Source organism: Bilifractor sp. LCP21S3_F8 (assembly GCF_052117805.1).
In the GTDB taxonomy this organism is placed as follows: domain Bacteria; phylum Bacillota; class Clostridia; order Lachnospirales; family Lachnospiraceae; genus Bilifractor.
Window position 1 is genome coordinate 1 of the sequence record NZ_JBQKIK010000017.1, and the last position, 57,671, is coordinate 57,671.

Genomic DNA, 57,671 nt, shown 5'->3' on the forward strand with positions numbered 1-57,671 from the left:
TTTGTCATTGATGGATTTTATGAAGAATGTTTTAAAACCAACAAAGAAATTCCTATGGTAATGATAGTAAGGCTTAAGAAGGTAAAACGTGATAGCTTAAAATAAATTCAAACAACCCACTGATTCGTAAAGGAGAATGTAACTTCATGTTTGCTAAAAATTCAAAGGCATATTCTGTCTACCTGCTGTTCCGATTTGTCTTTTCCCTGGCGGTTTCTATGTCCACAGTGCTTTCCAACGTGTACCTCCTGGAGGTGGTGCAGCTGGATGCTTTCCAGCTTGTCCTGGTAGGGACGGTTCTGGAGACCTCCTGCTTTCTGTTCGAGATACCCACCGGTGTGGTGTCGGATTTGTATAGCCGTCGGCGCTCGGTGCTGATTGGAATGTTCCTCTACGGCCTGGGCTTTCTGATGGAGGGTGCGCTACCGTGGTTCGCGCCGGTTCTGCTGGCCCAGGTTGTCTGGGGTTGCGGTGATACCTTCATCACCGGCGCTCTGGAGGCGTGGATTGCCTCGGAGGAAGAGGACAAACCCATAGACAAGGTGTTCCTGCGGGGCAGTCAAATGGGGCAAATCGGCGGCGTTCTGGGCGTGGTGCTGGGCACACTGCTGGGAAACATAAACCTGCAAATGCCTGTCATCTTGGGGGGCAGTTTGTGCTTGTTGTTGGGGCTGGTGTTGGTTCGCATCATGCCAGAAACCAACTTCTCCCCTGCTATTGAGGAACGGCAGGGCTTGCTTAAAGACTTTGTCTGCCTGTTCAAGCTCAACCTGGGCTTTGTGAAAGGCGCACCTGTGTTGCGGGCGCTCTTAGCAATCACACTATGCGGGGGACTTGCCAGTGAAGGCTTTGACCGGCTCTCCACCGCTCATTTTCTGGATGACACGGTAATACCCGTTATCGGGCCGCTGAACAGCGTCACTTGGTTCGGTGTTATCAGTCTTATCGGCAGCGGCTTAGGTATTCTGGCTTCTCAGTTGCTCATCGCCCGCATGGAGAAAAAAGGGACTGTCAGCCGAACCAGTGTGGTCATGTCCACCAGCGCCGGGTATATCCTGTGCCTGGTTCTCTTCGCGGTGGGGCGGAGCTTTTGGTTCATGTTGTTGGTGTTCCTGCTGGCGGGGCTTATGCGCACCATCAAGGAGCCTGTGCTGGCCGCCTGGATGAACGACCATGTGGATGAGAAAATGCGCGCCACAGTCTTTTCCACCAGCGGACAGCTGGACTCTTTCGGGCAGATCATCGGCGGGCCTATTGTGGGGCTGGTAGCCCAGCAGGTGTCCATACCCTGGGGGCTGGTCTGTACCGCTTTCCTGCTGTTGCCCGCGCTGTTCTTAGTGCCGGTGGCGGGAAAGAAGCGGGATTGATATGGCATAGTTAAGTTTACTGACGAGCGGGAGATTACTTCCGCTCGTCTTCATTTAGTAGCGCAAAATTTGAGGACTCTTTATTTCCTTATTCGGTATAGCGGAGGCGGCTGTCAATTCGACATAATTTTCTTGTGATACTTTACCGTACATGAGCATTTACGCAGGAAATGAAGCAGTACAGTGATTCCAGGGTCTCTGATTTTTTCCGTGAACTCAATGAAGAACAGCGCCAGAACTTCCTGGAATTATGGAATAAGAAATCTGATAAGGATGAGCGGATCTACATATCTTATGATTCAACCAACAAGAACTGTGAGGCCGGAGATATCAGCATGGTCGAGTTTGGTGCCGCCAAGGTGGATACAGGAGCGCCGATCTTCAACTATGCAGTAGGGTTTGATACCAGTAATGAGCTTCCTCTCCTGTATGAGAAATATCCCGGAAGTATCAATGATGTTTCGCAGCTTCAGTACATGATTGCCAAAGTGAAGAGCTACGGATACAGAAACATTGGTTTTATTCTTGACCGGGGATATTTCAGCAAAGAAAACCTGAATTTCATGGACCAGAATGGTTTTTCGTTTGTTATTATGGTGAAAGGATTGAAGGACCTGGTCAGAGACCTGGTTCTGAAGAACAAAGGAACTTTTGAAAGTGAATGGGGTTCCCAGGTCCCTGAGTTTGGTGTATATGGAAAAACAATTCATACATTCATCTATTCTTCCGATACAAAGAAAAGATATGTGCATCTTTATTACAACGCGGGGAAAGCTGCCGGTGAAAGATACGATTTCGAGACAAAACTGCTTGAGATGCAGAAGTATCTGGAGCAGTACAGGGACACAGACCGGGAATTCGGGCCTGCATTTCATAAGTACTTTCATATGCATTACAACAAAGAGAATCACCACTTTGTTTATGCTGAACCGAATCTTCCGGCCATCCGTGATGCATTGAATCTCTGCGGATACTTCGTCATCATTACTTCAGAAAAAATGGACCACAAAGATGCCATCACACTGTATAAGAGCAGAGACAGTTCAGAGAAGCTCTTCCGGGCGGACAAGTCATATCTGGGCAACAGCAGCCTTCGTGTAGCGTCGGACGAAGCTGCAGCGAACAAGATCTTTATTGGATTTATTGCTCTGATTATCCGGTGCAGGATGTACACAAAGCTTCGTGATAAGGCAAGAAGCATGGTGAAAAAGCCGAACTATCTTACGGTCCCGGCTGCTGTGCGGGAGCTGGAGAAGATCGAGATCTGCAGGCAGGCAGACCATGCATACCGGTTGGACCATGCAATAACAAAAACACAGAAAGAGATCCTTGATGCGTTTGGAATGAATCCTGCGGATGTAAAAGAAACAGCCAGGGGGATCGATAAGATTTTGAAGGGAGAAGTGTGATGGCACGAACAAGAAGATCCGGGATGGAAACACTGGACGAAAAGATAGAGAAAACGGAACAGGCAATCAGCAGGAACCGGGAGCAGTATGACCGTCTGACTGCAGAGCTTGACAAGCTTTTGGAAAAGAAGAAAGCGATCCAAACTGAGGAGCTTATGAAAGCGATAGCTAACAGCCCTCACAGTTATACAGAGATCCTGCAATTTATACAGGGTGGAACTGAAGATGAATGAGAAGAAAACGAAGCCCCAGCTTTGGGAAGAAATCCGAAAATATGAGCAGCTTCAGCTGTGGACAGAGCAGTTTCTCGAAGAACGCGGATTGCTGCAGGAATACAATAAGTATATAAATCAGAAAAAGGAGACATCAGAAGAATTACCTTTTGAGTAAATCAGCTGATCTCTCCATGCTTAAGCAAGTGCTGTTGGGGCTGTTCGAGTTGTAAAAAGACTGGAAGTTCACATCCAGATAAAAAGCTTGACAGAATTAATGTAATAATATATATTACAACTAAAGAATGTAAATTGCAGGCGGAAAATTTTAACAGATCATAGCGATGTAAGGTATACGAGGAGGAAAGTATATGGATGCTCAAAGCTGTCTTAATATTCTGCGGGGAATCAAGGATGTGGCCTTTGCCACGGTGAATGATGAGGGAAAACCGGAGGTCCGGATCATCGACGTGATGATCGTAGAGCAGGATAAGCTGTATTTCTGCACAGGGCGCGGAAAAGATTTTTACCGTCAGCTCCTGAAACACCCGGACGTTGCTGTCACCGGCCTCAACAAGGATTTTCAAATGGTCCGGCTGTCGGGTAAGGCAGAAAAACTTGCGGATCAGAGACAGTGGATTGACCGTATTTTCGAGGAAAATCCGGTGATGAACGGCGTGTATCCGGGAGAAAGCCGCTATATTCTGGAACCGTTCTGTATAAGCAAAGGAGAACTGGAATTCTTTGATCTAGGAAAAAGCCCGATTTATCGCGAAAGCTTTGTGTTTGGCTGGGAGGAAGCTTCGGACGAGGCGCTGCAGGATACAGAGAAAGAGGCAAAGATTTGTCATGCACCGCGTGAAAAGGGTTTCCTGATCACCGACGCCTGTATCGGCTGCGGAAAGTGTATGCGCGGCTGTCCGCAGCAGTGCATTACGAAGGGAACACCATTCCTGATCCATCAGGAGAACTGCCTGCACTGCGGACTCTGCTTCGAGAACTGCCCGGTTCAGGCAATCGTGCACAGAGGAGAATAAGATGCCGAAGGAATTGCTCGAGAAACCGGCAACAGATTTTGTGAAGAAGCTGGTCGAGAAACAGCGCAGGATGTGCTTCCTTCCGGAAGGGAAGTTGAAGGACTGCGAGTACTGCGGCGCGGCATGCGGAGAAGTCGCAGGCTGAGACGGCGGAAAAAAGTTTTCCTTATTTTAATTATAGGAGGAGCACCTGATGTATTTTTTTAATCCAGATAGGATCATGACAGATGATTCGAAAATGAGCTTTGATCAAAAAATTTCTGTGCTGCAGGAACAGCTTGCAAACGCGGATGCGGTTGTAATCGGAGCAGGGAGCGGTCTTTCGACCGCGGCAGGATATACCTACTCGGGAGAGCGATTCGAGAAATATTTTGCGGATTTTGAGAGAAAATATGGGTTTCGGGATATGTATTCCGGAGGTTTCTATCCGTATCAGACGATGGAAGAATTCTGGGGATACTGGTGCAGGAATATCTGGATCAACCGGTACGCACCGATCCCGTCAGATCTCTACGGGCGGCTGCTTGCACTGGTAAAGGATAAAGATTATTTTGTTCTGACGACCAATGTGGATCATTGCTTTCAGAGGAGCGGTTTCGATAAGAAGCGGCTTTTCTATACGCAGGGTGATTATGGCTTGTTCCAGAGCAGTTCCCCTGGCAAAGAGGCGAAGAAAAGGACCTACGATAACTACGAGGTCATCCGCAGGATGATTCTTTCGGAAGGATATCAGATCGAAAAGAATGGAGAACTGATTGTCCCGAAGGACACGAAGATCAGAATGACGGTGCCGTCTGATCTTGTTCCGGTGTGTCCGGATGATGGAAAGTTGATGACTACGAATCTTCGCTGCGACGACAGCTTTGTGGAGGATGAGGGCTGGCATCAGGCAGCGGAGCGGTATCAGGAATTCCTGCGCCGGCACGAACGGCTTCGCGTTCTGTATCTGGAACTCGGGGTCGGCATGAACACGCCCGTCATCATAAAATTTCCATTCTGGGAATACACAAAGAAGAATCCGAATGCCTTCTATGCGTGCGTAAACCTGGGCGAAGCTGGCTGCAGCCGGGAGATCGTGAAGAGGAGTGTCTGCATTGATAAGGGAATCGGAGAAGTTCTGAATAGACTTGGAGTCTGAAGACTTATTATTGTTTGCTTGTTTGATTCTGTGGCATAAGAGGGTCAGAGAGTAGGATTCTCTGGCATAAGAGGGTTAGAGAGTAGGATTCTATGACATAAGAGGATCCGAGAGTATGCTTCTATGGCGTCAGAGGATCAGAGACATACAGACTTAATTTGTTGGTCTGACGAGGTCAGATTCCCGGTTACAGGAGGAAAATATATGAATGATAAGGAACAGATGGAAAAACTTCATTTTCTGATTAAGTGTCTGGAAACAGAAATGCCGGAGTATGCGGGATATGCTCTTCCAGATGACCCGAAGCAGGCATTTGATCTCTATCGGGCACTCTGCAATGTCCGTATGCCGTCGGGGGATACCGGACATACATTACCGGATGATTTTTATACGGTGCAGTCGGAAGTTTTAAAAGGCATCACCGTGGAAAAGGGAATCACTGAGGCAGCGGACCTGCCGCCGGCCGGGCTGGATCATCGTCTTTTTCTATGGCAGGGGGATATCACGACGCTTAAGGCCGATGCGATTGTGAATGCTGCCAATTCCCAGATGCTCGGGTGCTTCTCTCCGCTACATGGCTGCATAGACAACATGATTCACACCATGGCAGGTGTGGAACTGCGGGAAAAGTGTTATCAGATTATGAAAGCGCAGGGGCATGAGGAGCCTACTGGCGAGGCAAAGATCACGCCGGGCTATAATCTTCCCGCGCGCTATGTGATTCATACGGTTGGACCGATTGTGTCCGGTTGGCTTACCGGGAAGGATAAGGAACTGCTGGCCTCCTGCTATCGGTCGGTTCTTTCCACAGCCTCCGGTCATCAGCTGGAATCTGTTGCGTTTTGTTGCATATCCACCGGTGTATTCCATTTTCCGCAGGACAAGGCGGCAGAAATTGCCGTGAGTACGGTAAGAGGCTGGCTTGATGCACATCCGGAGTCCTCCGTGCATCGTGTCATTTTTAATGTGTTTAAGGAGAGCGACCGTGAAATTTACCGGGAGATTTTATATCCATCGGGTACAAATGCCCGGATGGGGCAAAATCAAAAGTGATGTAATATACGATAAAGGGAGAGGTTTTGTGCAGAGGTCAACGAGAGGTACGATAGAGGGAGAGGCTTTGTGCAGAGGTCGACAAGAGGTACGATAGAGGGAGAGGCTTTGTGCAGATATCAACGAGAGGTATGATAGAGGGGGAAATTTTATGCAGATATCAACGAAATTTACGATAGCGATTCACATCCTGGCGGCGGTGGAATATTTTGGCAAAGAGGAAAAGGTGACCAGCGATTTTCTTGCGTCAAGCATCGGGAGCAACCCGGTGATCATCCGTAATCTTATGTCGGATCTCAAAAATGCCGGGCTGATTGAAATCAAGAGAGGGCCGGGAGGCATTGCGATTACAAGGCCGCTGGATCAGATTACGTTTTATGATGTGTATGAAGCTGTGGAGAAGAACAAGGAAGATCTCTTCCACTTCCATGACAATACGAATCCTCTGTGCCCGGTCGGCAGAAATATCCACGCCTCGCTGTATGGCAAATTGCAGGATGTTCAGAAAGATTTTGAAGAAAGCCTGAAAAAGCATAGGCTCAGTGATGTGATCTCTGATCTCTACAAAGAAATACAGACAGAGAAAGCTGGATGAATTTCCTGGTTTTCCCAAATCAGGACGCAATGCGCCCTGATTTGAGCTGGACACATGATCATTATCGTCAGCTGATAAAGATAGAAGATCGTGGTCTGCCTGCTCATAGCTGTATGCGCCGGCAGATTGAAATAAACTGCAAATCTGATAGCAATCACCTCCGTCCGGAGAATTGATCCGCACCTTAACAGAGGTTGAAATAAACTGCAAATCTGATAGCAATCACTGCGGTGTTTTGTGTTTCTTACGATACTGAGCGGGCGTGCAGCCTGCGGTGTCACGGAAGCTCTGGATAAAATAGTTGACCGTGTTGAAAGCAAGGCACTCCGAGATTTCACGAACGCTCATGTCGGTGGATTCCAGCAGTACCTTGGCGCGTTTCACCTTGGCGAGGCGGATATACTGGCTGACTGAAATACCGGTTTCTTTCTTGAATTTCTCCGTCAGATAGTATTCCGTATAACCCACGAGCGAGGCCATTTCGGAGACGCGGATTTTCCGGTCAAGGCTAAGTTCGATGTAGTCGCAGCATTTCTGAATTTCGTGGGAATAGCCCGGATTTGTGCGCAGATAATGGACTCGGTAGATAAAGTCATGATACATGGCGTCTGCCAGTGCGGAAAGCTCGCCGGAATCCTTGCTGTCCTCCACAGCCTGGAGATAAGAGTCACCTACTGCGTAAGCAATTTCAGGCGACAAGCCGGCTTCCATGGCCGCGCGGCTGACCAGGGTTGTAAAGACGACAACACTGGTCTTTGACTGTCTCAGCGGATCAGCACTTTTAATGGGTACGCCAGGGCTGAGGTCAATGCTGCGCTGAATAATGGTATGGTAATTGATATCGCCGTTGCGTACCATCTGCAGCATGGCGCGTTCGGACAGCCATATTTTTTCCCGATTTCGCGTGTCGACGGGCACAATTTTGTCCTCGGGAGAGGAACTTATGGAACCCAGTACCTCAGGGCCGAGCTGTCTACCTGTCAGGGTGTTGTGCACAAGCATTACATAGCGTGAGAAAATGGCGTAGGGCATCACCGGCATCCGCGGAAGCGCGGCGATCAGATTTCTGCTCCAGCGGGCATTTTCGTGTGTGTCAATAAACGGTCGAAGAGATGTGCGCAGCTGCTGCTCGGAAGGCTCCGTGTAGAACACGGGGCCGATCACGAAGATCAGGCTTTGCTTTCGCTCATCCTCAAAGGTGACAGCCCATTGCATCCCGATCGACGAGCCGATCAGAAAGGGAACACTATGATCAGTATTTTTTGTAATCTTTTGTAACTTCTCATTTGCTCCGAGAATGGAAAAAGCCTTTGCAAGAAGCTCCGAGTTTTCTGCGGGACAGGTGGAAGCGATCAGGTCACAATTCTCGTTGTAGCACCACACATACAGCTTTTCGTTGCTGGAAATAATAGATTCAAGCAGAAGAAGATTCTCTTCTCCCCGCGTCATGTCATGATCCATAAGTCTTATGCACCCCCGTTCCGCTGGCCTTTTTTTTCACTGTATCACAATTATCCCACACGAACAATAATCATCCTGAATTTTTGTAATTTTTGCAGGATTATTGGCTTTACGGCCGTCCGTACTGTTTGGTATGATGCCATTGCAGACGAAGAAATCCCCAAAAATCAACAAAAAAACAGGAGATAATACAATGGAAGAAGAAAAACTCACGCAAAGTCAGATCGACGGTGTTGAATATCGCCGTGCCAAACTCTGGCAGATTATTCTTGTCGCATTCAACGCCTTTAACGGCATGGCCGTGTATTTCCTGATTGGCCTTGCCAGCTACTCGGCCAGCATCGGGTACGGCATCGCAACAGTGGTAGTCGGCGGTCTGCTGACCTTTACCCGCATTTTTGATGCGATTACCGATCCGTTGCTTGCCTTTGTGTATGACCGCTTCAACACACCCTTCGGCAAAGTTCGTCCGCTGCTGTTCATCGGCTGGGTGATCGAGTGTACCGGGCTCCTGTGCCTTTTCAATGTGTTCTCCAGCAAAGGACACGGCATCCCCGTGTTCCTGGCATGCTATATGATTTATGTAGTTGGCTACACCATTGTGAACATTACCGCTCAGACCATCCCTGCCCTGATGACCAATGATCCGAAGCAGCGCCCGACCGTTGGTGTTTGGCAGACTGCCCTCAATTACATCACACCGATGGCTCTGAACATCATTGTTTACACCAAAATCATGCCGGCAATGGGCGGCGGCTTCAATCAGGATTTCCTGAACGTGGTCTGCTGGATGTGCATTGCCATCTCCTTTATCGGTGTCGTTCTTGTCAGTATCGGTGTTTCTGAGTACGACAGGCCCGAAAACTTCAGGGGCATCGGCAAGACAGAGCGCCTCAAGCTGAAGGACATGGTCGACGTGCTTTGCCACAATAAGCCGCTGCAGAGTTACATCATATCCGCCTCTTCCGATAAGATTGCCCAGCAGGCTGCTTCCGCCTCCATCGTCAGCACGATGCTCAACGGCATTCTGATCGGCAATATGGGCCTGGCGACTATGCTGAGCATGATCGGTATGTTCCCCTCCATCATTTTCGCCATTGTCGGTGCGCATTACGCCGGTAGGCACGGCAACAAGGAATCCATCATCGCCTGGACCCGCTACAGCCTCTTTGCTAACGTCGCCATGATTGTGTTTTTCATTATCACGAAATATACTGTCGGCACAACAGCGATCTCCTCATCTCAGCTTTTTAAGACAATCTTCGTTGTTCTGACCTTTACCGTTAACGGTTTTGCCATGTGCGTCACCACCGCCAACACCGGCTTTATAGCCGATATTATCGACTTTGAGCTGGACCGCAATGGCAAATACATCCCTGCCGTTGTGACCGGCACTTACAGTCTGGTGGACAAGATCGTGTCTTCTTTATCCGCTGCTATCGCCACAGGCTGTGTTGCCCTGATCGGCTATACCTCCACCATGCCCCAGCCTACTGATCCGCAGACGGACAGTATCTTTTGGATGACAATGTTCCTGCGCTACGGTCTTGCAGTCCTGGGCTTCATCTGCACGCTGCTGGCCATGCGCAAGTGCAAGCTTGGCCGCGCCGAGATGGTTGAAGTACAGAAACGCATCAACGCGAAGAAATCAGCAGCGCAGGAAGAACTATTCGACAAAGAACTTCATAAGGGAGATTTGAAAAATGCGTAAAATTACCACCTTGACAGACGGTTGGCGTTTCGGGAAGAGCCGGGATGCCATGATCGAGAACGTCACACTGCCGCACACCTGGAACGCTGTTGACGGACAGGATGGAGGCAATGATTATTATCGCGGTACCTGCTGGTATATGCGCGAGCTTACAGAGGAGGAGACAGCAGGTGAGCGCCTGTTTCTGGAAATCAATGGCGCTGCCAACACCTGCGAGGTCTGGCTCAATGGCGAACGGCTGACTCATCATGAAGGAGGTTACTCCACATTCCGCGTGGAACTGAGCGGGAAGCTGCAAAAGCAAAAGAAGAATCTGCTGGAAATCTCTGTAAGCAATGAGGAAAATTCGACGGTCTACCCCCAGAAGGCAGATTTCACCTTCTACGGCGGTTTGTACCGGTCGGTAAATCTGATTTCCGTTCCGGAGGAACATTTTGAATTATTAAAGGACGGAACCCCCGGCATCAAGGTCACACCAGTGGTGGATCTTGAAAGTAAAAGCGCCACGGTTACGGTGGAAACCTGGCATAATGGCAAGTCGGTCGATATCACCGTCAACGGCGAGACCCGGACTGTAGAGCACTGCGCTGAGTTTGTCATCGAAAACGTTCATCTTTGGGATGGATTGAATGATCCCTATCTCTATACTGCGACGGCAAAGCTGCCTTCAGGAGATGAGGTTTCCACACGTTTCGGGTGCCGTGTCTTTACCTTCGACTCAGAGAAGGGCTTCTTCCTCAACGGCCGCAGTTACCCGCTGCGCGGCGTGAGTCGTCATCAGGACCTCAAGGGCAAGGGCAACGCCCTCTCTTATGAGGATCATGCTGCCGATATGGCCATCATCCGCGAACTTGGCGCAAACTCGCTGCGGCTTGCCCATTACCAGCATGCGCAGGAGTTCTATGATCTCTGCGATGAAAACGGTATCGTGGTCTGGGCGGAGATCCCGTATATCACGATGCACATGCAAAACGGGCGGCAGAACACGCTCGATCAGATGCGCGAGCTGATTACCCAGTGCTACAACCACCCCTGCATTGCGGTCTGGGGCCTTTCCAATGAGATCACCGCGGCGAGCGCCGTGAACGAGGATCTGCTGGAGAACCACCGTGCGCTCAACGCTCTTTGCCATCGCATGGATCCCACGCGCCTGACCACGATGGCCAATGTTTTTATGCTGGAGATCGATAGTCCCATTCTCGAGATTCCCGATATCAACAGCTACAATCTGTATTTCGGCTGGTATCTGGGGGAGCTGGAACAGACCGATGAGTTCTTTGACGAGTACCACGCGAAGTATCCGGAACGTGTCATCGGATTCTCGGAGTACGGTGCGGACGCCAACCCCGCCTATCATTCTTCTAATCCCCAAAAGGGAGATTACACCGAAGAGTATCAGGCACTCTATCACGAGCACATGCTCGCCATGATCGAGGCGAGGCCTTATCTCTGGGCAACATACGTGTGGAACCTCTTTGATTTTGCGGCAGACGGCCGCGACGAGGGCGGCAAGCATGGCGAGAATCAGAAGGGGCTTGTGACCTTTGATCGTCAACTGCGAAAGGACGCTTTTTATCTCTACAAGGCAGCCTGGAACAAAGAGCAGCCCTTCGTTCACATAACGGGTAAGCGTTATAAAAACCGCGCCGAAGCCGAGACCGAGATCAAGGTCTACTCTAACTGTGATGAAGTGAAGCTTTATGTGGACGACATGCTGATCGGCACGCAGAAGGGCAAGACGATCTTTCGCTTCCGCATCCCGCTGCTGGGCGATCAGATGATCCGCGCCGAGGGCGACGGCTGCAGCGACGTAACGGTGATCCGCCGCGTTGACGTGCCGGATGAAAGCTACATCTTCAACAAGGCTGCGGCCAGCGTCACCAACTGGTTCGATGCGGGCGAAATCGACCCGAACTGCTTTTCTATCAACGACACGCTCGGCGAGATCCGGCAGCATCCGGAGGCCGGGGCGATCGTGAATGCTATGATAGCTAAGGGAGCCTCCGAACGTGGCGACGTGGCCGACGCTGTGAAGGACAATCCCGCACTACAGCGCATGATGGGGCGCATGACCATGATGAGCCTTCTCAAACAGAGCGGTGCGGATGAGAAATCCATCAGGCAACTCAACAGGATATTGCAGGGAATCAAAAAATGAAGACTTATGTTCAACAGATCATGCTGGGTACGGTGACTTCGAATGAAGCACAGGCTCGTGAGACACTGGAAAAAATCAAGGCAGCCGGATATGACGGTCTTGAGCTCAATTCCTTTATGATTCATCCGACCGGGATGCTGGTGCGCATGCTGACGAAAGCGGCCGGCATGCCCACCGGAAAGGGCGGAAAACTCGACTGGCACGCTCTGCTAGCGGAAAGCAATCTTGGCGTTTCCAGCCTTCATACGGATCTCGGCAGCCTGGAGCGTGATGCTTCTGCTGTCGCTGCAGAAGCAAAGAGTTTCGGCACGGATAAGGTCGTAATCACTGGCATGTACCGTTTCGACTATAGCGACGAAAAGGCTTTGCGCGAGTTGGCCGGGCGGCTTAACAGAGTGGGAGAAGTGCTGAAAAAAGAGAGCGTCGAGCTCCTGTACCACAACCACAACGTCGAACTGCTGCTGCTCGGAAGAGGAAAACGTGCTTACGACGTACTGATTGACGAGACTGATCCATGCTTTGTCAGTTTCGAGTTCGACAGTTACTGGTTCACCGATGGCGGGGCAGATGCGAAGAGCTGGATGAAACGACTCGGCAGCAGGATGAAGCTCTGGCATGTCACCGATCGCGGCAGCCGTCAGTCGGGCCCGTCTATCACGCCGATTCTAAAAGCTGACAGCATGGAGCTTGGCACCGGGAACATGGATCTCGATGGTCTGCTCGCGATTGCACAGGAAAACGGCGTGGAGAGTGTCATTCTGGAGAGCCATAGAAACTGGGTGAATAAAGACCCGATCAAAAGTCTGGAAGTCAGCGCCAGCTGGCTGAATGAAAGGAAATAATATGAGTATGCTTTTGCAGAACCGCCTGCCCGCACGATGGGAGGCCAAATGGATCGATCCCGAGGTGCCACATGACAAGGAACAGCGGCAGCCCGCCTCTGTTCTGCGCCGCCGTTTCACAATGGATAATACGGGAAACGCCGTGCTGTATATCACTTGTCACGGTTTGTATGAGGCGGTTCTTAACGGCACGCGCGTCGGCAGCTTCGTGCTGGCACCCGGCACGGGTGACTACCATAAACGATTGTGTGTACAGGCCTACGATGTTTCTGATCTGCTCCGTAAAGGCGAGAATGAGCTGATTGTCACCCTCGGCGACGGCTGGTACCGCGGCTGCGTAGGCATTGACGGGCTGCGGAATTTCTACGGCGAGGATCTCGCCTTGCTCTGCCAGATCGAGCTCGACGGCAAGGCTGCTCTTTGCAGCGATGAAAGCTGGGAGGCCAGTCAGAGCGGACCGATACGCGAAAATGATCTCCAGCAGGGTGAGACATACGATGCACGCATGGAGGAGATTGCCGGCTGGCATGCTGTTACCGTGCGGGACTTCGGCTTTGACCATCTCTGTGGCGAGGCCTTCGTACCGGTCTGTGAGCATGAGCGCTTCGAGGGAAAGCTGATCCGTACGCCGAACGGTGAGACGGTGATCGACTTTGGCCAAAACCTTGCTGGCTATACGGAGATTCGTGTAAGGGCCAAGGAGGGACAGCGAATCGTGATTTGGCACGGCGAGACCCTGGACGAAAACGGCAACTTCACCCAGTCCAATTTTGACCCGGGCGCGCGTAACAAGAACGGGGGCATCCCGCAAAAGCTGGAATACATCTGCAAAGACGGGCTGAACATCTATAAACCGCGCTTCACGATCTTCGGTTTCCGTTACGCAAAGATAGAAGCCGATATTGACCTGACGGATGCGCGGTTCACCTCAATCGCTGTTTACTCCGACATGTCGCAGACTGCGTTTTTCAACTGCGGTAACGCTGAGGTGAACCGCCTCTTTGAAAACTGCCTGTGGTCCATGCGCTCGAATTTCTGTGACATCCCCACCGATTGTCCCACCCGTGAGCGCGCGGGATGGACAGGCGACGCAGGCGTCTTCGCACCGACGGGTCTGATGTTGATGGACTGCGCACCGGTTCTGCGCAAATGGCTTGGCGAGTGCCGGCTGGCGCAGCGCGAGGATGGACTGGTACAGAATATTGCTCCGGTGAACAACTCAGGATCGATGATCTCAAACATGCTGCAGGGTTCCGCCGGCTGGGGCGATGCCTGTGTGCTGGTGCCCTGGGCGATTTATGAGGCTACGGGAGACAGGTCGATTCTTGAGGAAAACTACGACATGATGCGCCGCTGGATGATTTTCTGCGAAAAACGCGCCGCTAAAACACGGCCACAGAATCTCCGGAACCCGTATAAAAAATATCTGGTGGATGAGGGGTTCCACTTCGGGGAGTGGTGCCAGCCGGATGTGGACAACATGGACGCAATGAAAAAGAACATGATGTTCGGCGCGCCGGAGGTTGCCACGGCCTATTATTTCAAGTCTGCCACGCTGATGTCCAAGATTGCCGCGATTCTCGGCAAACAGGAGGAAGCGGATAAATTCAATGAAATCGCGGAGGGCGCAAAGAAGGCATATCGCTATACATGCACAAAGAACTGCGTGATCAAATCTGACCGCCAGTGCGAATACGTGCGCCCCATTGCTTTCGGGCTGCTGGATAGCGGGGAAGCAAAGGCTGCTGCGGAAGCGCTGAATGATCTGGTTGTTCAGAACGGCTATCACCTGAATACCGGTTTTCTCTCTACTCCTGATCTCTGCCGCGTACTCGCGGACTGCGGCTATACGGACACTGCCTATAAGCTTCTGCTGCAGGAAGATTGCCCCGGCTGGCTCTACGCGGTGAAGAAGGGCGCGACCACGACCTGGGAGACCTGGGACGGAGTGCGCAGGGACGGCACGGTGCACGATTCCCTCAATCACTACTCCTACGGAGCAATTGCCGGATGGCTGCTCGATGGTGTCTGCGGTATTCAGTTCAAAGCCGGGAAGCTCACGATCCATCCACATCCACATCCCACCCTTGGGTTTGCCAGGGCTGAGCGGCGTACGCTGTACGGCACGGTCAAAAGCGCCTGGTGCTATAAAAACGGAAGATTGGTCTTTGATATTTCAGTGCCCGCCCCGGCCAGGGTCGAGCTGCCGAACGGGGTAACACACGAAGTTACCAAGGGAGAATACCATTATGAAGTATATCTGTAACCCTATCAATGTTAGCTACCGTTATCAGTTTAATGCCGATCCGCGCAAGGGCGGAGAACTGCAGATCTGCCGTGAGGCAGCCGATCCCTCAATGATTCTTTTCAAGGGTCGTTACTACATCTTCGCGTCCATGACACTGGGTGTCTGGGTGTCGGACGATCTGGCACACTGGGAGAGCTATCGTCTGCCGGAGGGGCTGCCTTTCTATGATTACGCTCCGGATGTACGCGTAATCGGAGATTATGTGTACTTCTGTGCCTCTGCACGCGAGCACAGCTGTGACCGCTGGCGCACGAAAGATGTTCTGAACGGCCCCTATGAGCGCATGGAAGGTTCTTTCCCATTCTGGGATCCGAATCTCTTTCTGGATGACGACGGGCGTGTATATTTCTACTGGGGGTGTTCCAACGAGACGCCAATTTACGGCGTGGAGCTCGATCCAGAGACTATGCTTCCGAGGAACGAAGCGGTTGCTGTCGTAGAAGGCCATCCCTTTGAGATCGGCTACGAGCGCGTCGGTGAGGACAACAGCACACTGCCAGCCTCCGCGGAAGAGGTCGAGGCAAGATATCAGGCATATCTCAAGTCCAGGAACATGACGGAGAGCATGGTCCCTGAAAACCTTCGGCCACTTATCCGCGGCATGTTTTCCAACAAACCCTATATTGAAGGAGCGTGGATGGACAAACATTGCGGGAAGTACTATCTGCAATACGCCGCCCCCGGAACGCAGTACAATACCTATTCCGACGGCGTCTATGTGGGAGAAAGCCCGCTTGGCCCCTTCCGGCTGTCTGAAAACAACCCCTATTCCTACAAGCCGGGCGGCTTCCTTCCTGGTGCGGGTCATGGCTCGACGATGAGGGATAAAAATGGAGGTTTCTGGCATACGGCGACGATGCGAATCTCGGTGAACCATGACTTTGAGCGCCGCGTGGGTCTATGGCCCGCGGGGTTTGATAATGATGGCGAACTCTTCTGCAACCAGCGTTACGGCGACTGGCCGATGGCGCTTGAAGGCGATCCCTGGCGCGATCCGGCCTGGATGCTGCTGAGTGTGGGAAAGGCAGCGACCGCTTCTTCCTTTGTCCCTGGCCACGAACCTTCGATGGCAACGGAAGAGAACGTGCAGACCTGGTGGCGGGCAGCAGGCAACAGCCGCAACGAGTGGCTGTGCGTCGATCTCGGGAAGCAATTCAAGGTGCACGCCGTGCAGGTAAACTTTGCTGATGACAGGATCGACACTCCCTGTCCGGGAGAGATCCGTCCCGGCTCGCAGGCGCGCTACATCGATGAAGCGGAGCGCATTACGCAGTGGAAGCTGGAGGGGAGCGTTGATGGGGAAAAATGGTTTGTCATCGAGGACAAGTCCGACACCGAAACCGATCTTCCCCATGATCTGATCATACGCGAGGAAGGTATTGATGTCCGGTATCTACGCCTGAGCGATATGGCTGTGCCCTTTGAGCAGGCGCCGTGCGTCTCCGGTCTTCGTGTCTTTGGCCTGGGGGATGGCGAAAAGCCAGCCGAGCCGGTCTTTTCTGCTGCGCGAACGGGCGATCTGGACATGGTGGTACAGATCAGGGAACAGATGGACACTTTGGGATACAACATCCTCTTCGGTTCCTCGCCGGAGAAGTTATATCACAGCTATATGATTTTCAAGGCCGGCTCGCAGCGTGTCGGTGCGCTGATCAAGGGCCGTGAATACTATGTTCGTGTGGATGCTTTTAACGAAAACGGTATCACTAGGGGCAAGTGTGTGAAACTGTAAGGGGGGGGGAAGAAAATGGCATTTACGAAGGGATTTCTGATCGGCGCAGCGACCGCTGCCCATCAGGTTGAGGGCAACAACAGAAACAGCGACTATTGGATTCAGGAGCATCTGCCGCACAGCAGCTTCATCGAGCCCAGCGGCGAAGCCTGTGACCATTACCACCGTTATGAAGAAGATATAAAGCTGATGGCAGCAGCCGGGCTGAATGCCTACCGCTTCTCTGTTGAGTGGGCACGCATTGAGCCCGAGGAAGGGCAGTTCGATGAGCGGGAGATTGAGCACTACCGTGACGTGATCCGCTGCTGTCGGGCGAACGGCATAGAACCCATTGTGACGCTGATGCACTTCACCTCCCCTGCATGGCTGATCCGCAAGGGCGGCTGGGAAGCGGAGAGCACTATCGGGTACTTCCGCCGATACGCCGCTTACGTTACCGAAAAGCTCGGCGCGGAGCTGAACTACATCTGTACGATCAACGAGGCTAACATGGGCCTGCAGTTAGCGGCGATCTCCAGGCGCTTCCGCCTGATGGCCGAGCAAGCGGCGAAGAGCGCGGACTCTGGCGCGAAGAAAGCTGAAGGTACCGTACAAGTAGGCATGAACTTTAAGAAAATGATGGAGAACATGAAATTCGCCGCCATCGAGAACAACCAGGCTTTCGGAACGCCACAGCCTCAGATCTTTGTAAGCTCCCGCACGCCCGAGGGCGACGCACTGGTCTTTCGCGCGCATCAGGCGGCGAAGGAAGCTATTAAGGCTCTGTACCCCGACATCAGGGTGGGCATTACGCTCTCCCTGCATGATCTGCAGGCGATGCCGGGAGGGGAGAGCTATGCCGAGGCTGCCTGGGACGAGGAGTTCAGGCACTACCTGCCGTTTATCGCAGACGACGACTTTCTCGGCGTGCAGAATTATACCCGCACGCAGTACGGTCCCGCCGGACAGCTGCCCTGCCCCGAGGGAGCAGAACTGACCCAGATGGACTACGAGTTCTATCCCGAGGCTCTGGAGCATGTGATCCGTCGTGTTGCCGAGGACTTTAAAGGGGATCTGATCGTCACGGAGAACGGGGTTGCTGTCTCGGACGATTCGCGCCGGGTGGAATTTATCCGTCGGGCGCTTGCGGGTGTTGAGAGCTGCGTCAAAGACGGCATCCCCCTCAAGGGCTATATGTACTGGAGCCTGCTGGATAATTTCGAGTGGCAGAAGGGATTTTCCATGACCTTCGGACTGATCGCCGTCGACCGCACCACACAGACGCGCACGCCAAAGGAGAGCCTCGCCTTCCTGGGGTCTTATAGAAAGTAAACGTCCATTCGATAAATCATTCTACAAACTGTATAAGCAACGGATTGCCCGGTTTGGCTGCGGCCTGTATGGCGTTAAGAGCATACAAGGAAACGAGACTGTCCGGTGAAATATAAAGTGGTATCGAATACGTGTGTCTTCAAAAATAAGGAGGAGATTCCATGTCGATGCAAATGGCCGTTCATATGGATGATCCGCCCTGGGACATCTTCGGTCTGCCGCGACTTCTGGTAGATGAGGCGAGCATAGACCGTTTTCTTAAATCGGGTGTTTCGTGTCCTCGGCCCTGACGCAGGCATCGATTCGATCGGCGATGCGCCGTCTATCAAGGAACTCGCGGCCTTTCTTGGTGCACTGGACGATACAGGGGAACTGCCCAGAACGATCCTGTATTCTCTCAATCCCAACGACAATGCCGCCCTTGTGACTGTAATGGGCGCCTTTCAGACAAGCGGGGGTGTCAGCAAGGTCCAGAACGGAAGCGCCTGGTGGTTCAACGACCATAAGCAGGGCATGATCAATCAGCTTACGACTCTCGCCGCAGACGGCTATCTTGCGGGATTCATCGGTATGCTGACTGACTCGCGCAGCTTCCTCAGCTACGCCCGGCACGAGTACTTTCGACGCATCCTCTGCGATCTGATCGGCGGCTGGGTGGAAAACGGCGAGTTTCCAAATGATGAAAAGGCCCTTTTGTCCATTGTAGAAGGTATTTGCTTCCGGAATGCGGAGAGGTACTTCGATTTGTAATAGAGACCCGGCCCTTTCAGTATCAATGCTTTTGCTGTTGAACTGTTCCGTTTCCGGCAAAAAGAATAAAAAATACAGAGATAACAGAAAGAAGCCAGAGGCTCGGACAGCAAGTACTTGCGCTGTCCGAGCCTCTTTATTACGCGAGCGTCGCGATAGCGAGATAAACTCGCGCAGCGTGTTTTATCTCGTTTGATATCATATTTTGCGTTGAGAACGTATGTGTCTGCCGTTACTGCCTGACAATTGATGCAAGAAGAATTATATATGCAGGAGAATATTTGGCTTTTAACCCATAATACGTTACAATTAAAAAATAATTTTTAATAACAATTATATTACAGTACGGGAGATGTTGAATGATTAGACCGATAGTTAAAGATGTATTTTTCCTCGGACAGAAATCTGAGGCAGCAACGAGGCAGGATCTGTCCGTCGGACAGGATCTCATGGATACCCTGCAGGCGAACCAGGATCACTGCGTCGGCATGGCGGCAAATATGATTGGTGTAAAGAAAAGAATCATCATTGTCAACATGGGCTTCATGAATGTCGTGATGTATAACCCTGTCATTGTGAAAAAAGACACACCGTATGAGACGGAAGAAGGCTGTCTGTCACTGCCCGGTGTCCGGAAGACCACGCGGTATCAGAATATCGAAGTCGAATACTATGACAGCAGCTGGAAGAGGCGCCGTCAGAGCTGTTCCGGATGGACGGCACAGATCATCCAGCATGAGTGCGACCATCTCGCGGGGGTTATTATATGAGTGCGCCGGAATCATGGAAAGCGGCTTATCGCGAGCTGCTTGAGACAATCATCCATATGGGCTACCCGGAAGAATTCGGCAAGGCAATCGCGAAGAATCTCGGATCGGAAAAGACCATGCGCCGCATGACGGCATATCTGTATGCCGCAAAGCCGCGGACAGCGGAGGAAATCGCTGATGAGATGCTGGCAATCATGAGCGACCGTGAGCGGTGGATCGCGAAGAAAGAGGCGGAGACAGCCAACGCCAGATATAATGAGTTTCTTAACTATGGATTCGGTGAAGGTGACGAAGATGATTGATTGCATGTGATGCCGCTGCATTCTCGTGATTTTTGATAATATGAAGTGACCTTACATTTGTAGCCGTGTGGTGAGCCGCGAAGAAATCCGGGAAAATGATTACAATCTGAAGTGAGATGTTGGTTTTCTTGAAAATACTTGTTGCGTTCACTGGAATATGTTAGAATGTTTTCCATTAGCGACTGCAAGTGCGGAGAATTCCGAAAAGGAAAACAGGTGAGAATCCTGTACTGTCCCGCAACTGTAATTGGTTTTTTGTGCCAGAATGCCACTGGGCCGGGTGCCTGGGAAGGCGGTACAGAATATGGCCATAAGTCAGGAAGCCTGCTTGCAGTTTGTAAATAACGGTTACGGCAGATAATGTTATTACAAAAAGAACTTGTGAGACAAAACACCGGGGCAGAGAATCCGGTTTGTTTTTGATTGCTGTTTTGTGCCGTTTTCGTTGGAAAACGGTTTTTTTTATGCCGTAATTATACTCTTCAATCAAATCATCATATTTCCAGTTAGAAAGGAATCAAGGAAATGAAAAACAAAGTATGGAAACAGATTGTGGCTGTCATGCTGTCATCCGGTCTGGCATTAGGGATTGCCGGATGCGGAGGAGGCTCCTCTTCGGGAGATTCCGGACAAAGTGCCGCATCCTCTTCTGTGGCAGCGAATGTCACTTCAGCTTCCAAGGAACAGGAGGTAGGATCTTCAGAAAACGCTGTTTCCGGATCCCAGGTATCGGAACAGGAGACCGTTGTTACGTCATCTTCTGCGGAAGCAACATCCAAACACACGCAGTATCCTGTAACAATTAAGACATATGGTTCGGACGGAAAGGCGATCGAAACCACCTACGAGAAAGCACCGGAGAAGGTTCTGGCCGTCTATCAGGGCAGTATAGAAACACTGCTTGCTCTGGGACTTCAGGATCACATCGTAGCGGCTGCGGGACTGGACAATGCCGTTCCGGACAGCATGAAAGCCGCCTTTGACAGTCTGAATTACCTGGATGAGTTCACTCCTTCCAAAGAAACGGTTACGATGCTGGAACCGGATATGATTTTGTCCTGGGGGTCTCTGTTCCAGGAAAAAACACTGGGCGATACGATGGACTGGATCAACAAGGGAACCAATGTTTACATCAATTCCAATACTGCCCGTAATGACAGCCCCCGGACACTGGAAAATGAGTATCAGGACATCCTCAACCTTGGAATTATTTTTGATGTTCAGGACAGGGCAGAAGCTATCGTTAATAAAATGAAAAGTACAATAGCAGATGTGCTTGCTCAGGCAGGGAGCCAGCAGGAAAAGCCTTCGGTTATGATTCTGGAATCCAATGACGATACATTCACCAATTACGGGGCGGATTCGCTTGGAGGCGACATGGTGACGCAGCTGGGGGCAGAGCTGGCAAATCCGGATGCATCTGAAGTGGGAAAGGAAGATATCATCGCAGCCGATCCGGATGTTATTTTTGTTGTGTATATGCCATATTCCGGAGATGATCCGCAGACAATCCAGGATGAGAAGCTGGCGGTCTTCAATGATGATAAGACTTTTCAGAGCCTGTCCGCGGTGAAGAATGGACGGGTTGTTCCGATAATGCTGAGCGAGATGTACGCTGCGGCAACCAGGACACAGGATGGAATTGAAACCTTTGCCAAGGGCCTTTATCCCGATGCCGGATTCAGTTTTTAAGCAGGTGACAGGAACGTGCGTAAGAGAAAAAAAAGAGATACAGAACAGCATCCGGTTTCAGCTGCGGCATATGGAATGACGGTTCTTATTCTTGCCGTGCTGCTGGCCGCTTCTGTCCTGATATCCATTACTTTCGGTAATGCCGATATTTCAGTTGCCGATGTATATAAGGTGGTATTACGGGAGCTTTTTCACATCCGGAAATTTGATGCCTACCATACAGGAGCCGTTCACGATGTTGTATGGCTGATCCGCTTTCCCCGCGTCATGCTTGCCATTGCCGTGGGGATGGCGCTTTCTGTCTGTGGCGCGGTCATGCAGGCGATTGTAAAAAATCCCCTGGCGGATCCCTATGTGCTTGGTATATCCTCAGGCGCTGAGATGGGAGCCACGCTGGCAATCCTTTTTGGAGCCGGATCTTTTTTCGGAGCCGGAGCGGTAGGAGCTATGGCTTTTTTAGGAGCCATGCTGACTTCTTTTGCCGTTTTATTTATCGCGAATACAGGCGGTCCGTCCAATGCAGGGAAAATGATTCTGGCCGGTATGGCAGTCAGTGCAGTCTGCTCCGCCTTCTCCAGCTTTTTTATCTATCTTGCTAATAACAAGGATGCTACGGCACAAATTACGTTCTGGATGATGGGAAGTCTGGGAGGCGCCAGCTGGTCTGATGTACCCGGGATTCTTCCGATTGTGCTTGCCGGAGTCATTGTATTCTGGACACAATCCAGAAATCTGAATCTGATGCTTCTGGGAGACGAGACGTCGATTACTCTTGGAACAAATCTTCAGAAAATCCGGAGCTGGTATATGGTTCTGGCTTCTCTGATGATAGGTATTGCGGTGTATTCCGCGGGAACCATCGGGTTTGTGGGATTGATTGTACCACATGTGGTACGGATGTTTTTCGGCACAGACCACAGGAGACTGATTCCGGTGACGGCACTGGTCGGCGCTGTTTTTCTGATCTGGGCAGATGTGGCATGCCGGGTGATCCTTCCAAATTCTGAAATGCCGATTGGAATATTGATTTCCATGATCGGAGCGCCGTGCTTTATTTATCTGATGGCGAGCAAATCCTATGGTTTTGGAGGCAGTCAGTAATGGATGTAAGCGTAAAAGATATCGGGCTTTCCTACGGAGTCAGAGAAATCCTTAGTTCTGTCAGTTTTAAAGCGGAAAACCAGGAGTTCATCGGACTGATCGGACCCAACGGAAGCGGAAAATCTACTCTGCTGAAATGTATTTACCGGGTTTTGAAACCAGATCAGGGGGCTGTTTATATCAATCAGAAGGATATCGCGCACCTGTCCTATAAACAGTCTGCCCGTGAAATGGCTGTGGTGGCACAGCATAATTATTATAACTTTGATTTTTCTGTCACGCAGGTAGTCCTGATGGGAAGAGCACCGCATAAATCTGCCTTTGAGAGAGATAACGCGGAGGATTATCGGATTGTGAGGGAAGCGTTAGAAAAGGTAAATATGCTTTCTATGGCGGACAGAAGTTTTTCCACTCTTTCTGGAGGAGAACAGCAGAGAGTGATTCTTGCCAGGGCACTGGCGCAGAAAACGCCGTGCCTCATCCTGGACGAGCCGACCAACCATCTGGACATTACCTATCAACTGGAGCTTTTGGATATTGTTAAAAGCCTGAATATTACTGTCATCTCCGCGATTCATGACCTGAATATGGCAGCCATGTTCTGCGACAGACTTTATGTTCTGCGTAACGGACAGATCCTGGCCAGCGGAACGCCGGAAGAAGTACTCACGACACAAATGATCAGGGAAGTCTATCATGTAGAAAGCCAGATTGTCTACGATGCTGACGGGCATATGCATATCATATATCTGCGTTCCTGATGAACATTGATCCCGTTTTTTCCAGCCTTCTCGGGCTGGATTTTTATTTACGCGAACAGTGAGCCGCAGCCGAATGCGAAGTATTCGTGTGCGGCGAGCGTCGTGATAGAATCATGGAAAGCGGCTTATCGCGAGCTGCCTGAGACAATCATTCATATGGGATACCCGGAAGAATTCGGCAAGGCGATTGCAAAGAATCTCGGATCGGAAAAGACCATGCGCCGCATGACGGCATATCTGTATGCCGCAAAGCCGCGGACAGCGGAGGAAATCGCTGATGAGATGCTGGCAATCATGAGCGACCGTGAGCGGTGGATCGCGAAGAAAGAGGCGGAGACAGCCAACGCGAGATATAATGAGTTCCTTAACTATGGACTCGGTGAAGGTGACGAAGATGATTGATTGCATGTGATGCCGCTGCACAATATGAAATTTATTCCGATGAATCTTTTGGACGAAGGGGCAATTTCTGCCACGGATCTTGACGGATTCAGTGAGGAATTGAGGGGTGCGTTGCTCACTTATATAGAACTCAGAGACCGCAGAAAAAAGTGAGAGGGTATTGCCATTTGTTAATGTGTAGCAGCAGAGAAAAAGGGTGCAAGGTCAAAAATAAGAGTACAGGGCTTTAGACGATTATACAGTGGGAATCAGCATGCAGACCGTTCCGTTACCGTATTGCCGGAAGTTGTGCCGCCGAAGTAGTAGCGAAAGCCGGAGCCGTTCGTTGAATCCCTGGGCTTATCTCTTGTAAATAGCTTCAAAAATACTCTCATCTGATTTCTCCTAAAAATGACATAAGAAAAGCACCGATCCGTGATATGGATTGGTGCTGGTAAAAGTTCTTATTCGTTATCATTTGTGGCATTCAGTATAATATCAAGCATTTGCCTTGGAGTTACTATATATGGTTTTATAGGAAAATGCTTGATATTTCCGGTTACGAGATATGCATCTTCATCTTTTCTGGCCTGCATCGTAACTTCGTAGAACACTCTGTCTTTCGAATCCGGAAGATCAATATCCAGGTGTTCTTCAGAAATATCCAGTGCATGAGAAACAAACTCATCGATGATATCTTGGACAATTTTCTCTGTAAGATGAAACTTCGGTCGTAAAAGAACAGAACGGTATTCTTCAAGAATTTCTTTATTTACCAGAGGAACAATTACGTCATTGAACGTCAGGTTTACTATGCTTCCGGGGACGGATTTCCATTTTAGTGCTGCGGAAACCAGAACGTTGGTATCAATCACTGCAAAATATTTCACAGACACCTCACTTTCTGGCTTCTGCTATTTCGGCATTGATTTCATCAAGCGTCATATCCGAGATACCATTTTCTTCCGCAATCCGGCTGGCACGCTTCATAGCAGAGACGCCCTTGTTTTCAGATGCCTCATCAATTTTCATGCTGAAAGGGATGCCCCGATCTCTGACCAGTCTGGAGACACACATTCTCAGATAGGATGGCATGTCCAGACCCAGCTGATCTAAAATTTGAGTTGCCTCGGTTCGCTCGGTTTCGTCTGTACGGAATTGAACAAGTGTGTTTGCCATAAGAACACCTCCTTTTCTGATTTCATACTAGCACAAAGCAAATACAAATGCAATCATATGATTACAAAAATAGAATTCCTCGGTCATCGTAAAACGATTCGCCGCTGTCATTTCCGCAGCGGATCGCCCGGTCAAGCCCCATGATCATGGCGACCGCGCCGTCGATTTTCTCCGTTGATTTCTCCTTATCAGCCTTGATGTTTCCTGCAGGGTCACGGCGGATGAAGATGTTATCCATCATCAAGCGGAGCACCGGACGGCCTGCTTCACCTATTGATTAAGTCTCAGCTGCCGGAAGGCGTTCTCCTCGCCGGGGGTCTGCTTTGCTGTCTTGCTCATAATGGATATGCCCAGACAGATCCGGATGGAGCATCTGAAGAATGATATCGGAGTATGTAAAAGAACAAAAAAGGTACACGCAGGCGGAACTTGCCCATATTTTACATTGCTCCGAAGAAAAAACCGTGCCAGTCATACGCAGACTCAAGCAGTTCGGCGTGTTGAAGAGCGTAAAAGCATCCGAATTTCAGAAGAACATGTCGGATCTTCTGGAGGAAGATGTTGAAGTAGCCGATGTTGAGGTTGACGACAGTACATATCTGTATGTCTTTACGTTCGTCGGTGTAATAATGGTCGGAGACCGTGTTCTCAAATGCTATCCGAAATACATTTTCTCTAACGGACAGTCGCTTGCCGAGATGAAGCAGGTAATGCGTGTAATCTCAAAATACAACCGCTCCGAAGAGCAGATTATAAATCTTTTTAATGGTGATGCCGAGAGCAGAAGCTTCAATCTTCTGGCTGTGATTCTGTTTCTGCTGAATGATTATTATGAATATGGTCTTTACAGCAACAATGAGAATGTTATCGAGGTTAATGGCGAGGGAAATATTCTCTGGGGAAGAACGATTGATGAATGCTTTCCGGTTATAAGCAACGGACGGCCATATTACATGGAATTATTCACAAGGCGGACAGTGAATGATGAAACAGACTACTTTCACCGGCTGCATCAGGCGGTGCTGACGGAGTGTTCAAAACAGCTGAAGGAAGCGCAGCTGACAGAGCTTTTTGATATTGAACCTCTTGAACTTACAGATGATGAAGTGTCCGATTTTGGAGATACGGATTATATTCTCGACCGTATCATCAGCGAGCTTTCTGTGCAGTTCAATACTCGCAAACAGATTCTGCTGAAAACGATGTATGCATATATTGCTGCAGACAGGCGTGTTGCGGAAATGGATGATGGTGTCAGCTTGTTCGGAACGAACTCATTCAATCTCGTGTGGGAAAAGGTATGCGCGGCGGTTTTCAACAATATGCTGCAGGCAGAACTAAGGAATCTCCCATTGCCTTTACCACTGGATGAAGACTATAAGCCGCTAGCCAGAAAGAAACTCATTGAAATTATAGAGAAGCCAGTATGGACCGCGGCACAGGCTTCCGGAGATGTATACAGTCATACTGCAAGTGATACCCTGATACCTGATCTCATTACGATTTCCGAAGACTGCTTTATCATATTTGATGCTAAATACTATAACCTTTATATGGAAAAAGATGCTCTGCGGGGACAGCCTGGAATTGAGTCAATAACGAAACAGTATCTTTACCAGCTTGCATACAAGGACTTTATGCAGAAACACGGATTAACGAAGGTGAGAAACTGCTTCCTTTTTCCGACAGAAAAAGATGAATATATAGACAAGGGATATGCAGAACTTAGAATGCTCCATGCGCTTGGGCTTGAAAATATAGCTGTCCGTCTTCTGCCGGCTCACAAGGTGTTTGATTGCTATCTTTCGGAAACAACGATAGATATAGAGGTTTTGAATTTGGAAAATTAAAGCAGCATTTAATCGGATTGACAAACCCGACAAACAGATTCAACATTAATTGACTAAAATAGCGTTTTAGCATATTTTAATTTACAAGTTCTAATTTAAACGGTGCATAACTTTACAAAAGACGACTGACATGGTAAAATACTTTATGTCAGTCGGCTTTTAATGCGTCGTGACATACTATGATTCACTTTTCAATGCACAAAGATTTATGATTCGGAGGTCATTATGTCGGGATCTTTCAATTTTAGCAATATGGACAAGCTGTTCGAGAAAATTACTGCGGCTGTAGTAAAGGGTGTAGGTCCTGACATCCGCGACTATCTTGCAGACAATCCAGACGAGACGCATAACGCGCTGAAGCTGGTACGTGGGGACAAGATTAACACTAATCTCAGAAACTTTGTAGCTTCGGATACAGTTGAGCTGAAAACTTTCAAGAGATATGCCTGGGAAGGCCGGATTCTTATTGACCGCGAACATAAGGTGACTATTGCCATCTGTACTAAGCAAACATTTGATGCTATTCCGAGAAAAAAGGATCGGACAAGTCCGCATTATCAGATGACTATTGCTAATGTCGAGAATGCGGATGTGGAGCCGATCTATGAGCAGATGACTCTTTTCCCTGGGATGTCACAATTCAGCAGTGATGTGTATGCCGATGATTTTAAGACTATCATGGGGGAAGATGTCCTTGCCGAAGACGGTTATAAGCATCTGGTAGTAGTTTATGAGACATCTGGCTCAGATGTTACATATATCGCCGCAAAATTGATTGACAGAAATCTTGCTACCGCTAAGGAATATTCGCTTGGCAGATTCCTGAAACCTGACTTTGGCGATCTGACTGCAGAGTTCAACGATGAAGAAACAATACAGAATGATGTACGCAGCCTTGTGACAGTGAAGGCTCCAAAGCAGAAAACCAATGTTACTCCAAAACAGGACGGGCTTGTTACGGCAAAAGGACAGGAGGAAAAACGGGCTTAAGCTGCCCGTTTGATGAATATGAATATAATGAAATTTAACGGTCAGCGTCTACGCGACGCACTGCAGTTTCGGGGAAAGAAAATGGCGGATCTTTCCAGGGAAACCGGCATAAGCAGGCAGTCACTGTCACTATATGCAAACGAAGAAAATGTGCCGCCTTATGAGAATGTTCAGAAAATTGCCAAGAATCTTGATTTTCCGTCAGAATATTTCCTGTCAGAAGACAAATGCACAACAGTAACGACTAATACGTATTTCAGGTCTCAGGCTGCTGCAAAAAAGAAAGAACAGAATGCGCAGGAGAAGAAGCTTGAATACACAGCAAAAATGTATGAAATTTTACTGAATTATGTGGATTTTCCCGCTCTTCATCTCACTCTTCCCATGGGAATATATGCTGATGCTGACGACGTTGTCAATGCTGAACCGGAGGAGATGCAGGAGAAAATAGAAAAGCTGACACTATCGTTAAGAAAGGCCTGGGGAGTTGGAAACGGTCCGATTGAAAATATGCAGTTTCTTCTGGAATCCAACGGCATTGTTGTGACTGGATTCCGTAATGTTGACGATAAAATCGACGCTTTCAGTCAGAAGGTGCATGTGAAGAACGGGGATTCTGTGTACATTGTTGCTCTTGCACTTGGGAAAAAGCCAAGAGAAAGGCTCCGCTTTGATATGGCACATGAACTCGGCCATATTATGATGCACAATTGGGATGAGAGCAATGAAGATTTGAATCGTGAAGAATTCAATGCTATTGAACGGCAGGCTAATATGTTTGCAAGCGCGTTCCTGCTTCCGAGAGAATCATTCGGAAAAATGGTAAGCCCATATGCCACGAATATAGAATTCTATCGTTCACTCAAGAAGAAATGGGGTGTTTCGATGCAGGCAATGATGTACAGGGCAAGGCAGCTTGATATTATCAGCGTAAATCAGTTTCAGTACATGATGCGCCAGATTTCACAGAAAGGCTGGAGAACACACGAACCGGGTGATGTTCCGGGGAATCTTAACAGTACTATTTTCCAAGGTGCAATAGATGTGCTTTTTGATGGCGGATACTTGAACGCAAGAGAGCTTGTCAGAGCTTTCCGTGATGCGGGTATATGGTTGAATACGCGGGATATGGAAGATCTGATGGGATTAAAGCCCGGAACTCTTGACGCTGGTCCGAAGATTCTTTCTATTAAGCCGAGAATTGAACCTAAATAAAGCAATACGGGAGGTGCAATAAGTGAATCAGAAAGCTATTCATGTTGGATGCCCATGTTGTAATAATAAGCGGTTGTTTGATTTGTCACCAGACACAAAAGGCGAGATGGAAATCAAATGCCCGTGGTGCGGAAAAGTCATTTCAATTTCTGTTCAGAACGAAGAAGTGTATGCAGAACAGATAATGTTTAAAGCAATAAGTTAGAAAAGTTCGAAGTCCGGACTCAAAAAGGCGGAGCCTGAGATATTCGTCAGGCCCCGGATTTCGTACTTTTCTTTTGAACCAAGTCACGCGTCACATTATGCGGTTTTAATGTGTCCCGACACACTCTAATTCAGGATGAAAATGAACTTTGAAAGAGAGATGCAGGCAACATTCAGAAAAGACAGGCACGCCTTTAAGGCCGTCCTGTCCGGGCGGCCTGGATGACCAGATATTCAGCACACCGCGCTTAGAGACTCCCTGAGATGGGCGGCAGCATGACTGCGGGCATACCTCTGGGAAGGCGGATCATATGTCCGGAGCATTCCGGGCACGTGCAGATGTCTTTATGATACAGTGCCATCATCAGCTGCTCTGTATTCATTGTGCGGTAGGGATTTCCCGGAAAGACCGTTCCTGATCTTTTTTTATAGTATGGAGGCTGACAGATGGAAAAAGAAGCAAACTGGCCGGGGCCGGAGGGGCTTATTCCGGCGCTGCCAAAAGATGCATCGAACGCAAGCTGGCACACAAGGCATTTTTTGGATGAAATTCTCATAGAAGAGCGCATTATCGGAACGCATACGGCAGATATCTCGATGATGCTTTGGGGGCGGAAATTTACATCTCCGATCATGATGCCGGCATTTTCGCATTTAAACAAGGCAGGGCTCGATCACCGGCCAATGGAAGAGTATGCGCAGGCGGCAAAGGATCTGGGACTCGTCAACTGGGTCGGCATGGAGTCCGACGCGGATTATGCGGACATTGCCGCAGTCGGCGCTGATACAATTCGCATCATCAAGCCTTTTGCCGATCATGAAAAGATCAGGAGACAGATGGCCTTCGCGGTGAAACATCAGGCATTTGCGGTTGGCATTGATATCGATCACAGCATCGGAAATGATGGAAATGTAGATGTGGTCGATGGCGAAAAAATGGGCACACTGACGGATCAGGATATGGAAGGATTTGCAGAGACTGCACATGAATTGGGAGTTCCGTTTGTTGCCAAGGGAGTCCTCAGCATAAAGGATGCCGCCATCTGTGAGAAGGCAGGCGTGGATGCAATCGTAGTCAGTCATCATCACGGCAGACTGCCATTTGCCGTACCGCCGGCGATGATACTTCCTGATATCAGGAAAGTCTCAGGGAAAATGAAGATTTTCGCGGACTGTTCCGTGGATGATGGAAGAGATGCATACAAACTCATGGCGCTGGGAGCTGATGCTGTTTCGACCGGGCGTGCCATCCTGCCGGGGCTGCTGAAAAACGGGACACCGGCTGTGAGGGAAAAGCTGCAGCAGATGAACAGACAGCTGAAAGAGCTGATGGGGTATACCGGTGTGGCAGCGCTGGGTGCATTTGATCCAACGGTACTCTGGTACCACGGAAGACACCTCCTTGCATGTTTGGAAAAATCGGAGTTTTAGATATTTTCCGAGGGCATTTGCCTGGAACATGTTTGCCGCTGCTCCGTTTACGCTCTTCAGAACAATGAATATCGATACCTCACATAGCCCCGCTGTGACGAAAATCACTTCGGGGCTTCTGGAAAAGGTGTATGAAAATTTAACCGGTAAAAATTACCATATGCCTGAAGGAGGAAGGAGGCAATTTTCTGCGTATGGCTTTATATGCGATTGGAGATCTGCATCTTCATTTTCAGTCTGAGCTGAAGGCGCCCGGACAGCTGCATGACCGTGTATGGAAGAAGCACGAGGAAAAATTCAAAAAAAACTGCACACAGCTGATGACGGACGAGGATACGCTTGTTCTGGTCGGAGATCACAGCTGGGGAAAGAATCTTGCGCAATGTGAAGAGGATCTTCAGTATATCTGTGATCTTCCCGGCCGCAAGATCCTGACCCGCGGCAATCACGATATGTTCTGGGATGCAAAGAAAACCGGGCAGCTGAATGAAAGATATCAGCCACAGCTTGCCTTTCTTCAGGATAATTATGAGACGTACCGGGACTATGCGCTTGTCGGGACAAAGGGATTCACTTTTGAAGGACCCTTTTATGTGGACCGCCGCGGGAGAATCGCGGGATGGGACGAGGAGGCGGAGGAGCATGCGAAAAAGCTGGTGGACCGGGAGCTGAAGCGTCTGAGAAAATCCTTTGAGCTGGCGAAAGAAGACGGCTACCGGAAGTTTATCATGTTCCTCCATTATCCGCCGACAAATATTCTGGAGGAACGAAGCGGATTTACGGATATGGCGGAAGAATATGGCGCGGAGCAGGTGATTTACGCGCACTGTCATGGGGAGAGCCGGTTCCATGACAGCATACAGGGAGAATATCGCGGGAGGCAGTATCATCTGGTGTCAGGGGATTTTCTGCGGTGGAAGCCGTGGAAGGTGATGGACTAAACCTGGATCCTGTCTGCGTTTTCGAAGAGCTTATATATGCCCCGCAAGCGGTGCACTACATATTGTATAAGCTACGGATTGCTCCGTGCTTCGCACTCCCGCAATCCAACAGGCATTCGCACTTCCGCGCCGCTTACGCGTCACTTCGTGCTCATACCTGTTGCCTTCGAAATCGCATCCAGTCTCTTACGCGCGCTTCGCGTGCGACGATCCTGTCTGCGTTTTCGAAGAGCTTATACAATAAAACAAACATGCGGAATAAGAAATCGTACTCACGGTATGAAAATTTGTGCCGGAGATGCGATTTCTTGTTTTTTTTTGCGGATAAAATCAGGTAGTTTGACAACATTTTCAAAAAAATATTGAATTTACCAGACAAGATACCTTGGCTATGATATAGGCATCAAGAGCATTGACACGGGGGTGTCAAAAATTTATTTCATTGTTCTTTCAAGGGAGGGAAAAAAATGAAAAGAAAAGTCGTAGCAACTATCATTGCCATGGTAATGGCCACAGGACTTGCGGCATGTGGATCTTCTGCGAGTTCAGCAACGTCGGCAAAATCAGAGTCATCTGAGGCATCTTCAGCATCTTCAGAAGAAGCGGCAGCGGCAGATTCTTCAGAGGATATGGAGGAACTGGCAAGTTCGATTTCCGCTGACGCGGGAAATACGGACGGAGACCTGATTACCGTAGGATTTTCTCAGGTAGGACATGAGTCAGACTGGCGTACCGCTTCGACGAATTCCGTCAAGGAAGCCTTCTCTGAGGCAAATGGCTTTGATCTTCAGTTTGTTGACTGCGACAATGACTCCGAGGCACAGCTTGAGTCGGTCAGAAACTTCATTCAGCAGCAGGTTGATTACATCATTATTGACCCGATTGTCGCAACCGGATGGGACACTGTTCTGACAGAGGCTCAGGATGCAGATATTCCGGTTATCGTCATTGACCGTACGATCGATGATTCCGATAAATATACAGCATGGATCGGAACAGAGACGAAGAACGAAGGCCTTGCGGCAGGAGCATGGCTGAAGGCTTATGCAGAGGCAAAGGGTCTTAAGGATCTCAATATCCTTGTTATCTCCGGAACAACCGGATCTTCAGCACAGATCGGACGAAGCGAGGGCTTTGATCAGTATGTAGAATCTGAGGGATGGAACAAGCTGGATGAGCAGACCGGAGATTTCACACAGGACGGCGGCCAGAAGGTTATGGAGTCCTACTGCAAGTCCTACGAAGGAAAGTTCAATGTTGTAGTATGTCAGAATGATAACGAGGCGTTCGGCGCTGTAGATGCGATGAAAGCAGCAGGTGTTTCCTACGGTGTTGACGGTGATGTCATTGTCATCTCGTTTGATGCATGCAAGGCAGGACTTCAGATGGTTCTTGACGGCGATATCAACGCAGACTTCCAGTGCAACCCGCTGCAGGGACCTGACTGCGCAAAGATCGTATCTGAGCTTGCAGCAGGCAAAGATGTTCCGGAAAAGACCTACATGGCTGAGCCGTGGTACGCACATGATGATACGGTTAAGAGTGTAAGTTACACCAACGCAGCAGGCAAGGATGTCACAGAGGATATCATTGTAGTTGATCAGAGCATCGTAGATGCAGGATACTGATGGTCAGACGTACGGACTTTAAGAAGTCCGGCAGTTGCACCAGCTGAATTCTGGAAGGGCTGTCGCTTTTCGAGCAGCAGCCCTTTTGCGTGGAATGACATGCCATCATATCCTTTGTGTGCATGACGCGCGCGAGACAGGACTTCAGGCTGGCGGAAATCCCTTCTGCAATCGCGTTTGTGTGCATGACGCGCGTGACGAAAGGGATCAGCCGGAAGACAATTGCATCGGGATAACAATTGGGATAACAGGAGAGCGGATCACTATGGAAGAAAATGTTCTTGTGGAAATGAAGAACATCGTCAAAACCTTTCCGGGCGTTGTAGCACTTGATCATGCCTCGCTTACGCTGCGGAGCGGAGAAATCCATGCGCTGATGGGAGAAAACGGCGCCGGCAAGTCTACAATTATCAAGTGCCTGACAGGTGTGTATGAAAGGGACAGCGGCGATGTGTATGTGAAAGGCGTCGAAGGCAATGTTCACTGCCATTCGACGATGGATGCCCAGAAGATCGGTATCGCGACAGTATATCAGGAAGTCAATCTCTGTCCGAATCTTTCTGTTGCAGAAAATCTTTATATCGGACGTGAGCCGAGAACAAAGCTGAATACCATCGACTGGCGGACAATGAACCGTAAGGCGAAGAATCTTATGGAACGCATGAAGATCGAGGTAGACGTAACCAGAACGCTGGAAAACTATTCCATTGCCATTCAGCAGATGGTTGCGATTGTCCGTGCGGTCGACATGGACGCAAAGGTTTTGATTCTCGATGAGCCGACCTCATCTCTCGATGACCACGAGGTGGAAAAACTGTTTGATATGATGCGTACGCTGAAGAAAAAAGGTGTTGGCATCATATTTGTCACACATTTTCTGGAGCAGGTTTATGAGGTGTGCGACAGAATCACCGTTATGAGAAACGGCGGATTTGTCGGGGATTACTCGGTGGCTGAACTGCCGAGGGTAAAGCTCGTGGCCGCGATGCTGGGCAAGGACTTTGATGATCTCGCCTCCATCCGCAAGGAAGGAGAACATACTGTCTCGGATGAAATCCTCTATAAGGCGGAGAATCTGAGTCATCGCGGGACAATCAAGCCGTTTGATTTTTCAATTCGAAAAGGAGAGGTTGTCGGGCTGGCAGGGCTTCTCGGGAGCGGACGAAGCGAGCTGGTGCGGTGCATCTACGGAATAGACAACTCACAGACCGGATATGCGGAGATGGATGGGAAGACCCTGAAGATCCATACGCCGCTGGACTCTATTCGGGCGGGTATGGGCTATCTGCCGGATGATCGAAAGCTGGATGGCTGCATCGCCGGCCTGTCGATCCGTGAAAATATCTGTATCGCACTGCAGGCAAGGGCAGGAGTGTTTCACCGGATTCCGACGGCGAAGCAGAATGAGATTGCAGACAAATATATCAAGATGCTTCAGATCAAAACAGCCTCCCGTGAAACGCTGATCAGTCAGCTCTCGGGCGGCAATCAGCAGAAGGTGATTCTGGCGCGCTGGCTGGCGACGAATCCGAAGTTTCTGATTCTGGATGAGCCGACTAGAGGTATTGATATCGGTACAAAAACAGAGATTCAGAAGCTGGTTCTGCAGCTCGCTTCGCAGGGCATGAGCGTTATTTTTATTTCTTCGGAAATCGATGAAATGCTGCGAACCTGCTCCCGGATTCTGATTATGCGTGACGGTCACAAGGTAGGGGAACTGGATTCCAATGAAGTTGAACTGACGCAGGAGAGCGTCATGGGTGCGATCGCTGGAGGTGAAACGGAATGAATATCTGGAAAAAATTGAGAAAACATCCGCTCTTCATGCCGATCCTGATGCTGATCCTGGTGCTTTTGATCAACCTGTTCAAGGATCCGTCTTTTTTTGCGATAGCAATCAAGAACGGCGTGCTGTACGGAAGATTGATTGATGTGCTGAACCGCGGAAGTGAAATCGCTATTCTTGCAGTAGGACAGACGCTCGTTGTCGCTGTTTCCGCCGGAACCGATATCTCGGTCGGATCAGTTATGTCACTGGCGGCCTGCGGAGGCTGCATGGTGCTGGCAGGTTACGGAAATACCTCGGTTACGGGTATTGTGGCCCCGATTGCCGTAGGAATCATCGTTGGTATGCTGTTCGGCCTCGGAAGCGGCTGTGTCAACGGCGCGATGGTTGCCAAACTGAAGATTCAGCCGATGGTGGCGACTCTGATTCTGTTCACGGCTGCACGTGCTATTGGCCTGCTTCTGTGCAACAATCAGATTATCTATATCCGATATGAGCCGTATCAGTATCTGGGAAATTTCCTTCCGGGTGTTCCCATACCGACGCCGATCATCGTGACGATCATCGTGATTGCCGCAGCACAGCTGGTTCTCAGAAAAACAGCGCTGGAGACATATATTCAGTCAGTCGGCATCAACAGCCGGGCTTCAAGGATCTGCGGTATCAACTCGGATAAGATCTGCTTCATCTGTTATGCGATCTGCGGTCTCTGCGCAGGGGTTGCCGGTATGATTGCTTCTTCCAGAATTTATTCGGCGGATTCGAATAATATCGGCCTGAATAATGAGATGTATTCCATTCTGGCCGTCGCTCTCGGCGGGAACAGCCTTGCCGGCGGAAAATTTAATCTGGCGGGATCTATTGTCGGCGCCTACACAATCCAGGCCATTATGACGACGCTGCTTGCGATGGGCGTTTCTACAGACCAGTCTCCGGCGATTATGGCTGTGATCATTGTGATCATCGTTGTGATCCAGTCTCCGGTTTTCAAGGAATGGTCTGCGATGCGCAGGACAAAAAGAGCTGAGGCAGGAAAGGAGGCAGAATGATGGCTGGACAAATTCAGAGTGTGAGAAAGAAAAAGGCAATCAACAGCAACAATCTGCTTCTGTTTATTACGATACTATTGTTTATCGGCATGTACGCCATCGGATGCGTGATTTACGCAGGAAAAGGATTTACTCATTTTCAGACTTTTCTGAATCTGTTCATTACCAATGCCGGTCTGATCTGTGTGGCTTCCGGCATGACCTGTGTCATGCTTACGGGCGGTATCGATATCTCTGTCGGCTCCCTGATTGCGATGAATTGCATGATTCTTGCCGATGGTATGGCAAATAAGCATATGAATGCGGTTCTGCTTGTCGTACTGGTGATGATTGTCGGCGTGGTGTGGGGCTGTGTGCAGGGATTCCTGATCGGTTATCTGGATATTCAGCCGTTTATCGTAACGATGGCAGGCATGTTCTTCGGAAGAGGAATGACAGCCGTGATCAACACAGAACAGGTTCCGATTACGAAGGACGCAAGCAGCCTGTTTTACGGCTGGGCAAATGCGAAGATCCTGCTTCCATCCTTCCTGGGTTACATGGGGAAAAAGAAGATGATCGCGCCGTTCATCCGTCCTACGGTGATCATCGCGCTTGCCGTTGTGTTTGTTATCTTTTTTGTTCTGAAGTATACCAAGTTCGGGCGTGTGCTCTATGCGGTCGGAGGAAACGAGAGCAGTGCCAGGATGATGGGACTGAATGTCCGGAAGACGAAGATGGAGGCGTATATTCTTTCTTCTGTGCTCTGTTCCATTGGTTCCATTCTGTACTGTCTGAACACGATGACCGGTTCGGTGCAGCAGGCGAAGGGATTTGAGATGGATGCCATCGCTGCCGCGGTTATCGGCGGCACGCTGCTTACCGGAGGTTTCGGCAATGTATGGGGGACGCTGATTGGCGTAATGATCACAGGTACGATCAACTCCCTGGTCATGACGAACGGAAAGCTCCTGTCGAGCTGGGCGAACATCATGACGGCAGCGCTTCTCTGCGTTTTCATTCTGCTGCAGGCTATTTTTGCCTACATCAAGAGGCGAAGAGAAAATTGAGTGTGACAGCAGGTATATTGGAGATTCAGGCAGAGTTTTCCGCTCTGTCTGAATCTCTTTGTGATCTCGAATCAGAACGCAGTCAGAGTACCTTTGATATGTCCCGGATCCGTTGATCCGTTTATGGGGAGCAACGGATCCGGACGTGTTGTATAATAAACAGGTTCGAAGTGTGAGGGATTCGTTCATGATGTGCATATGGAAGCAAGACCATCACTGTTCCAAGGGGTGTTCGCTGACGGATTGGTTCATGATGTGCATATGGAAGCAAGACCATCATTGTTCCAAGGGGTGTTCGCTGTCGGATTCGTTCATAATGCATGTATGGTCGCGGGGATGACGACAGCTGCAGGATGTGTTTTAATAGAGGGAGTTTGTGCCGTACAGGAGGCGTGCGATATGCTGAAGGTATTTCTGGTGGAAGACGAGTATATTATCCGTGAGGCAATCCGAAAAACGATAAACTGGGAGCAGGAGGGATTTGAGCTGACCGGTGAGGCAGGTGACGGAGAAAAGGCATATCCGATGATCATGCAGAGCAGACCGGATATTCTGATCACCGATATCCGTATGCCGTTTATGGACGGACTGGAACTCTCCAGACTGGTGTGCAGCAGTCTTCCGCACACGAGAATCATCATTCTGAGTGGTTATGACGATTTTTCCTATGCAAGGGAAGCAATCAGTATCGGGGTGACGGAATATCTCTTGAAGCCGGTGACAGGCGCAAAGCTTCTGGAGACGATGAAAAAAATCGGGACCGATATTGCTGCGGAGCGGGAGAGGGAAAACTATCGCGCGATTTATGAAAAGGAACATGAGGAGCGTATCCGGCTGGAACGTTCTGCTTTCCTGAAAAATGTGATCAGCGGACGATATTCTATGACGCGCCTGATGGAAATGAGTCATGAGCTGGGTATCCGTCTTTCGGCAGCGTTCTATCAGATCATTCTGTTTCAGTGTCTGGTGAGCCAGGACAGGCGGGCTGGCCGAAGGAACAATCCGGGCGACGGTGTGATGGATATGCTGGATGCGCTGCGGGATGTTTTCTGCTGTGAGCAGGTGGGCGGATCTGTGTGCATACTGGTTACCGGATCGGATGCGGATTCGATGGGGCAGAACCGGGCTTCCGTGATGGAGACGATCAGACGGGGCATGGCGGATGCGGATGGATACATTTATTTTACTTCTACAGGACCGGTTGTAGAACATATCAGTGAGATTGCCGATTCCTATCATCTGGCCGGCCGGATGTTCGCGCAGCGCTTCCTGTATGATGAGGGGCGTGAATTTGTCTATGACAGGGATACGTCTTCGAGACAGCAGGGTTCTGAGAGCCGGGACAGCGGCCGGGGAAGTCTGTCGGACCGTGACGCTGTGGAGTTCTGGCAGATGGACAGGACATACATTCATAATTTTCTGGCAAGCGGAGACGTCGATGACATCGATGTATTCTGTGACACGATCGTGAAAAATATCGGGATCCGGAATCTTTCGTCTCTGCTTTTCCGTCAGTATATCATGATGGATGTATATCTCATCTGCGCCGGCTTTCTGGGAAACTGCGGGTGCACAAAGGATGAGATTGAGGAAGCCTGCGGCTCTTATTATTCGCAGGCGTTTTCGGCCTCCATGGAAGAGGCGGAAAGTCAGCTGAAGCAGTGCTTTTCGGCGACGCTGGCGCTCCGGGACAAGTATTCGGAAACACAGTCTCTTTCGCTTACGCAGGAAGCACAGAAATATATCAAGAAGCATTTTTGCGAGAACGACCTTTCACTGGGAAAGGTGGCAGGCGCAATCGGCGTTTCGTCAAATTATCTGAGCCATATGTTCAGCCAGAAGACAGGACATACCTTTATCGAGTATCTGACCGGATTGCGGATGGATCAGGCAAAAAAACTGATGAAGACCACGGACCTCACGAGCGCGGAGATCGGCACAAAGGTGGGATACAGCGATGCTCATTATTTCTATTATATTTTCAAGAAGACACTGGATATGACGCCGAAGGAGTATCGGAGCCGCGTGACAGAGGCTGAGGAGCAATGAACGCAAAACAGACGTATGCGCGGGATGGGCAGGGGAACAGGCAGAAGAGGGGGACTTTTGTGAAAACGGCGGAAGGCGTTACCGAGAAAAGAACCAGTATTTTACGCAGGATCTGGAGAATCATACTCGTTATTACGATCCCGCTGACGGCACTGTCCGTTGTCTGTCTGGTTCTGCTGAATATGATATACACCCGGTATGACAGAAGCGTACAGAACATTACGGCAGTCAACAGTTATAATCTCGACTGGGAGAAAAACATGAACAGTACCATGTATTATCTCATAGTGGAGGCCAATGACTGGGATAAGATCATTAAGGAGAAGAATGCGGATAATCCATATTATCTGATCGATGATATGCGAAGCCATTTCAAGAGCCTCTCCGCCGACAATGATGATTCAGAAGTTGAGAATAATCTGGATATGATTTTTCGTGTTCTTGATAATCTGGAAAAATGCGTCGATGAGGTTGCGGACAATATCCGTGAGGGAGGTCATTATGACGACAATATTGAGATTCTGAAGACGGATATTTATGTCATGACAGATATGATTCAGGAGAATATCCAGAAGTATATCTATCGGGAAGCGGTGCTTATGGAGCAGTCCCGCGAGAAAATTGCACGCAGCGTGCGTGTGCTTACCTGGATCATCGTCGTGCTGATTGTGTTTGCTTTTGCGGCGACGGTGTCCTTTTCCCGGTGGATGACTCATAAGATCACAGATCCCATTTTCGGACTGGTGAAGGCAACGAAGAAGTTCTCCGGAGGAAATTTTTCCGTTCGTTTTGAATCCAATTCTCACGATGAAATCGACGTGCTGGCGGACAGCTTTAACGATATGGTCAGGGAGATTTCGCTCCTCGTGGAAAATATACACCGGGATGAGCGCCAGATGCGGGATCTCGAGCTGAAGCTTCTGCAGGAGCAGGTCAATCCGCATTTTCTGTATAATTCGCTGGATGCCATCATGTGGCTGGCAGAGGCAGGGGAAAACGCGCTTGCGGTGAAGATGGTGAGTTCGCTGTCGACATTTTTCCGGACCGGTCTATCGAAGGGGAGAGACTGGATCACGGTAAGGGATGAAGAAAGCCACACCAGAAGCTACCTGGAGATTCAGCAGTTTCGCTATCAGGATATCCTGAGTTACGAGATCAAAATTCCGGAGGAGATCGGCGGTTACTATATGATGCGGCTGATGCTGCAGCCGATCGTGGAAAATGCGCTGTATCACGGTATTAAAAACCGCCGCGCAATGGGTCACATTCTTGTCATGGGGGAGAAGGATGGCGGTGATCTTGTCTTCACCGTAAAGGATGATGGCATTGGCATGAAACCTGAGGAGCTGGAGCATATGCGTGAGCTGATTTCCGGGCAGGCCAGGGATGAATCCGATCATGGGTTCGGAGTTGCCAATGTACAGCAGCGGATCCAACTGCGATACGGTCCGGAATACGGGGTCACGGTGGAGAGTGTGTATGGAGAAGGCACTTGTGTGTGCGTGAGGATTCCGGCGCTGATGTCACCGGGAAATTCAGATCTGCCCGGACCGGGGGAATTATCCAGAATATAGGCATCAGAAATTTCCGGCTTCCGGATTTAAGAAAGAAGGGACAGGGGTGATTATGCAAAATAAATTGTTATGCTATAGGCAGTACCACAAACGCAATAAGCATCGGGCTGCTTCATTCTGCGGGCTTCTGCTGGCTGCTCTCTGCGGCTTCACAGGCTGCGGCACGGAACACAACGAAGCGGTAAGCTCCCTCTCCTTTTCCCGGGATAACAGCACGATGCAGACTGTCGAAGATGACGGTCATACGATCACCATCGGTTTTGCACAGGTCGGTGAGGAGTCGGACTGGAGAAGAACAAATTCTGATTCCGTGCGTAATACCTTTACAACGGACAGAGGATATAATCTGCTGTTTGAGGATGCGCAGAACGATCCGGACGCACAGGTGAGTGCGGTCAGCCGGTTCATTCAGCAGGGTGTGGATTATATTGTCCTGGAACCAATTGTGAAAACGGGATGGGATAAGGTACTGGGAGATGTGCAAAAAGCAGGAATTCCTGTCATCGTTGCCGACAGGCAGCTGACATTGGAGGATGATTCGCTTTATACAGCCTGGGTCGGCTCCGATCCGGAACTGGAAGGGGATAAAGTATGTGCCTGGCTGCACGCTCTTGCAGAGAAAAGAGGACTGGATGAATCACAGTTTCGTGTTGGTATCATTCAGGGAACAATCGGGTCCAGTCCGCAGATTGGTCGTGAAAAAGCACTTCGCGAGGCGGCGTCGGACTATGGATGGTCGATCGTGGGTTCAGAAAGAGGTGAATTTACGCAGGCTAAGGGCAGAGAGGCAATGGATGCGCTGCTGGAAAAATATCCGGATCTGAATATTGTCTACTGCGACAACGACAATGAGGCTTACGGCGCGATTGAGGCACTGGAGGCCGCAGGGAAAACCATAGGAACAGACATCAATAACGGAGAGATCATGATTGTCGCATTCGACGCGGCGAAGAAGGCACTGTCGTATGTAAGAAAGGGACTCATTGCCTGTGACGGTGAGTGCAATCCTTTTCTCGGGCCGGAAATTGAGAAGGTGATCCTCGCTCTGGAAGAGGGAAAGAGTGTCGAGAAGATCCGGTATGTAGATGAAGGAATATATGCCGGAAACCAGGAGATTCACTCTGTAATTGTAGATGGGAAGACCTATCCTGTGACGCAGGTAACACAGGATCTTCTGGAGAAAAGAGTCTATTAAAGATTTGTTAATCCACACAGGACGCATAATATTGTGATCGGCTTTTACGGACCAGCGATACCGCTGGTCCGTTTATCCGATAAGGGCAATATCGTTCCGATCATCCGTAATTGGCGGTGCTGTTCATCCGGAATAGGCAATGCCGGTGAACATATTTTCAGCGTCGATGCCGTTTACTGTCTGCGGATAAGCGCCGCTATTGTCGACGCGGATGCGGACAATCCGGTTATCGGGTGTGAGGAAATCAACGCTGTCTGTCAGATTGGTCCGGTAATACTGGAGCACAGTACCGCCCGGTATCTCCGCCTGGCGGAAGGTCAGATTCTCCGGGGATCCGGACCGGTCGGAAGCAGTGTCGAGGGTGCGTGTTTCGCGCAGCACGATGTCATTCTCCGATACAGGCGCTGCAGTGTACCATGCGCTTCCGGCGACAGGGTTTCCGTCATCGTCGAGCCGGAAGAGATTTGCGCAGACAGTGGTTCCGAGAAGCTGCGATCTCGTGGACAGGAGAAAACGGTCGGGGTTCAGAAGAACATGATAGTAGAGCCCGCATGAATATTCAGCCGTCATGCCGCCATCGTCGGAACTGTCATGTGCAGCAGTATCCGTCGATGACGGATATGTCGAAGATTCGTGATTGGTCGAACCTGTATCATTCACAGAATCTGTATCATCCGGGGTCCAGACCATGTGCGGAGCAACGCCGTCGGATGAGGCGGACGGAAGTTCATAGAGGTGAACAGTTTCCCAGTCGTCTTCCTGATGTGTGTTGATGAGGAGAAAACGCCTCTCGCCGCGCGTGATCAGATAATAATCGGGTGCGTAATGGCCCGGGAGCTCAAAGGTTCTGGACTGTCCGTTCACCGAAATCGTTATATTTCTTGCCCCGGCTTCATAGCCTTCCTCAGTTGTTGCAGGATCAGACTCAACCTGAAAGCTGCTGAATCCGCGGCCGCTGTCGTCCGTAATGGTCATCGGCACGTATTCCGGAACGGCAACGGCATAGCTGTCGTCCGTCTCCGGTACGAAAGACGGATCAATGATGCCGGAGAGATCCGCATACCTGACAGAAGGTGTCTGGGCGCCGGATGCATAGGCTGTGATGTCTCCGGCGCTGAACCAGAAGGTGACGCCCTTCGGGTCGAGAGTAAATTGAAGACCGCCATAGCTGTCGGTATTGTTCATGATTTCTCGGATCAGTGAGGCGGTATCTCTTGAATCCGTTGCCGAGAAAAGAATGAGATCCGGGTACTGATCTGTGAGTGCGAAGGCTATGATGTTCGGCAACGCGTTCTTATCCGTGAAGACATCATCGATTTTCAGCTCGTTTCCGGTTGCAGGATCGTAATTGCAACCCCTGAGAATGACACTGCCGTGCGCGCCGTGGCTGTAGACATCCGTAAGCGACAGCACACTCAGCACGGATGCGTCCGCACGCTGGACATAGAGCTTCTCGTAATTATGGTAATACGGGTCACTGCCCTCCGGCGCAGGCTCCTCATCCTCGCTCTGTGCCATGACCCGCAGATCTTCGACGGCGCTGTCTGCCTTTGCTGCAACATCGCGGTTCAGGGTGTCTGCGGCGCGGCTGAGCAAAGATTTCGCCGCTGAGGAGAGATCGTCCGTGCCGGTCAGGGGGCCGCTGTAATCGGTCTCGTCAAATGACAGCTGCTGATAGGATGCATCTACCCAGGTCACATCCCCGTCCCAGACACCATTGAAAGTTGTTTCACAGACCAGCTGAAGATCGGAAACGGCCGCAGGGTTTGCAGACTGCCCGGAGACCGGGTCATAGACAGCGGATGGGTCACGGACAGCGGAAGGATCCTTCTCACTGCCACCTGTGGAAGAAGCGGAACAGGAAGACGATGCCGTGAGAGTTTCCGCGGAGGAAGCAGACAGAGCCTGTCGGCTGTCCGTGGAAGAGGCGTGAACAGGCTTCACACTTTTTGCGTCTGTGGAACTGCCGGCAGAAATGCCTGCCGGATCCTGCGCCGCGCCGCATCCTCCCATCACAAAGACAGCAGCAAGCATGCCGGATGTTATGACGTAAAACCATCTTCTCATTTCTTTCCCTCCTCCCGATTCAATCGTAAAATGTGCGACAGATTTTTCTTTTCTTTTATTCTATCAGACACTATAGCAATACGAAAGAAGGAAGTATTTTCATAACGCAAAATTTTCACATATCCTGGTGTCCGGTTTGTGAGGCGAGGAGGAAGCTAAGCTTCTGACAACATTTGCCGGGAATCTGGAATAACGGACAGAGGACAAGCTCTGATCCATGTGTGACACTTTTTCAGGAAGACAACAGCAATTGATAAAAACGAGAGTAAAAGATGAAGAAGTTTGACAGTTCCGGTAAAAATAACCAATTTTTTCATTCTATTTATGGTTATTATCGCTTTTTTTCTTATGTTATAATGTTATAAATCAATACAGAAACTATATCTGGCATATAACTTAGGTCATAGATCTCAAACAGGAGGGTATTTATGGAGAAATTAATTAAAAAAATTGAAGCGATAATTCTTACTATTGTATTCTTTTTTTCAATCCCCACCATTGTTTCAGCCAATGAACTGACTTTCTCAGACGTACCAACAAACGCATATTATTATGATTCTGTTAACTGGGCTGTAAGCAAGGGTATCACTTCCGGAACAGGAAACGGAAAATTTTCGCCTAATTCCCCTTGTACGAGGGGGCAGATGGCTGTTTTTCTCTGGCGAATGTCCGGATCACCCCAACCTATGAAAACTTCAGGATTCAGCGATATTTCTTCTGATCAGTGGGATGCAAAGGCAATTTCCTGGGCTGTTGAAAATGGTATTGCTTCGGGCGTAGGACATGGGAAATTTGATGACAAGTCTGCATGTACAAGAGGGCAGATGGCTGTCTTTCTCTGGAGAATTGCAGGTTCTCCTGACCCATCGAATCTAGTGGGTTTCTCTGATGTTTCTTCTACTCAATGGAATGCAAAAGCCATTTATTGGGCAAAAGAAAGCGGTATTACCAAGGGCATTGGAGCCGGAAAGTACGGTGAATCCCAGGCGTGTACCCGCTGTCAGATGGTTACCTTCCTTAAGAATAGTACAGTAGTTTCAAATAGGGCACCTGTAATTGTTGAGAGTGGTTATACTGTATTACCAGCTGATAGTTTGAGTAATGTTTACGCTACCTATGGCGTTAAAATACAAAATCCAAATGATTTGGATGTTCCATGCTTTTATAAATTACATGTAACCGTGCGTTCGGAGAATGGTGCGGTTGTGAGAACCTATGACGATTACATACCATACATTGCCCCTGGAGATACTGTCTACATGACTAACGATCTGCTGAGCTGCAATCAAGACAGCAATGTTACACTGGAGTTTTCTGTGAATGGAAACACCTTTAATTCCCAATTTGATGATTCTTTGGCAAAATCCACGGATTTTACAGTTTCAAATATTAATGAAACAACAGACTCAATCGGATACAATCATGTGACGGGAGAAATTATCAGCAACCTTGACACTCAAACAGATAATGTTGTAGTTGAGGTTCTGTACTATTACGGAGGAAAAATAGTCGGGGGAGCTTATACATATCTAGATTCTATATCTGCGCGCAGTGGGCAAACATTTGAAATAACCGAGTTCCAGGAAGTAACCCATGATAGTCTTTTAATTATGGCTTACGCGGACTAGATTTATCAAAACAAAATGTATTTTTTGAGTATTGCTCGGTTGAGTTAAAAACTCGGGATGGTTCGGGACGGGCGCTTCACCGGGGAACCTCCGGTTTCCAATTCAGGAGACGGTCGCGGAAGGCGGTGTATTTTTTCTCGGGCACCGGCAGAATGGTGCCGTCGGTCATTGTTATTTCGAAGCGCTTCAGGGAACGCACGTACAGCGGGTTGACCAGATAGCTCACGTGTGCGCGAAGAAGTGAGCCCGAGAAGCCCGACTCATAATACCGGAGCGGCTCAATGGATTTGTAGGTGCCGTCGAGGGCATGGATCAGAGAATGACGTCCGTTGTCCGTGCTTTCAATCCACAGAACCGTAGCGGAGTTGAAAAAGTATGTGATGATGTTGTCACCCTTTCCCATGACGCTTCGGAAGGAGAGCCCCGAATACCCGGTACCGGCGGCATCGATATGAGATTCGGAGGAGGAGCCGGCGTAGACTTTCGGGAGGACAGAGCGATTCTGAGCATTGCCGCTTTCAGGTGCCGCTGGCTCCTCCTCAATGATATTGGATATGTGGATCATGTAAACCCGGGGGATCAGTTCCCGGCTTCCGCTGTCAGTCTGCTCCCTCCGGCATCCCCAGGACATGTGCAGCCGCTGATGGTGACGGTCAACCTCACCGTTTTCAAAGTAGGTGTAGACGTCATATTCCAGCATGACCTCCAGGACATTTGTTCCGATGGAGACACTGTGTTCCGTGATATTTCCCATGGAAAAGGTCGGATGCTGATCCACGGAACGCCATGTGCGGATTATCGTTTCTCTGCCGCGCAGGATCTGGTCTTTCCTGGGACCGAACCACAGCACATCCTCGGCGAGGCAATCAAAGAAGGGTTCGAGATTGTTCTTGTAATATTCGGTGATGATGGATATCGACCGCTGAATCAGTTCCTGTCTTTTCATCCTGGTTCTCCTCCTTTTATGGCGTGAGAGCGGTTCTCTGCTCATCTGTTTTCTGTGACAGCGTTTCGCACGAATCAGGGGAGTGATTTTACCTGAAGGATTTCACAGGTGCCTTATTTTTTAGCGGGGAGCATTCCAAAATCGGTGTCGAGCGATACTTGAACGGAGTATTCCGGGTATCTTTCGGCGGTTTCACTGCGGATTTGGTCTTTTACCTGCATGCGGTCGGGCGCGTCGAAGCTCACGACAGTGTCAAAGCGGATTTTCTTCTCGTCCGGATCCAGATAGAAACCGTGCACCTGTTCGACATAGGGATGGCTCATGGCGTGAGCGGTGATATCCTCGCGGATCCGGATGACTTCAGGATCTGTCGTGTTCTGCGTATAGATACCGATGCCGGTCAGGAATACGCCGTGCTTTTGATATACACGCTGTGTGATTCTGCGTGTGATCTTGTCCAGCTCGACCACTGAGAGAGTATCCGGGATTGCGATATGAACCGAACCGGTGTGACGTCCCGGACCATAATTGTTGAGGGACATATCATATGCGCCAAGGACCTGTTCTTCTTCGAGGATCGTTCTTTCGACGTCCTGAGCCAGTTCTTCTTCCATTCTCTCGCCGAGCATGGAGGACAGCATATCCCGCATCATGATCAGACCTCCGAACAGAATGTCCGCCGAAATCACGATGGCAAGCCAGGACTCAATGGAGACATGGAAAACTGTATAAACCAGCATTCCGGCGACGGTTACCAGAGACAGCAGAGAATGCTTGAGCTCGGATTTTCCGGTCTGTGTGAGAGCTCTGGAGTCTGTGTGCTGACCGGTGTGAATATCATGGCGCCCCACAACAATTCGTGCGATCATGCTGATGATAATAATCGAGAAGGAATAAACGGTGAAGCGAGGGCGCGACGGATGCAGGACGGACTGAATGCCGCCGAGAATACCGGTGATTCCCGCATAGGCTGTCAGGCCGGCAATGAGAAGTCCGCTGAGATACTCCACTCTTCCATACCCGAAGGGGTGCTTGCGGTCTGCGGGCTTTCCGGCAAGTCTGGCGCCGAGAACCGTGATCACAGCATTGCTTGCTTCGGTGATATGGCTCAGGCCGTCGAGGATCATGGAAACAGATCCGGAAAAGACACCCTCAAGAGCCTCGAGCAGTGCCAGGACGACACTGACAAGGATGGCTGTGCGTCCGACGCGGACGATTTCCCGGGTTCTTGTGTTCTGATGGGTCATATATAAAAACGCTCCATTTCTTTTTCTTACTATTTTCTTTTCCAAATTAGTTCTTTCCTACTATAGCATCTTGAAAATTATCGCGCTATCTGTTTTTTCGTCAACGAGTTATATCGTGACGCCTTCGACGGCAAAAATGCAGAGCAGCGAGCAATCCGAAGCCAATACGGCATGTAGTGCCCCATCTGCGGGGCATGGCCTTCACTGCATGGATGTCTCTTTGAAAAGTCGTGTATAAAGTGGCAGATCATGGCAAAAAGGCATGTAAATAAATGGCAGATTATGGTAAAAAGTCGTGTAAAAAATGTGATAGACGGTTGAAATGAGGTATCTATTGATGATTTTTCGATAGACGAAGAGACCGGTGCAGTGATAATGGGAAAGGAAATTCTGCGCAAGTTCGTAAGGGAACTGGAGGAGAAAATGATGAAAGATATGAGCTACCTGTCATATCTGGACAACCCTGTCAGTTTTCGACGGGGAATCTGGTGGCAGGTGAAGAGCATTGCACATTGCGTGGAAGAAGGGGACTTTTCTTCTTATGAGCCGTTAAGGATCAGGTGAAACGTATGATCAGAGAAGCAGAATCAGAAGATGTACCAGAATATAATGAAGAATTGTTCGAGACCAGTCGAGAGGTTAAGTATATTGTGCTGATTATTTATGATATCAGTGACAATAAACACCGGTTGAAAATCTCCAAATATTTAAATTCGTTTGGACAACGAGTTCAGAAGTCCTGCTTTGAAGCCAGATTAAATAAAAACCAATACAGAAGGTTGATTGAAGGTTTAAAGAAGAAGCTTAAGGAGGATGACAATGTAAGAGTATATAAGATACTGGGACAAGAAGAGATCGAGACATTCGGAAATAAGGACTATGAAGAGCTGGAAGATGTTATCATAATCTGAGAATAAAAATTCAGCTACATCTTAAAAAGGAAAAAACATATGAATCAGACTATTCTTTTTTCGCCAGTTGGGGGAACGGATCCTATTTCATGGAATAACGGCAGAGATGGGTCGATGCTTCATATATGTCGTTGTTATAAACCAGATAAAGTGATTCTGTATATGTCAAAGGAAATGATGGACTTTCAGGCGAAGGATGATCGATACCGCTATTGCCTTCGACAGCTTCAAAAGCTGCAGAATCATGAGATAGAAATTGAGGAATGTGAGCGGCCGGATCTGGTGAATGTTCAGGATTTTGATTTTTTCTATCATGATTTTCGAAAATTACTGTTGAATATTACAGAGAAAATGGATACAAGTGATCGTCTGCTATTAAATGTTTCGTCAGGTACACCTGCGATGAAGAGCTGTCTGCAGGTGCTGGCCAATCTGGGAGAAATACGATGTATCGCTATTCAGGTAAGTACACCTGTTCGTAAAATCAATAATCATACCAGGGATGGATATGATGTAAAACTTGCATGGGATGTTGATGAAGATAATCAGAACAATTATGAAAACCGATGCAGGGAGATTCATAGTCCGGGGCTTATTCGACTGAAGCAGGAGGAAATTATCAAAAAGCTTGTCAGAGAATATGATTATCAGGCGGCAGTGGTTGTAGCAGACGAAATTGTTGATGGAAGCGCAGAACGCTACCGCAGTTTGCTTGATATGGCGGTTAACAGAATACTTCTGAATCTTCCGGCTGCAAACAAAATAGATCGAGAGGAGAAGAACAACTGCATTCCGATAAAGCGGGACAGGGACGAGATATTGTTTGAATATGCCCTGTCACTTGACATCAGACGGCGAAAAGGAGAGTATGCGGATTTTGTCAGAGCAATTTCGCCGCTCATTACAGGGCTGTTTGAAAATATATTAAAGAATCGTTGTCATGTAGATGTAGAGAAATACATTCGGACAGATAAAGCTGGAATAAGGCGGTGGGATAGAGACAGGCTGGCTGATTCAGGGGTCATGGATGTATTGAATGAAGGGTATTCAGCGGGATTTCAGTGTGGGTTTGTAAAATCAGATCACTTTGTAAAGCTGCTCGATCATTTTAGAGACACTGATCAGAAAATGGTAGAGCTCGTTGATTCCATCCGCAAGATTGAAGAAGATGTCCGCAATAAGGCGGCACATGAAATGGTTTCGATTACGGACGAAAATATCGTCCGATACACCGGTTTCAGTGCAGAGGGGATTATGGAAAAGTTGAAGAATCTCTTTAAATATTCCTCTATTGATGTAAAACCTGAATACTGGAATTCGTATGATCAAATGAATGAGGTGATTCTAAACAGGATTTCTGCATCTTAAGCATCGGCAGCATCCTATGGAAACAGAATTTTTCGTTCGTGAGATTGTATTCTTCCGGTGGAAAAACCTTGCTTTCTATAGTATGATAAAAAATGAACGAAGTTATATATGTACTGGAATTTTGCATTCTGAATAAAGGAGGCTTACTGAAATGAGGGTTACAGAGGACATCCGCTACATCGGAGTCAATGACCACAAGATTGACCTTTTCGAGGGGCAGTATAAAGTTCCCCACGGAATGTCTTACAATTCATATGTTATCATGGATGAGAAGATTGCGGTCATGGACACTGTGGATATCAAGTTCACGCATGAGTGGCTGGACAATCTGGCGGAGGTGCTGGGAGAGCGCAAGCCGGATTACCTGATTGTACAGCATATGGAGCCGGATCATTCCGCGAACATCATGAATTTCATGAAGATTTATCCGGACACCGTTATCGTGGCGAACAAGAAGACGTTCGCGATGATGAATCAGTTCTTTGACATGGATCCGTCCATTCACACGGAAGAAGTGGAAAACGGGGGAACGCTCTGCCTTGGAAAGCACACTCTGACCTTTGTGTTTGCGCCGATGGTACACTGGCCGGAGGTTATGGTCACCTATGACAGTACGGATAAGGTTCTGTTCTCTGCTGACGGCTTCGGCAAATTCGGTGCTCTCGATGAGGAGGAGCCGTGGGATGATGAAAGCCGCCGCTATTACATTGGTATTGTCGGAAAATATGGCGCGCAGGTTCAGAAGCTTCTGAAGACTGCTGCGACGCTGGACATCCAGATGATCTGCCCGCTTCACGGACCGGTTCTGTCGGAGAATCTGGGACATTATATTGATCTGTATGACAAGTGGTCTTCCTATACACCGGAGGAAGAGGGAATCGTAATCGCGTTCACTTCCGTCTATGGACACACCAGAGCCGCGGTGGAGCAGCTGGCCGAGATGCTTCGTGAGGGCGGTGCGCCGAAGGTTGTGGTTCACGATCTGGCGAGAACAGATATGTCTCTTGCCGTTGCGGATGCGTTCCGTTACAGCAAGCTGGTTCTGGCGACGACGACTTACAATGCGGAGCTCTTCCCGTTCATGCGTCAGTTCATTGATCATCTGACCGAGAGAAATTTCCAGAACCGCACGGTTGCCTTTATCGAGAACGGAACCTGGTCTCCGCTTGCGCTGAAGCTGATGAAGGAGAAGCTGGCTGGCTGCAAGAAGATGACATATGTCAATACCAGTGTCACGATCCATTCCGCACTGAAGGCGGACAGCAAGGATGCGCTGAAGAAGATGGCGGAGGAGCTGACGATGGATTATAAGGCTCTGTCTACGGAAAAAGCAGCGAAGAATGATATGACCGCTTTGTTCCGGATCGGATACGGCCTGTATGTAATCACCACCAACGACGGCAAGAAGGATAACGGAATGATCTGCAATACGGTGACGCAGCTGACAGATACGCCGAACCGGATTGCCGTAAATATCAACAAGAGAAACTACACCTATCACGTGATCAAACAGACAGGAAAGCTGAATGTGAACTGTCTGTCTGTGGAGGCACCGTTCTCCGTTTTTGAGCGTTACGGATTCCAGAGCGGACGGGCTGCCGACAAGTTTGAGGGAGTTGAGGAGTTCCGCTCCGACAATGGACTGCGGATTCTGCCCCGCTATATTAACGCGGTGATGTCTCTGGAAGTGGAGTCTTATGTGGATCTGGATACGCACGGTATGTTCATCTGCACCGTTTCGGAGGCCCGTGTGCTGTCGGACAAGGATACGATGACCTATACCTACTATCAGAAGAATGTAAAGCCGAAGCCGAAGACAGAAGGCAAGAAGGGCTGGGTATGTACCGTCTGCGGCTATGTCTATGAGGGAGAGGAGCTCCCGCCGGATTTCATCTGCCCGATCTGCAAGCACGGAGCTGCGGATTTTGAACCGATCGGATAAATCGAATAATCCGTACGGAAACATAACAGATTGATTCCAGGCAAAAGAGAGGTACAGAATGGAAGAAGTATTCGAATTTTTAAAGAATGCCGGAACCTGGTATCTGGCGACCGTGGATGATGAGGGAAATCCTCAGGTGCGTCCGTTCGGGGCGCAGAATATCTTTGAGGGAAAGCTGTATATTCAGACCGGACTGAAGAAGAACGTGGCGAAGCAGCTGCTGGCGCATCCGCATATCGCAATCAGTGGAATGGCCAAGGGCAAGTGGATCCGCCTGAATGCGGAGGCGGTTTATGACGAGAGGATAGAGGCGCAGCAGGCGATGCTTGACGCAAATCCGGAGCTGAAGGATATGTATGCGGCCGGAGACGGCAATACCGCTGTTTTTTATCTGAAGAACGCAGCCGCGTCGATCTGCAGCTTTACTGAAGATCCGGTAACGGTAACGTTCTGATTTTCATGACAGATGGCAAGGGATTTTATCTATGTCATGGACCTGCTGGGAACGTGCGCCTTTGCGATTTCGGGGGCGATGACGGCGATTCAGCAGGGGTTGGATCTCTTTGGCATCATGATTCTGGCTCTGACGACAGCGGCCGGTGGGGGCTTTATCCGTGATCTTACGATCGGGAATCTCCCGCCGGTGGTGTTCCGGGATCCGGTCTATATCATTCTTTCCTTTGCGACTGCAGGCGTTGTCTTCGCCGTGTTAAAGCTTCAGAGGCGACGGCTTCATCTGGAACGGCTGAAGAGCATTTATGAGCGGGCGCTGCTGATCTCGGATACCCTGGGATTGGCAGCGTTTACGATTGATGGTGTCTCGGCGGGACGGTCTCTGACGCAGACGAATCTCTTCCTTTCCGTTTTTCTCGGGGTGGTTACCGGGATCGGGGGAGGAATACTCCGGGATCTGTTTGCGGGAAAAAAACCCTATGTCTTTGTGCGGCATGTATATGCGCTGGCTTCTGTAGCAGGTGCTGTGGCTGCCTATCTTCTTCCGCGCTGGATCGATTTCAGCATGGCGATGATGATCAGCTTCGGGATTATTGTACTGCTTCGCTACCTGGCAGCACATTTTCGTTGGGACCTTCCAAGAATTTCCGGGTGAGGAAGCGGACAGAATGACAAGGCTGTGTATATTTGCGGCGCCGCAGATGGAACGTCTGTGACCGGAGCAAGGAAGCGGCATGGCGGCAATGTAAGGTAGATGGAATATTGTGAGGAAAGATTTTTCTGCAGAACAGATTTTCAGGGCATCGAAGGAGCGGGGATCAGAGATGGCAGAGATGATGTATGGGGACATTCCCGGTATAAATAAGAAGGTGTCGAGGATTTTTTTTGGAACAGCCGGAGATACCTTTTTGAAAGGGCTGGACAATAACGCGCTTCTCGACGCGGTTTTTGATGCGGGAGTGAATGCTTTTGATACGGCGCGGCAGTATATGGATTCGGAGAAATCTCTGGGAAAATGGATTTCCGCCAGAGGAAATCGTGACCGGATTGTTCTTCTGAGCAAGTGCGGGCATCCAGGCCCGGGCGGAAGGAAGAGGATCAACGAGAGGGAGATCCGGAAGGATTTTGAGAAATCAAGCCGGTATCTGTGCACGGATTATATTGATATCTACCTGCTGCACAGGGACGATCCGGATGTGGAGGCCGGCGTGATTGTAGAGATCATGAACGGCTTGAAGGCGGAAGGGAAGATCGGAGTTTTCGGAGGATCGAACTGGACGCACCGGAGAATAGAGGAAGCGAATGAGTACGCTTATAAGCATGGCCTGGTTCCGTTTTCTGTCTCCAGCCCGAATTTTGGGCTGGCAGATCAGGTGGCGGATCCGTGGGGCGGCGGCTGCGTTACGATTTCCGGTCCGTCAAATGAGGAGGCGCGAAGCTGGTACCGCAGAACACAGATGCCTGTCATCGCGTATTCCAGCCTTGGACGCGGTCTTTTCTCGGGAAGGGTACATGCGGACGCGCCGGAGAAGGCGGGGGAAATTATGGATACGGTGGCGATGAAGGGTTACTGGTGTCCGGATAACCTGGAGCGGCTCCGCAGATGTGAGAAGCTGGCGGAGAGAAAGCACTGCACCGTGCCTCAGATCGCGATGGCGTGGATCTTCCGGCAGAAGATCAATGCCTTTGCCGTAGTAAGCACCCGGAAAATATCGAGAATGCAGGAGAACATAGAAGCGCTTCACATCGATCTCACGGAGGATGAGGTTCTGTACCTGGATCTGAGAAGTAAGGATGTCTGATCCCTTGTGATGCTTCTAAACAGCGCGACAAACGGGGTTCGCTGCAGATCGTTTTGTGAGGATCCGGTTTGGGCTGCAATTTTCAAAATACAAAAGCTATATCAGATACAGACCGCCTGATAAAATACAAAAATTTTATCAGATACAGACCGCCTGCGTTGAGCGGATCAGGTGATGGGAGAAGAAGCAAGTCTGTTACCGCCGTATGTAATGAAACATCGGGAATGTTTTGTGCGGTTTGGGTGATGGAGGATGAGAGGGATAGAAAATGCGTGGACCAAAGCCACTGAGCACAGTAACAATTGATCCGGAGGAAATCCGGGCGGACCGCAGGAAGAGCAGGAGGTTTGATCAGTGCGGCCTGGGAGAGAAAGCGATTTACATCGGAGGATGGCTGACTCCGAGAAAGTTTTATGTGCCGTATTCTCAGGTGACCCATGTGTTCAAAAGAGTGGCGGTCAGCAAGGGCAGTGGGAAGGCGTTTCTCACGCCGATTCTGTATCTCGTAGTCCGTTACGATGATGGAAAGGAGAAGCAGTGCAGTTTCCGGTACCTGAATGAAGCCGATGAGATGCTCACGGAGCTGGAACGAACCCACCCGGAGATTTCTCTGAAAAAGCCCGGAAGTGAGGCGGCAGATAGGGAAAAGGAGGAGAGACGTCGGAGGCTGGATTCGGTCGTTCTGGAGGGAGAAGCGGCACGCGCGGCGCGGAAGCTGGAAAACGCGAAGGAAATTCTGAATAAGAGACCGGCGCTTTACAAGGAGCTGATCGCAAGAGCCAGGATCAAGAGAAGCTGTGATCTGATCCGTCCGGGCTGGCAGGCCCTGGCTGCGGTGATCCTTGCCGCGGGCATCTGCTGCATTGTCGGTTCCCTGGCCGGTCTTCGTGCCGGGCTCCCGAAAATGACCGCAATCATGCTGATTCTGATCGGCGCGGCAGCAGTTCTGATGATGGTGAACAGCAGAATTCTTCCCACGCCGGGCAGGAACCGGAGATCAGCGGAACGGGCGTGGGAGAAGGCACTCGACAATATGCAGCACCACATCAACAGCTATCCGGGGTTTCCGCTTCCTGCCTGTTATTGCCATCCGGCTGTCTGTGACCGGATGATCCGCATCCTGAAGGAAGAGCGGGCTGCTGATCTGGATGGCGCGCTGGCGGTTCTGAAGGAGGACCTGAAGCAGATGGATCACACCGTACAGCTGGACAGACAGGATTATGATGAGGTCGTGCGGATCAAGCCGCTCTTCCTTGTCAGCGATTACCGGTGAGAGTACGGCGATTTTGTTTGGCGGTTTTTCGATGATTTTCTGACCGGCGGGATCGCCGGTGTGGTACAGCGATATAGGTAAATATAAGGATATATGCATTGTGCAGCCCCGGGGACGATTGTGTGTAAGTAATCGTTTTCGGGGCTGATTGCGTGCAAATTATTGCAGAGAAAAACGTTTTCGAAACAAAATAATTTTTTCTGTAACGAAAACAATAATAAAAATTTCGGTGTTTTCGTGAGTTCTGCCGTCAAGACCAAAAAATCAGCAGAAATAACCTGTTTCAGACAAAAAATTATCGAAAATAAAAAAACTATAAAAAAATGATTATTTTTTGATGAAAAGCAGGTATAATAAAAAGTAATTATATATCCCACGGCGTTAAGGATCAGCGGACCGTGGGAGGAAAAGGAGATACGCTATGATCACATTTATCATCGGTCTCGTAATCCTTTTCGTAGGCGGCGCACTCTACGGAAAGCTTTGCGAGACAGTCTTCGGCCCGGATGACCGTGAGACACCGGCTTACGCAAAACAGGACGGTGTGGATTACGTTCCAATGAAGACCTGGAGAAATTCTTTAATTAACCTTCTGAATATCGCAGGTACCGGACCAATCCTGGGACCGATTCAGGGTATTCTGTTCGGACCGATCGCATTCCTTGCGATCCCGATCGGAAACGTCATCGGCGGTTCGATGCACGACTATTTTTCCGGTATGATCTGCACCCGTGACGGCGGTACACAGATGCCGGATTTTGTGAAGAACTACACAAATAAGGCTGTGTTCTGGCTGTATGATGTATTCATCTGCCTGCTGCTGCTTCTGGTCGGCGCGGTATTCATCTATACGCCGGGCGACATCGCCACAACACAGATTTTCGGATGGAGCGGCGCTCCGACCGATCCGACAACCTGGATTGTGTATGCGATAATCTTTGTTTACTATCTGATTGCCACGGTATTCCCGATCGATAAAATCATCGGACGGATTTACCCGATTTTCGGTATGATTCTGGTATTTTCTGCAGTTGGTATTTTCATCGCGATTTTCGCGAGAAGCTATCCGCTGACAGAGCTGTGGGGCAGCTGGAATACAGCGGTGAACGGCGCTGGATTTGATTATGCTTCTTACTTCAGTGCCGGTCATTTCATCCCGATCTTCTTCGTTACGGTTGCCTGCGGTATTCTGTCCGGCTTCCATTCGACACAGACCGCATTGATCTCCCGTACCATCGAGAGCGAGAAGGAAGGCCGCATGACCTTCTACAACATGATGGTTGTAGAGGGATTCATCGCGATGTGCTGGGCAGCCGGCGCAATGGCTATGATCAACCTTGGCGCGGCAAACGGCGGCGTTACCATGCAGCAGGTTGACGGCGTTTGGTCATTCTTCGGAATGGTCAACGGCGAGCTTACAAAGATCAGCGCGACCTCAGTGGTAGGTGTGCTCTGCAAGAATGCCCTTGGTCCGGTAGGCGGAATCATCGCTCTGATCGGAGTTATTGTACTTCCGATCACTTCCGGCGATACCGCTCTGCGTGCTCTGCGTCTGACTCTTTCCGATACCTTCCATCTGAAACAGGACAGCAATGCAAAGCGTATCGGACTGGCAATTCCGGTATTTGCTCTGGTTGCAGTCATCCTTGTATGGGCAAAGTTCGATGCGAACGGCTTCAACATTCTTTGGAGATATTTCGCATGGTCCAACCAGATGATCTCTCTGTTTGCACTTGCCGGCATCGGCGCATGGATGTGTGTCAACAAAAAAGCAAAGTTCGTGTGGATGCCTCTGATTCCGGC

The 57,671-nt window shown here is 49.6% G+C and carries 50 protein-coding genes, 4 pseudogenes and 1 riboswitch (1 of these 55 running past the window's edge); of the genes and pseudogenes, 46 read left to right on the forward strand and 8 right to left on the reverse strand.

What is annotated here, in order from left to right:
• The 10 genes and pseudogenes from ACTQ3A_RS08800 to ACTQ3A_RS08845 form a co-directional block, all read left to right on the forward strand.
• A pseudogene (locus ACTQ3A_RS08800) lies at positions 1-105 on the forward strand (class I SAM-dependent methyltransferase); the annotation flags it as partial.
• 41 nt (positions 106-146) lie between these two features.
• Positions 147-1,367, forward strand: a complete 1,221-nt coding sequence (tet(40), locus tag ACTQ3A_RS08805; RefSeq protein WP_441099384.1) for a tetracycline efflux MFS transporter Tet(40) — start codon at positions 147-149, stop codon at positions 1,365-1,367.
• A 170-nt stretch (positions 1,368-1,537) separates the two neighbouring features.
• On the forward strand, positions 1,538-2,776 hold the full coding sequence (locus ACTQ3A_RS08810; RefSeq protein WP_441099385.1) for an IS1634 family transposase: 1,239 nt from the start codon (positions 1,538-1,540) through the stop codon (positions 2,774-2,776).
• Positions 2,776-3,009 carry a hypothetical protein gene (locus ACTQ3A_RS08815; RefSeq protein ID WP_279200720.1) on the forward strand — a complete coding sequence of 78 codons (234 nt, stop codon included), beginning with the start codon at positions 2,776-2,778 and terminating at the stop codon, positions 3,007-3,009. Before ACTQ3A_RS08810 ends, ACTQ3A_RS08815 begins: the two co-directional genes overlap by 1 nt.
• Positions 3,002-3,166, forward strand: a complete 165-nt coding sequence (locus ACTQ3A_RS08820; protein WP_279200722.1) for a hypothetical protein — start codon at positions 3,002-3,004, stop codon at positions 3,164-3,166. The genes ACTQ3A_RS08815 and ACTQ3A_RS08820 overlap by 8 nt, the downstream gene beginning before the upstream one ends.
• Positions 3,167-3,359: 193 nt before the next feature.
• Positions 3,360-4,025: a 4Fe-4S binding protein gene (locus tag ACTQ3A_RS08825; RefSeq protein ID WP_441099387.1), complete on the forward strand. Its 666-nt coding sequence runs from the start codon at positions 3,360-3,362 to the stop codon at positions 4,023-4,025.
• 1 nt (position 4,026) lies between these two features.
• On the forward strand, positions 4,027-4,170 hold the full coding sequence (locus ACTQ3A_RS08830; RefSeq protein WP_441099388.1) for a hypothetical protein: 144 nt from the start codon (positions 4,027-4,029) through the stop codon (positions 4,168-4,170).
• A 48-nt stretch (positions 4,171-4,218) separates the two neighbouring features.
• Complete coding sequence (locus tag ACTQ3A_RS08835) at positions 4,219-5,163, forward strand: SIR2 family NAD-dependent protein deacylase (RefSeq protein WP_441099389.1); 945 nt, start codon at positions 4,219-4,221, stop codon at positions 5,161-5,163.
• A 204-nt stretch (positions 5,164-5,367) separates the two neighbouring features.
• Positions 5,368-6,216: a protein-ADP-ribose hydrolase gene (locus tag ACTQ3A_RS08840; protein WP_441099390.1), complete on the forward strand. Its 849-nt coding sequence runs from the start codon at positions 5,368-5,370 to the stop codon at positions 6,214-6,216.
• Positions 6,217-6,367: 151 nt separating this feature from the next.
• Entirely contained in the window at positions 6,368-6,811 is a 444-nt protein-coding gene (locus tag ACTQ3A_RS08845) for an Rrf2 family transcriptional regulator (RefSeq protein ID WP_441099391.1), read from the forward strand.
• A gap of 222 nt (positions 6,812-7,033) precedes the next feature.
• Here ACTQ3A_RS08845 and ACTQ3A_RS08850 read toward each other — a convergent pair whose 3' ends face one another.
• Complete coding sequence (locus tag ACTQ3A_RS08850) at positions 7,034-8,272, reverse strand: helix-turn-helix transcriptional regulator (protein WP_441099392.1); 1,239 nt, start codon at positions 8,270-8,272, stop codon at positions 7,034-7,036.
• Between the two features lie 193 nt (positions 8,273-8,465).
• On the opposite strand from ACTQ3A_RS08850, the gene ACTQ3A_RS08855 reads away from it, so the two are divergent.
• From ACTQ3A_RS08855 to ACTQ3A_RS08920, 14 genes and pseudogenes are all read left to right on the forward strand, one after another.
• Positions 8,466-9,983, forward strand: coding sequence for an MFS transporter (locus tag ACTQ3A_RS08855; RefSeq protein ID WP_441099393.1), 1,518 nt, complete (start codon positions 8,466-8,468; stop codon positions 9,981-9,983).
• A gap of 10 nt (positions 9,984-9,993) precedes the next feature.
• Positions 9,994-12,141 (forward strand): glycoside hydrolase family 2 TIM barrel-domain containing protein, encoded by a 2,148-nt coding sequence (locus ACTQ3A_RS08860; protein WP_441495296.1) that lies wholly within the window; start codon positions 9,994-9,996, stop codon positions 12,139-12,141.
• Positions 12,138-12,983 (forward strand): sugar phosphate isomerase/epimerase family protein, encoded by an 846-nt coding sequence (locus ACTQ3A_RS08865; RefSeq protein ID WP_441099395.1) that lies wholly within the window; start codon positions 12,138-12,140, stop codon positions 12,981-12,983. Before ACTQ3A_RS08860 ends, ACTQ3A_RS08865 begins: the two co-directional genes overlap by 4 nt.
• Before the next feature lies 1 nt (position 12,984).
• Positions 12,985-15,249: a family 78 glycoside hydrolase catalytic domain gene (locus ACTQ3A_RS08870; protein ID WP_441099396.1), complete on the forward strand. Its 2,265-nt coding sequence runs from the start codon at positions 12,985-12,987 to the stop codon at positions 15,247-15,249.
• On the forward strand, positions 15,233-17,023 hold the full coding sequence (locus tag ACTQ3A_RS08875; protein WP_441494638.1) for a family 43 glycosylhydrolase: 1,791 nt from the start codon (positions 15,233-15,235) through the stop codon (positions 17,021-17,023). The genes ACTQ3A_RS08870 and ACTQ3A_RS08875 overlap by 17 nt, the downstream gene beginning before the upstream one ends.
• A gap of 15 nt (positions 17,024-17,038) precedes the next feature.
• Positions 17,039-18,334 carry a glycoside hydrolase family 1 protein gene (locus tag ACTQ3A_RS08880; RefSeq protein ID WP_441494639.1) on the forward strand — a complete coding sequence of 432 codons (1,296 nt, stop codon included), beginning with the start codon at positions 17,039-17,041 and terminating at the stop codon, positions 18,332-18,334.
• Between the two features lie 173 nt (positions 18,335-18,507).
• Positions 18,508-18,597, forward strand: a pseudogene (locus ACTQ3A_RS08885) (mannonate dehydratase); the annotation flags it as partial.
• A 1-nt stretch (position 18,598) separates the two neighbouring features.
• Positions 18,599-19,084 (forward strand): annotated as a pseudogene (locus ACTQ3A_RS08890) (glucuronate isomerase); the annotation flags it as partial.
• Positions 19,085-19,443: 359 nt separating this feature from the next.
• The gene (locus tag ACTQ3A_RS08895; protein WP_441494640.1) at positions 19,444-19,854 is read left to right on the forward strand and encodes a peptide deformylase; all 411 of its coding nucleotides are present in this window, start codon (positions 19,444-19,446) and stop codon (positions 19,852-19,854) included.
• Positions 19,851-20,156 carry a hypothetical protein gene (locus ACTQ3A_RS08900; RefSeq protein ID WP_441099400.1) on the forward strand — a complete coding sequence of 102 codons (306 nt, stop codon included), beginning with the start codon at positions 19,851-19,853 and terminating at the stop codon, positions 20,154-20,156. Before ACTQ3A_RS08895 ends, ACTQ3A_RS08900 begins: the two co-directional genes overlap by 4 nt.
• A 169-nt stretch (positions 20,157-20,325) precedes the next feature.
• Positions 20,326-20,502, forward strand: a riboswitch (cobalamin riboswitch).
• Positions 20,503-20,681: 179 nt separating this feature from the next.
• Positions 20,682-21,848, forward strand: coding sequence for an ABC transporter substrate-binding protein (locus ACTQ3A_RS08905; RefSeq protein WP_441494641.1), 1,167 nt, complete (start codon positions 20,682-20,684; stop codon positions 21,846-21,848).
• Positions 21,849-21,863: 15 nt separating this feature from the next.
• Positions 21,864-22,949 carry a FecCD family ABC transporter permease gene (locus ACTQ3A_RS08910; RefSeq protein WP_441099402.1) on the forward strand — a complete coding sequence of 362 codons (1,086 nt, stop codon included), beginning with the start codon at positions 21,864-21,866 and terminating at the stop codon, positions 22,947-22,949.
• Positions 22,949-23,710 carry an ABC transporter ATP-binding protein gene (locus ACTQ3A_RS08915; RefSeq protein WP_441099403.1) on the forward strand — a complete coding sequence of 254 codons (762 nt, stop codon included), beginning with the start codon at positions 22,949-22,951 and terminating at the stop codon, positions 23,708-23,710. The genes ACTQ3A_RS08910 and ACTQ3A_RS08915 overlap by 1 nt, the downstream gene beginning before the upstream one ends.
• A 102-nt stretch (positions 23,711-23,812) precedes the next feature.
• Positions 23,813-24,112 carry a hypothetical protein gene (locus ACTQ3A_RS08920; RefSeq protein WP_441099404.1) on the forward strand — a complete coding sequence of 100 codons (300 nt, stop codon included), beginning with the start codon at positions 23,813-23,815 and terminating at the stop codon, positions 24,110-24,112.
• Positions 24,113-24,360: 248 nt separating this feature from the next.
• On the opposite strand, the gene ACTQ3A_RS08925 is transcribed toward ACTQ3A_RS08920, so the two are convergent.
• The 4 genes and pseudogenes from ACTQ3A_RS08925 to ACTQ3A_RS08940 all read right to left on the reverse strand — a co-directional run.
• The gene (locus ACTQ3A_RS08925) at positions 24,361-24,486 is read right to left on the reverse strand and encodes a hypothetical protein (protein WP_441099405.1); all 126 of its coding nucleotides are present in this window, start codon (positions 24,484-24,486) and stop codon (positions 24,361-24,363) included.
• Positions 24,487-24,555: 69 nt separating this feature from the next.
• Entirely contained in the window at positions 24,556-24,981 is a 426-nt protein-coding gene (locus ACTQ3A_RS08930) for a putative toxin-antitoxin system toxin component, PIN family (RefSeq protein ID WP_441099406.1), read from the reverse strand.
• A gap of 7 nt (positions 24,982-24,988) precedes the next feature.
• Positions 24,989-25,270, reverse strand: coding sequence for a type II toxin-antitoxin system RelB/DinJ family antitoxin (locus ACTQ3A_RS08935; RefSeq protein WP_441099407.1), 282 nt, complete (start codon positions 25,268-25,270; stop codon positions 24,989-24,991).
• 61 nt (positions 25,271-25,331) lie between these two features.
• Positions 25,332-25,532 (reverse strand): annotated as a pseudogene (locus ACTQ3A_RS08940) (terminase TerL endonuclease subunit); the annotation flags it as partial.
• Positions 25,533-25,734: 202 nt separating this feature from the next.
• Here ACTQ3A_RS08940 and ACTQ3A_RS08945 point away from each other — a divergent pair.
• The 12 genes from ACTQ3A_RS08945 to ACTQ3A_RS09000 all read left to right on the forward strand — a co-directional run bounded on the left by ACTQ3A_RS08945 (position 25,735) and on the right by ACTQ3A_RS09000 (position 42,231).
• Positions 25,735-27,120: an LlaJI family restriction endonuclease gene (locus ACTQ3A_RS08945; protein WP_441495297.1), complete on the forward strand. Its 1,386-nt coding sequence runs from the start codon at positions 25,735-25,737 to the stop codon at positions 27,118-27,120.
• 225 nt (positions 27,121-27,345) lie between these two features.
• Positions 27,346-28,110 carry a DUF5986 family protein gene (locus ACTQ3A_RS08950; protein WP_441099408.1) on the forward strand — a complete coding sequence of 255 codons (765 nt, stop codon included), beginning with the start codon at positions 27,346-27,348 and terminating at the stop codon, positions 28,108-28,110.
• Between the two features lie 27 nt (positions 28,111-28,137).
• Positions 28,138-29,325 carry an XRE family transcriptional regulator gene (locus tag ACTQ3A_RS08955; RefSeq protein ID WP_441099409.1) on the forward strand — a complete coding sequence of 396 codons (1,188 nt, stop codon included), beginning with the start codon at positions 28,138-28,140 and terminating at the stop codon, positions 29,323-29,325.
• A gap of 651 nt (positions 29,326-29,976) precedes the next feature.
• Positions 29,977-30,960, forward strand: coding sequence for an alpha-hydroxy-acid oxidizing protein (locus tag ACTQ3A_RS08960; protein WP_441099410.1), 984 nt, complete (start codon positions 29,977-29,979; stop codon positions 30,958-30,960).
• A 194-nt stretch (positions 30,961-31,154) separates the two neighbouring features.
• Positions 31,155-31,901, forward strand: a complete 747-nt coding sequence (locus ACTQ3A_RS08965) for a metallophosphoesterase (protein WP_441099411.1) — start codon at positions 31,155-31,157, stop codon at positions 31,899-31,901.
• A 467-nt stretch (positions 31,902-32,368) separates the two neighbouring features.
• Positions 32,369-33,529, forward strand: a complete 1,161-nt coding sequence (locus tag ACTQ3A_RS08970) for an ABC transporter substrate-binding protein (protein WP_441099412.1) — start codon at positions 32,369-32,371, stop codon at positions 33,527-33,529.
• Positions 33,530-33,794: 265 nt separating this feature from the next.
• On the forward strand, positions 33,795-35,318 hold the full coding sequence (locus ACTQ3A_RS08975) for a sugar ABC transporter ATP-binding protein (protein WP_441494643.1): 1,524 nt from the start codon (positions 33,795-33,797) through the stop codon (positions 35,316-35,318).
• Positions 35,315-36,364, forward strand: coding sequence for an ABC transporter permease (locus ACTQ3A_RS08980; protein ID WP_441099414.1), 1,050 nt, complete (start codon positions 35,315-35,317; stop codon positions 36,362-36,364). The genes ACTQ3A_RS08975 and ACTQ3A_RS08980 overlap by 4 nt, the downstream gene beginning before the upstream one ends.
• Positions 36,364-37,413, forward strand: coding sequence for an ABC transporter permease subunit (locus ACTQ3A_RS08985; protein ID WP_441099415.1), 1,050 nt, complete (start codon positions 36,364-36,366; stop codon positions 37,411-37,413). Before ACTQ3A_RS08980 ends, ACTQ3A_RS08985 begins: the two co-directional genes overlap by 1 nt.
• Positions 37,414-37,812: 399 nt before the next feature.
• A complete protein-coding gene (locus ACTQ3A_RS08990; RefSeq protein WP_441494644.1) occupies positions 37,813-39,462 on the forward strand; it encodes a response regulator in 1,650 nt (549 codons plus the stop codon).
• A complete protein-coding gene (locus ACTQ3A_RS08995; protein WP_441494645.1) occupies positions 39,459-41,036 on the forward strand; it encodes a sensor histidine kinase in 1,578 nt (525 codons plus the stop codon). The genes ACTQ3A_RS08990 and ACTQ3A_RS08995 overlap by 4 nt, the downstream gene beginning before the upstream one ends.
• 52 nt (positions 41,037-41,088) lie before the next feature.
• Positions 41,089-42,231 carry an ABC transporter substrate-binding protein gene (locus ACTQ3A_RS09000; protein ID WP_441495298.1) on the forward strand — a complete coding sequence of 381 codons (1,143 nt, stop codon included), beginning with the start codon at positions 41,089-41,091 and terminating at the stop codon, positions 42,229-42,231.
• Positions 42,232-42,354: 123 nt separating this feature from the next.
• Here ACTQ3A_RS09000 and ACTQ3A_RS09005 read toward each other — a convergent pair whose 3' ends face one another.
• Positions 42,355-44,298, reverse strand: coding sequence for a hypothetical protein (locus ACTQ3A_RS09005; protein WP_441494647.1), 1,944 nt, complete (start codon positions 44,296-44,298; stop codon positions 42,355-42,357).
• Between the two features lie 428 nt (positions 44,299-44,726).
• Here ACTQ3A_RS09005 and ACTQ3A_RS09010 point away from each other — a divergent pair, with 428 nt between their 5' ends.
• On the forward strand, positions 44,727-45,926 hold the full coding sequence (locus tag ACTQ3A_RS09010) for an S-layer homology domain-containing protein (RefSeq protein WP_441494648.1): 1,200 nt from the start codon (positions 44,727-44,729) through the stop codon (positions 45,924-45,926).
• A gap of 76 nt (positions 45,927-46,002) precedes the next feature.
• Here the strand turns inward: ACTQ3A_RS09010 and ACTQ3A_RS09015 are convergent, their stop codons facing one another.
• Together ACTQ3A_RS09015 and ACTQ3A_RS09020 are read right to left on the reverse strand one after the other, a co-directional pair.
• Complete coding sequence (locus tag ACTQ3A_RS09015; RefSeq protein ID WP_441494649.1) at positions 46,003-46,872, reverse strand: LytTR family transcriptional regulator DNA-binding domain-containing protein; 870 nt, start codon at positions 46,870-46,872, stop codon at positions 46,003-46,005.
• A gap of 113 nt (positions 46,873-46,985) precedes the next feature.
• Positions 46,986-48,119, reverse strand: a complete 1,134-nt coding sequence (locus tag ACTQ3A_RS09020; RefSeq protein ID WP_441494650.1) for a cation diffusion facilitator family transporter — start codon at positions 48,117-48,119, stop codon at positions 46,986-46,988.
• Between the two features lie 375 nt (positions 48,120-48,494).
• Here ACTQ3A_RS09020 and ACTQ3A_RS09025 point away from each other — a divergent pair, with 375 nt between their 5' ends.
• The 9 genes from ACTQ3A_RS09025 to ACTQ3A_RS09065 all read left to right on the forward strand — a co-directional run.
• Positions 48,495-48,683: a hypothetical protein gene (locus tag ACTQ3A_RS09025; protein WP_441494651.1), complete on the forward strand. Its 189-nt coding sequence runs from the start codon at positions 48,495-48,497 to the stop codon at positions 48,681-48,683.
• A 5-nt stretch (positions 48,684-48,688) separates the two neighbouring features.
• Positions 48,689-49,030, forward strand: coding sequence for a CRISPR-associated endonuclease Cas2 (cas2, locus tag ACTQ3A_RS09030; RefSeq protein ID WP_441494652.1), 342 nt, complete (start codon positions 48,689-48,691; stop codon positions 49,028-49,030).
• A 39-nt stretch (positions 49,031-49,069) separates the two neighbouring features.
• Positions 49,070-50,398 carry a type III-A CRISPR-associated CARF protein Csm6 gene (gene csm6, locus ACTQ3A_RS09035; protein ID WP_441494653.1) on the forward strand — a complete coding sequence of 443 codons (1,329 nt, stop codon included), beginning with the start codon at positions 49,070-49,072 and terminating at the stop codon, positions 50,396-50,398.
• Between the two features lie 151 nt (positions 50,399-50,549).
• Complete coding sequence (locus tag ACTQ3A_RS09040; protein ID WP_441494654.1) at positions 50,550-52,340, forward strand: flavin reductase; 1,791 nt, start codon at positions 50,550-50,552, stop codon at positions 52,338-52,340.
• Between the two features lie 58 nt (positions 52,341-52,398).
• The gene (locus tag ACTQ3A_RS09045; RefSeq protein WP_441099423.1) at positions 52,399-52,794 is read left to right on the forward strand and encodes a pyridoxamine 5'-phosphate oxidase family protein; all 396 of its coding nucleotides are present in this window, start codon (positions 52,399-52,401) and stop codon (positions 52,792-52,794) included.
• Between the two features lie 12 nt (positions 52,795-52,806).
• Complete coding sequence (locus ACTQ3A_RS09050; RefSeq protein ID WP_441494655.1) at positions 52,807-53,448, forward strand: trimeric intracellular cation channel family protein; 642 nt, start codon at positions 52,807-52,809, stop codon at positions 53,446-53,448.
• A 169-nt stretch (positions 53,449-53,617) separates the two neighbouring features.
• Positions 53,618-54,595, forward strand: a complete 978-nt coding sequence (locus ACTQ3A_RS09055) for an aldo/keto reductase (RefSeq protein WP_441494656.1) — start codon at positions 53,618-53,620, stop codon at positions 54,593-54,595.
• A gap of 268 nt (positions 54,596-54,863) precedes the next feature.
• Positions 54,864-55,868: an ATPase P gene (locus tag ACTQ3A_RS09060; RefSeq protein ID WP_441494657.1), complete on the forward strand. Its 1,005-nt coding sequence runs from the start codon at positions 54,864-54,866 to the stop codon at positions 55,866-55,868.
• Positions 55,869-56,289: 421 nt separating this feature from the next.
• Positions 56,290-57,671: the 5' portion of a carbon starvation CstA family protein gene (locus tag ACTQ3A_RS09065; RefSeq protein ID WP_441099427.1), read on the forward strand. Its footprint extends 166 nt past the window's final position; 1,382 of the gene's 1,548 nt are visible here — the first part of the coding sequence; the start codon lies at positions 56,290-56,292; the stop codon falls past the right edge of the window.

Bases quoted from the DNA above. Each gene is read 5' to 3' on its own strand.
- ACTQ3A_RS08960 (WP_441099410.1), top strand. From the start codon at position 29,977: ATGGAAAAAGAAGCAAACTGGCCGGGGCCGGAGGGGCTTATTCCGGCG.
- csm6 (WP_441494653.1), top strand. From the start codon at position 49,070: ATGAATCAGACTATTCTTTTTTCGCCAGTTGGGGGAACGGATCCTATT.
- ACTQ3A_RS09040 (WP_441494654.1), top strand. From the start codon at position 50,550: ATGAGGGTTACAGAGGACATCCGCTACATCGGAGTCAATGACCACAAG.
- ACTQ3A_RS08990 (WP_441494644.1), top strand. From the start codon at position 37,813: ATGCTGAAGGTATTTCTGGTGGAAGACGAGTATATTATCCGTGAGGCA.
- ACTQ3A_RS08825 (WP_441099387.1), top strand. From the start codon at position 3,360: ATGGATGCTCAAAGCTGTCTTAATATTCTGCGGGGAATCAAGGATGTG.
- ACTQ3A_RS08875 (WP_441494638.1), top strand. From the start codon at position 15,233: ATGAAGTATATCTGTAACCCTATCAATGTTAGCTACCGTTATCAGTTT.
- ACTQ3A_RS08895 (WP_441494640.1), top strand. From the start codon at position 19,444: ATGATTAGACCGATAGTTAAAGATGTATTTTTCCTCGGACAGAAATCT.
- ACTQ3A_RS08830 (WP_441099388.1), top strand. From the start codon at position 4,027: ATGCCGAAGGAATTGCTCGAGAAACCGGCAACAGATTTTGTGAAGAAG.
- ACTQ3A_RS09050 (WP_441494655.1), top strand. From the start codon at position 52,807: ATGGCAAGGGATTTTATCTATGTCATGGACCTGCTGGGAACGTGCGCC.
- ACTQ3A_RS09005 (WP_441494647.1), bottom strand. From the start codon at position 44,298: ATGAGAAGATGGTTTTACGTCATAACATCCGGCATGCTTGCTGCTGTC.
- ACTQ3A_RS08955 (WP_441099409.1), top strand. From the start codon at position 28,138: ATGAAATTTAACGGTCAGCGTCTACGCGACGCACTGCAGTTTCGGGGA.
- ACTQ3A_RS09010 (WP_441494648.1), top strand. From the start codon at position 44,727: ATGGAGAAATTAATTAAAAAAATTGAAGCGATAATTCTTACTATTGTA.
- ACTQ3A_RS08835 (WP_441099389.1), top strand. From the start codon at position 4,219: ATGTATTTTTTTAATCCAGATAGGATCATGACAGATGATTCGAAAATG.
- ACTQ3A_RS08950 (WP_441099408.1), top strand. From the start codon at position 27,346: ATGTCGGGATCTTTCAATTTTAGCAATATGGACAAGCTGTTCGAGAAA.
- ACTQ3A_RS09015 (WP_441494649.1), bottom strand. From the start codon at position 46,872: ATGAAAAGACAGGAACTGATTCAGCGGTCGATATCCATCATCACCGAA.
- ACTQ3A_RS08985 (WP_441099415.1), top strand. From the start codon at position 36,364: ATGGCTGGACAAATTCAGAGTGTGAGAAAGAAAAAGGCAATCAACAGC.
- ACTQ3A_RS08870 (WP_441099396.1), top strand. From the start codon at position 12,985: ATGAGTATGCTTTTGCAGAACCGCCTGCCCGCACGATGGGAGGCCAAA.
- ACTQ3A_RS08855 (WP_441099393.1), top strand. From the start codon at position 8,466: ATGGAAGAAGAAAAACTCACGCAAAGTCAGATCGACGGTGTTGAATAT.
- ACTQ3A_RS09025 (WP_441494651.1), top strand. From the start codon at position 48,495: ATGGGAAAGGAAATTCTGCGCAAGTTCGTAAGGGAACTGGAGGAGAAA.
- ACTQ3A_RS08980 (WP_441099414.1), top strand. From the start codon at position 35,315: ATGAATATCTGGAAAAAATTGAGAAAACATCCGCTCTTCATGCCGATC.
- ACTQ3A_RS08880 (WP_441494639.1), top strand. From the start codon at position 17,039: ATGGCATTTACGAAGGGATTTCTGATCGGCGCAGCGACCGCTGCCCAT.
- ACTQ3A_RS08905 (WP_441494641.1), top strand. From the start codon at position 20,682: ATGAAAAACAAAGTATGGAAACAGATTGTGGCTGTCATGCTGTCATCC.
- ACTQ3A_RS09020 (WP_441494650.1), bottom strand. From the start codon at position 48,119: ATGACCCATCAGAACACAAGAACCCGGGAAATCGTCCGCGTCGGACGC.
- ACTQ3A_RS08925 (WP_441099405.1), bottom strand. From the start codon at position 24,486: ATGAGAGTATTTTTGAAGCTATTTACAAGAGATAAGCCCAGGGATTCA.
- ACTQ3A_RS08865 (WP_441099395.1), top strand. From the start codon at position 12,138: ATGAAGACTTATGTTCAACAGATCATGCTGGGTACGGTGACTTCGAAT.
- ACTQ3A_RS09000 (WP_441495298.1), top strand. From the start codon at position 41,089: ATGCAAAATAAATTGTTATGCTATAGGCAGTACCACAAACGCAATAAG.
- cas2 (WP_441494652.1), top strand. From the start codon at position 48,689: ATGATCAGAGAAGCAGAATCAGAAGATGTACCAGAATATAATGAAGAA.
- ACTQ3A_RS08845 (WP_441099391.1), top strand. From the start codon at position 6,368: ATGCAGATATCAACGAAATTTACGATAGCGATTCACATCCTGGCGGCG.
- ACTQ3A_RS08970 (WP_441099412.1), top strand. From the start codon at position 32,369: ATGAAAAGAAAAGTCGTAGCAACTATCATTGCCATGGTAATGGCCACA.
- ACTQ3A_RS08840 (WP_441099390.1), top strand. From the start codon at position 5,368: ATGAATGATAAGGAACAGATGGAAAAACTTCATTTTCTGATTAAGTGT.
- ACTQ3A_RS08935 (WP_441099407.1), bottom strand. From the start codon at position 25,270: ATGGCAAACACACTTGTTCAATTCCGTACAGACGAAACCGAGCGAACC.
- ACTQ3A_RS08820 (WP_279200722.1), top strand. From the start codon at position 3,002: ATGAATGAGAAGAAAACGAAGCCCCAGCTTTGGGAAGAAATCCGAAAA.
- ACTQ3A_RS08995 (WP_441494645.1), top strand. From the start codon at position 39,459: ATGAACGCAAAACAGACGTATGCGCGGGATGGGCAGGGGAACAGGCAG.
- ACTQ3A_RS08850 (WP_441099392.1), bottom strand. From the start codon at position 8,272: ATGGATCATGACATGACGCGGGGAGAAGAGAATCTTCTTCTGCTTGAA.
- ACTQ3A_RS09045 (WP_441099423.1), top strand. From the start codon at position 52,399: ATGGAAGAAGTATTCGAATTTTTAAAGAATGCCGGAACCTGGTATCTG.
- ACTQ3A_RS08900 (WP_441099400.1), top strand. From the start codon at position 19,851: ATGAGTGCGCCGGAATCATGGAAAGCGGCTTATCGCGAGCTGCTTGAG.
- ACTQ3A_RS09060 (WP_441494657.1), top strand. From the start codon at position 54,864: ATGCGTGGACCAAAGCCACTGAGCACAGTAACAATTGATCCGGAGGAA.
- ACTQ3A_RS09055 (WP_441494656.1), top strand. From the start codon at position 53,618: ATGGCAGAGATGATGTATGGGGACATTCCCGGTATAAATAAGAAGGTG.
- ACTQ3A_RS08965 (WP_441099411.1), top strand. From the start codon at position 31,155: ATGGCTTTATATGCGATTGGAGATCTGCATCTTCATTTTCAGTCTGAG.
- ACTQ3A_RS08975 (WP_441494643.1), top strand. From the start codon at position 33,795: ATGGAAGAAAATGTTCTTGTGGAAATGAAGAACATCGTCAAAACCTTT.
- ACTQ3A_RS08915 (WP_441099403.1), top strand. From the start codon at position 22,949: ATGGATGTAAGCGTAAAAGATATCGGGCTTTCCTACGGAGTCAGAGAA.
- ACTQ3A_RS08810 (WP_441099385.1), top strand. From the start codon at position 1,538: ATGAAGCAGTACAGTGATTCCAGGGTCTCTGATTTTTTCCGTGAACTC.
- ACTQ3A_RS08815 (WP_279200720.1), top strand. From the start codon at position 2,776: ATGGCACGAACAAGAAGATCCGGGATGGAAACACTGGACGAAAAGATA.